At 68.7% G+C, this 56,965-nt stretch carries 53 protein-coding genes and 3 tRNA genes (2 of these 56 cut by a window edge); 29 read left to right on the top strand and 27 right to left on the bottom strand.

Annotation, left to right across the window (positions count from 1 at the left end):
* Together FS532_RS11180 and gabT are read right to left on the bottom strand one after the other, a co-directional pair.
* Positions 1–1,184 carry the 5' portion of an NAD-dependent succinate-semialdehyde dehydrogenase gene (locus FS532_RS11180; RefSeq protein ID WP_144753955.1) on the bottom strand. Its footprint begins 358 nt before the window's first position, so 1,184 of the gene's 1,542 nt are visible here — the first part of the coding sequence; its start codon is at positions 1,182–1,184; its stop codon lies off the left edge, out of view.
* Positions 1,181–2,542, bottom strand: coding sequence for a 4-aminobutyrate--2-oxoglutarate transaminase (gene gabT / locus FS532_RS11175; protein WP_144753952.1), 1,362 nt, complete (start codon positions 2,540–2,542; stop codon positions 1,181–1,183). The genes FS532_RS11180 and gabT overlap by 4 nt, the downstream gene beginning before the upstream one ends.
* A 92-nt stretch (positions 2,543–2,634) precedes the next feature.
* Here gabT and FS532_RS11170 point away from each other — a divergent pair, with 92 nt between their 5' ends.
* From FS532_RS11170 to FS532_RS11155, 4 genes are all read left to right on the top strand, one after another.
* Positions 2,635–4,197, top strand: a complete 1,563-nt coding sequence (locus FS532_RS11170; protein WP_144753950.1) for a PucR family transcriptional regulator — start codon at positions 2,635–2,637, stop codon at positions 4,195–4,197.
* A gap of 9 nt (positions 4,198–4,206) precedes the next feature.
* A complete protein-coding gene (locus tag FS532_RS11165) occupies positions 4,207–4,830 on the top strand; it encodes a TetR family transcriptional regulator (protein ID WP_144753947.1) in 624 nt (207 codons plus the stop codon).
* A 221-nt stretch (positions 4,831–5,051) separates the two neighbouring features.
* Positions 5,052–6,107, top strand: coding sequence for a Fic family protein (locus tag FS532_RS11160; RefSeq protein ID WP_144753944.1), 1,056 nt, complete (start codon positions 5,052–5,054; stop codon positions 6,105–6,107).
* Positions 6,108–6,171: 64 nt separating this feature from the next.
* Positions 6,172–6,585 (top strand): hypothetical protein, encoded by a 414-nt coding sequence (locus FS532_RS11155; protein WP_144753941.1) that lies wholly within the window; start codon positions 6,172–6,174, stop codon positions 6,583–6,585.
* Positions 6,586–6,659: 74 nt separating this feature from the next.
* Here FS532_RS11155 and FS532_RS11150 read toward each other — a convergent pair.
* Positions 6,660–6,746, bottom strand: a tRNA-Leu gene (locus FS532_RS11150).
* Positions 6,747–6,832: 86 nt separating this feature from the next.
* On the opposite strand from FS532_RS11150, the gene FS532_RS11145 reads away from it, so the two are divergent.
* The 7 genes from FS532_RS11145 (at position 6,833) to pknB (ending at position 15,975) form a co-directional block, all read left to right on the top strand.
* On the top strand, positions 6,833–7,513 hold the full coding sequence (locus FS532_RS11145) for an FhaA domain-containing protein (RefSeq protein ID WP_079237613.1): 681 nt from the start codon (positions 6,833–6,835) through the stop codon (positions 7,511–7,513).
* Positions 7,510–8,061, top strand: a complete 552-nt coding sequence (locus FS532_RS11140; RefSeq protein ID WP_144753938.1) for an FHA domain-containing protein FhaB/FipA — start codon at positions 7,510–7,512, stop codon at positions 8,059–8,061. Before FS532_RS11145 ends, FS532_RS11140 begins: the two co-directional genes overlap by 4 nt.
* Positions 8,062–8,067: 6 nt before the next feature.
* The gene (locus FS532_RS11135) at positions 8,068–9,420 is read left to right on the top strand and encodes a Stp1/IreP family PP2C-type Ser/Thr phosphatase (protein WP_144753935.1); all 1,353 of its coding nucleotides are present in this window, start codon (positions 8,068–8,070) and stop codon (positions 9,418–9,420) included.
* The gene (locus FS532_RS11130) at positions 9,417–10,859 is read left to right on the top strand and encodes an FtsW/RodA/SpoVE family cell cycle protein (protein ID WP_144753932.1); all 1,443 of its coding nucleotides are present in this window, start codon (positions 9,417–9,419) and stop codon (positions 10,857–10,859) included. The genes FS532_RS11135 and FS532_RS11130 overlap by 4 nt, the downstream gene beginning before the upstream one ends.
* Positions 10,856–12,310 (top strand): peptidoglycan D,D-transpeptidase FtsI family protein, encoded by a 1,455-nt coding sequence (locus FS532_RS11125; protein WP_144753929.1) that lies wholly within the window; start codon positions 10,856–10,858, stop codon positions 12,308–12,310. Before FS532_RS11130 ends, FS532_RS11125 begins: the two co-directional genes overlap by 4 nt.
* Positions 12,307–14,052, top strand: coding sequence for a protein kinase domain-containing protein (locus FS532_RS11120; RefSeq protein WP_144753926.1), 1,746 nt, complete (start codon positions 12,307–12,309; stop codon positions 14,050–14,052). Before FS532_RS11125 ends, FS532_RS11120 begins: the two co-directional genes overlap by 4 nt.
* 117 nt (positions 14,053–14,169) lie before the next feature.
* The gene (pknB, locus tag FS532_RS11115) at positions 14,170–15,975 is read left to right on the top strand and encodes a Stk1 family PASTA domain-containing Ser/Thr kinase (protein ID WP_260852648.1); all 1,806 of its coding nucleotides are present in this window, start codon (positions 14,170–14,172) and stop codon (positions 15,973–15,975) included.
* 64 nt (positions 15,976–16,039) lie between these two features.
* Here the strand turns inward: pknB and FS532_RS11110 are convergent, their stop codons facing one another.
* Positions 16,040–16,684, bottom strand: coding sequence for an anthranilate synthase component II (locus FS532_RS11110; RefSeq protein ID WP_144753923.1), 645 nt, complete (start codon positions 16,682–16,684; stop codon positions 16,040–16,042).
* A gap of 82 nt (positions 16,685–16,766) precedes the next feature.
* Between FS532_RS11110 and FS532_RS11105 the strand changes: the two genes are divergently transcribed.
* The gene (locus tag FS532_RS11105) at positions 16,767–17,021 is read left to right on the top strand and encodes a cell division protein CrgA (RefSeq protein ID WP_079237606.1); all 255 of its coding nucleotides are present in this window, start codon (positions 16,767–16,769) and stop codon (positions 17,019–17,021) included.
* Positions 17,022–17,407: 386 nt separating this feature from the next.
* On the opposite strand, the gene FS532_RS11100 is transcribed toward FS532_RS11105, so the two are convergent.
* Together FS532_RS11100 and FS532_RS11095 are read right to left on the bottom strand one after the other, a co-directional pair.
* Positions 17,408–18,277 (bottom strand): rhomboid family intramembrane serine protease, encoded by an 870-nt coding sequence (locus FS532_RS11100; protein WP_144753920.1) that lies wholly within the window; start codon positions 18,275–18,277, stop codon positions 17,408–17,410.
* A gap of 8 nt (positions 18,278–18,285) precedes the next feature.
* Positions 18,286–18,825: a peptidylprolyl isomerase gene (locus tag FS532_RS11095; RefSeq protein WP_144753917.1), complete on the bottom strand. Its 540-nt coding sequence runs from the start codon at positions 18,823–18,825 to the stop codon at positions 18,286–18,288.
* Positions 18,826–18,942: 117 nt separating this feature from the next.
* Here FS532_RS11095 and FS532_RS11090 point away from each other — a divergent pair, with 117 nt between their 5' ends.
* On the top strand, positions 18,943–19,515 hold the full coding sequence (locus tag FS532_RS11090) for a hypothetical protein (protein ID WP_144753914.1): 573 nt from the start codon (positions 18,943–18,945) through the stop codon (positions 19,513–19,515).
* A gap of 516 nt (positions 19,516–20,031) precedes the next feature.
* Here FS532_RS11090 and FS532_RS11085 read toward each other — a convergent pair.
* The 10 genes from FS532_RS11085 to dnaA all read right to left on the bottom strand — a co-directional run bounded on the left by FS532_RS11085 (position 20,032) and on the right by dnaA (position 31,425).
* Positions 20,032–20,104, bottom strand: a tRNA-Ala gene (locus FS532_RS11085).
* A gap of 32 nt (positions 20,105–20,136) precedes the next feature.
* Positions 20,137–20,213, bottom strand: a tRNA-Ile gene (locus tag FS532_RS11080).
* 76 nt (positions 20,214–20,289) lie between these two features.
* Positions 20,290–20,697: a DUF3566 domain-containing protein gene (locus FS532_RS11075; RefSeq protein WP_071291657.1), complete on the bottom strand. Its 408-nt coding sequence runs from the start codon at positions 20,695–20,697 to the stop codon at positions 20,290–20,292.
* Positions 20,690–23,347: a DNA gyrase subunit A gene (gene gyrA, locus FS532_RS11070; protein WP_186321991.1), complete on the bottom strand. Its 2,658-nt coding sequence runs from the start codon at positions 23,345–23,347 to the stop codon at positions 20,690–20,692. The genes FS532_RS11075 and gyrA overlap by 8 nt, the downstream gene beginning before the upstream one ends.
* 117 nt (positions 23,348–23,464) lie before the next feature.
* Positions 23,465–25,468, bottom strand: coding sequence for a DNA topoisomerase (ATP-hydrolyzing) subunit B (gene gyrB / locus FS532_RS11065; RefSeq protein WP_260852647.1), 2,004 nt, complete (start codon positions 25,466–25,468; stop codon positions 23,465–23,467).
* A 132-nt stretch (positions 25,469–25,600) separates the two neighbouring features.
* Positions 25,601–26,101, bottom strand: coding sequence for a DUF721 domain-containing protein (locus FS532_RS11060; protein ID WP_144753911.1), 501 nt, complete (start codon positions 26,099–26,101; stop codon positions 25,601–25,603).
* Positions 26,101–27,336: a DNA replication/repair protein RecF gene (gene recF, locus FS532_RS11055; RefSeq protein WP_144753908.1), complete on the bottom strand. Its 1,236-nt coding sequence runs from the start codon at positions 27,334–27,336 to the stop codon at positions 26,101–26,103. The genes FS532_RS11060 and recF overlap by 1 nt, the downstream gene beginning before the upstream one ends.
* Positions 27,337–27,369: 33 nt before the next feature.
* Positions 27,370–28,257, bottom strand: a complete 888-nt coding sequence (gene gnd / locus FS532_RS11050; RefSeq protein WP_099051919.1) for a phosphogluconate dehydrogenase (NAD(+)-dependent, decarboxylating) — start codon at positions 28,255–28,257, stop codon at positions 27,370–27,372.
* A gap of 70 nt (positions 28,258–28,327) precedes the next feature.
* A complete protein-coding gene (gene dnaN, locus FS532_RS11045) occupies positions 28,328–29,473 on the bottom strand; it encodes a DNA polymerase III subunit beta (RefSeq protein ID WP_097181437.1) in 1,146 nt (381 codons plus the stop codon).
* 485 nt (positions 29,474–29,958) lie between these two features.
* Complete coding sequence (gene dnaA, locus FS532_RS11040) at positions 29,959–31,425, bottom strand: chromosomal replication initiator protein DnaA (protein WP_144753905.1); 1,467 nt, start codon at positions 31,423–31,425, stop codon at positions 29,959–29,961.
* A gap of 505 nt (positions 31,426–31,930) precedes the next feature.
* Between dnaA and rpmH the strand changes: the two genes are divergently transcribed.
* The 8 genes from rpmH to FS532_RS11000 all read left to right on the top strand — a co-directional run bounded on the left by rpmH (position 31,931) and on the right by FS532_RS11000 (position 36,919).
* Positions 31,931–32,068, top strand: coding sequence for a 50S ribosomal protein L34 (rpmH, locus tag FS532_RS11035; protein WP_019181680.1), 138 nt, complete (start codon positions 31,931–31,933; stop codon positions 32,066–32,068).
* The gene (gene rnpA / locus FS532_RS11030; protein ID WP_440130710.1) at positions 32,007–32,492 is read left to right on the top strand and encodes a ribonuclease P protein component; all 486 of its coding nucleotides are present in this window, start codon (positions 32,007–32,009) and stop codon (positions 32,490–32,492) included. The genes rpmH and rnpA overlap by 62 nt, the downstream gene beginning before the upstream one ends.
* Positions 32,489–32,869: a membrane protein insertion efficiency factor YidD gene (gene yidD, locus FS532_RS11025; RefSeq protein ID WP_144753899.1), complete on the top strand. Its 381-nt coding sequence runs from the start codon at positions 32,489–32,491 to the stop codon at positions 32,867–32,869. Before rnpA ends, yidD begins: the two co-directional genes overlap by 4 nt.
* 8 nt (positions 32,870–32,877) lie before the next feature.
* Positions 32,878–33,846, top strand: coding sequence for a membrane protein insertase YidC (yidC, locus tag FS532_RS11020; RefSeq protein WP_079239101.1), 969 nt, complete (start codon positions 32,878–32,880; stop codon positions 33,844–33,846).
* Entirely contained in the window at positions 33,847–34,341 is a 495-nt protein-coding gene (locus FS532_RS11015) for a Jag family protein (RefSeq protein WP_144753897.1), read from the top strand.
* Positions 34,338–34,979, top strand: coding sequence for a 16S rRNA (guanine(527)-N(7))-methyltransferase RsmG (rsmG, locus tag FS532_RS11010; protein WP_144753894.1), 642 nt, complete (start codon positions 34,338–34,340; stop codon positions 34,977–34,979). The genes FS532_RS11015 and rsmG overlap by 4 nt, the downstream gene beginning before the upstream one ends.
* A gap of 81 nt (positions 34,980–35,060) precedes the next feature.
* The gene (locus tag FS532_RS11005; protein WP_144753891.1) at positions 35,061–35,954 is read left to right on the top strand and encodes a ParA family protein; all 894 of its coding nucleotides are present in this window, start codon (positions 35,061–35,063) and stop codon (positions 35,952–35,954) included.
* Positions 35,954–36,919, top strand: a complete 966-nt coding sequence (locus FS532_RS11000) for a ParB/RepB/Spo0J family partition protein (RefSeq protein ID WP_144753889.1) — start codon at positions 35,954–35,956, stop codon at positions 36,917–36,919. Before FS532_RS11005 ends, FS532_RS11000 begins: the two co-directional genes overlap by 1 nt.
* A 1,159-nt stretch (positions 36,920–38,078) precedes the next feature.
* Here the strand turns inward: FS532_RS11000 and FS532_RS10995 are convergent.
* The 6 genes from FS532_RS10995 to FS532_RS18920 all read right to left on the bottom strand — a co-directional run bounded on the left by FS532_RS10995 (position 38,079) and on the right by FS532_RS18920 (position 46,776).
* Entirely contained in the window at positions 38,079–38,663 is a 585-nt protein-coding gene (locus FS532_RS10995) for a YdcF family protein (protein ID WP_260852646.1), read from the bottom strand.
* 58 nt (positions 38,664–38,721) lie between these two features.
* A complete protein-coding gene (locus FS532_RS10990) occupies positions 38,722–39,684 on the bottom strand; it encodes a D-alanine--D-alanine ligase family protein (protein ID WP_144753886.1) in 963 nt (320 codons plus the stop codon).
* Positions 39,685–39,730: 46 nt separating this feature from the next.
* Positions 39,731–41,035 carry an aminotransferase-like domain-containing protein gene (locus FS532_RS10985; protein ID WP_144753883.1) on the bottom strand — a complete coding sequence of 435 codons (1,305 nt, stop codon included), beginning with the start codon at positions 41,033–41,035 and terminating at the stop codon, positions 39,731–39,733.
* Positions 41,036–41,242: 207 nt separating this feature from the next.
* Positions 41,243–41,569, bottom strand: a complete 327-nt coding sequence (gene trxA, locus FS532_RS10980; RefSeq protein ID WP_022832611.1) for a thioredoxin — start codon at positions 41,567–41,569, stop codon at positions 41,243–41,245.
* A 78-nt stretch (positions 41,570–41,647) separates the two neighbouring features.
* The gene (gene trxB / locus FS532_RS10975) at positions 41,648–42,631 is read right to left on the bottom strand and encodes a thioredoxin-disulfide reductase (RefSeq protein ID WP_144753880.1); all 984 of its coding nucleotides are present in this window, start codon (positions 42,629–42,631) and stop codon (positions 41,648–41,650) included.
* A gap of 86 nt (positions 42,632–42,717) precedes the next feature.
* The gene (locus tag FS532_RS18920; RefSeq protein ID WP_222121978.1) at positions 42,718–46,776 is read right to left on the bottom strand and encodes a DUF6049 family protein; all 4,059 of its coding nucleotides are present in this window, start codon (positions 46,774–46,776) and stop codon (positions 42,718–42,720) included.
* Positions 46,777–46,900: 124 nt separating this feature from the next.
* Here FS532_RS18920 and FS532_RS10965 point away from each other — a divergent pair, with 124 nt between their 5' ends.
* The 6 genes from FS532_RS10965 to dnaB all read left to right on the top strand — a co-directional run bounded on the left by FS532_RS10965 (position 46,901) and on the right by dnaB (position 52,260).
* A complete protein-coding gene (locus FS532_RS10965) occupies positions 46,901–48,337 on the top strand; it encodes a CCA tRNA nucleotidyltransferase (RefSeq protein WP_144753877.1) in 1,437 nt (478 codons plus the stop codon).
* 159 nt (positions 48,338–48,496) lie between these two features.
* On the top strand, positions 48,497–48,874 hold the full coding sequence (gene rpsF / locus FS532_RS10960; protein ID WP_144753875.1) for a 30S ribosomal protein S6: 378 nt from the start codon (positions 48,497–48,499) through the stop codon (positions 48,872–48,874).
* A gap of 3 nt (positions 48,875–48,877) precedes the next feature.
* Positions 48,878–49,438, top strand: coding sequence for a single-stranded DNA-binding protein (locus FS532_RS10955; protein WP_144753872.1), 561 nt, complete (start codon positions 48,878–48,880; stop codon positions 49,436–49,438).
* Positions 49,439–49,485: 47 nt separating this feature from the next.
* On the top strand, positions 49,486–49,743 hold the full coding sequence (gene rpsR, locus FS532_RS10950; protein ID WP_017887834.1) for a 30S ribosomal protein S18: 258 nt from the start codon (positions 49,486–49,488) through the stop codon (positions 49,741–49,743).
* A gap of 14 nt (positions 49,744–49,757) precedes the next feature.
* Positions 49,758–50,210, top strand: a complete 453-nt coding sequence (gene rplI / locus FS532_RS10945; protein WP_097181421.1) for a 50S ribosomal protein L9 — start codon at positions 49,758–49,760, stop codon at positions 50,208–50,210.
* 682 nt (positions 50,211–50,892) lie between these two features.
* The gene (dnaB, locus tag FS532_RS10940; RefSeq protein WP_079237584.1) at positions 50,893–52,260 is read left to right on the top strand and encodes a replicative DNA helicase; all 1,368 of its coding nucleotides are present in this window, start codon (positions 50,893–50,895) and stop codon (positions 52,258–52,260) included.
* A 221-nt stretch (positions 52,261–52,481) separates the two neighbouring features.
* On the opposite strand, the gene FS532_RS10935 is transcribed toward dnaB, so the two are convergent.
* The 3 genes from FS532_RS10935 to FS532_RS10925 form a co-directional block, all read right to left on the bottom strand.
* Positions 52,482–52,922, bottom strand: coding sequence for a hypothetical protein (locus FS532_RS10935; RefSeq protein WP_144753869.1), 441 nt, complete (start codon positions 52,920–52,922; stop codon positions 52,482–52,484).
* Positions 52,923–53,445: 523 nt separating this feature from the next.
* Positions 53,446–53,670: a cold-shock protein gene (locus tag FS532_RS10930; protein ID WP_186321990.1), complete on the bottom strand. Its 225-nt coding sequence runs from the start codon at positions 53,668–53,670 to the stop codon at positions 53,446–53,448.
* A gap of 444 nt (positions 53,671–54,114) precedes the next feature.
* The gene (locus tag FS532_RS10925; RefSeq protein WP_144753863.1) at positions 54,115–54,336 is read right to left on the bottom strand and encodes a hypothetical protein; all 222 of its coding nucleotides are present in this window, start codon (positions 54,334–54,336) and stop codon (positions 54,115–54,117) included.
* Positions 54,337–54,373: 37 nt separating this feature from the next.
* On the opposite strand from FS532_RS10925, the gene FS532_RS10920 reads away from it, so the two are divergent.
* Positions 54,374–54,907 carry a hypothetical protein gene (locus FS532_RS10920; RefSeq protein ID WP_144753860.1) on the top strand — a complete coding sequence of 178 codons (534 nt, stop codon included), beginning with the start codon at positions 54,374–54,376 and terminating at the stop codon, positions 54,905–54,907.
* 5 nt (positions 54,908–54,912) lie between these two features.
* On the opposite strand, the gene FS532_RS10915 is transcribed toward FS532_RS10920, so the two are convergent.
* Together FS532_RS10915 and FS532_RS10910 are read right to left on the bottom strand one after the other, a co-directional pair.
* Entirely contained in the window at positions 54,913–55,296 is a 384-nt protein-coding gene (locus tag FS532_RS10915) for a hypothetical protein (protein ID WP_144753857.1), read from the bottom strand.
* A gap of 1 nt (position 55,297) precedes the next feature.
* On the bottom strand, positions 55,298–56,062 hold the full coding sequence (locus tag FS532_RS10910) for a hypothetical protein (protein ID WP_144753854.1): 765 nt from the start codon (positions 56,060–56,062) through the stop codon (positions 55,298–55,300).
* Between the two features lie 157 nt (positions 56,063–56,219).
* Between FS532_RS10910 and FS532_RS10905 the strand changes: the two genes are divergently transcribed.
* Positions 56,220–56,965, top strand: the 5' end (the start) of a protein-coding gene (locus tag FS532_RS10905) for an arabinofuranosidase catalytic domain-containing protein (RefSeq protein ID WP_144753851.1). 1,141 nt of this gene lie beyond the right edge of the window; 746 of the gene's 1,887 nt are visible here — the first part of the coding sequence; the start codon lies at positions 56,220–56,222; its stop codon lies beyond the right edge, outside the window.

The following is a 56,965-nucleotide window of genomic DNA, read 5'->3' as shown; positions in this document are numbered from 1 at the left end:
GTCAGGACGGTCGGGGCGTAGAAGGTGCCCGGGCCGTCGACGGGGTGGCCGCCGGTGCGCAGGACGGCTCCGCGCTCGACGGCGTCGGTGACCAGGCGGTGCGCCTTGTCCACCGCACGCTGGTCGATGAGCGGGCCGATCGCGACGCCGTCCTCGGTGCCGCGACCGACCGACATCGCCTCGACGCGCTCGGTGACCCGGCGGGCGAACTCCTCTGCGACGTCCTCGTGCACGAGGAACCGGTTCGCGGCGGTACACGCCTGCCCGGTGTTCCGGAACTTCGCAGCGAGCGCGGCATCGACGGCGAGGTCGAGGTCGGCGTCCTCGAACACCAGGAAGGGGGCGTTCCCGCCGAGCTCCATGCTCGTCCGGAGCACCGTCTGCGCGGCCTGCGTCAGGAGCGTCCGGCCGACCGGCGTGGACCCGGTGAAGGACAGCTTCCGCAGCCGCGGGTCGGCGAGGAGCGGCTCCGACAGCGCGCCCGCGTGCGTGGTCGGCACGACGTTCACGACACCCACCGGCACCCCCGCTTCGAGCAGCAGGTCGGCGAAGAGCAGCGTGGTGAGCGGCGTGAGCTCGGCCGGCTTCACGACGACGGTGCAGCCGGCGGCGAGCGCCGGTGCGATCTTGCGGGTGGCCATCGCGAGGGGGAAGTTCCACGGCGTGATGAGGAACGCCGGACCGACGGGCTTGTGCGTGACGATCGCCCGGCCGGTGCCCTCGGGGTTCGTGCCGTACGACCCGCCGATGCGGACCGCTTCCTCGGAGAACCAGCGGAGGAACTCGCCGCCGTACGTCACCTCGCCACGCGCTTCGGCGAGCGGCTTGCCCATCTCGAGCGTCATCAGGAGCGCGAACTCCTCGCGGCGTTCCTGCAGCAGGTCGAACGCGCGACGGAGGACCTCGGCGCGCTGCCGCGGCGGCGTGGTCGCCCAGCCGTCCTTCGCCGCGTGCGCGGCGTCGAGCGCCCGTCGGCCGTCGTCCGGGGTGGCGTCGGCGATCCGCAGGAGCGTCTCGCCGGTGGAGGGGTCGACGACGGGGAACGTCGCGCCGTCGGCCGCCTGTTGCCAGGTGCCGTCGACCAGGAGGCCCGTGGGGACCCGGTCGAGGACGGCCTGTTCGGCGGCTGGTCCGGTCGCGTCGGGGACGACGGGCCAGGCCGTCGTGGGGGCGGTGGTGGTCATGCTGCTGCCAGTCCTTCCAGGACGACGTCGAGGCCCTCGCCGAGCAGCGCATCGTCGATCGCGAGCGGGGGCAGGAAGCGCACGACGTTGCCGTACGTGCCGGCGGTCAGTGCGATGACGCCGTGTTCGTACGCGTACCGCACCACCGCGCCGGTGAGTCCCGGGTCCGGCTCGCCGGTCGCGGGGTCGACGAGCTCGATCGCGACCATCGCTCCACGGCCGCGGACGTCGCCGATGCGGGCGTCCGACGCCTGGGCCGTGCGGAGTCGGTCCAGCAGGATCGTGCCGATCGCCTCCGCACGCTCGACGAGCCCGTCGTGCTCGAACGCGTCGATGGCGGCGAGCGCTGCGGCGCAGGCGACCGGGTTGCCGCCGTACGTGCCGCCCAGGCCGCCGACGTGGGCGGAGTCCATGATCTCGGCGCGACCGGTCACCGCCGAGAGCGGCAGGCCACCGGCCATCCCCTTCGCGGTCGTCACGACGTCGGGGACGAGCCCCTCGTGCTCGCTGGCGAACATCGCACCGGTGCGGGCGAAGCCGGTCTGCACCTCGTCGGCGATCAACACGACGTCGTTCGCCGTGGTCCAGTCCGACAGGGCGGTGAGGAACCCGGGTGCCGGGACGACGAACCCGCCCTCGCCCTGGATCGGCTCGACGAGCACCGCGGCGGTGTTCTCCGCGCCGACCTGCTTCTCGATCTGGCTGATCGCGCGCTTCGCGGCCTCGGCACCGGTGAGTCCGTCGCGGAACGGGTACGACATCGGCACGCGGTAGACCTCGGGGGCGAAGGGACCGAAGCCGTTCTTGTAGGGCTGGTTCTTCGCGGTGAGCGCCATCGTGAGGTTCGTCCGGCCGTGGTACGCGTGGTCGAACACGACGACGGCCTGCCGTCCGGTGTGCTTCCGGGCGATCTTCACGGCGTTCTCGACGGCCTCGGCACCGGAGTTGAAGAGGGCGGTCCGCTTCTCGTGGTCGCCGGGGGTCAGCCGGTTGAGGGCTTCGGCGACCTCGACGTACCCCTCGTAGGCAGTGATGGTGAAGCAGGTGTGGGTGAACGCGGCGACCTGCTCCTGCACGGCGGCGACCACGCCGGGGTGCGCGTTCCCGACGCTCGTCACGGCGATGCCGGAACCGAGGTCGATGAGGGAGTTGCCGTCCGCGTCGACGACCACGCCACCGCCCGCGGCGACGACGGCGATCGGCACGGCGACCCCGACCCCGGCTGCGACGGCCGCGGACTTGCGCTCGAAGAGCTCCCGCGAGCGCGGACCCGGCACCTCGGTGACGAGCCGCCGTTCCTGGGGCAGCGAGGGGCCACCGGGGGCGGCGCTGATCGAGGGTGCAGCGGTGGAGGTCATGCGCCGATGGTAGGAGCGCCGAGCGCACGGACCCACTGTCCGCCGTGTACACCCGGGGTGGTCTCGATCGACTCGGCGGATAGGGTGCCCTCATGCCCGCGACGCTGCGATCCCTGCTCCACCGCGCCGACCTCCACCTGCGGCTGCTCACCAGCCCCGAGGCTGAGGCGCTCGACGCTCCCCTGTCGTGGCTGCACAGCTCCGACCTCGACGACCCCACGCCGTTCCTCGCCGACGGGCAGGGTCTCCTGACCACGGGGAAGCAGTTCGGCACCGAGGCCGAGGTCACGGAGTCGTTCGCCGCCGCCTACGTGCGACGGCTGCGGCAGCGCGGGGTCGTCGCACTCGGGTTCGGCACCGAGGTCGTCCGCGCCGGCACCCCCGCGCAGCTCGTGGCCGCGTGCGAGGCCTCCGGGTTGCCGTTGTTCGAGGTGCCGTACGAGACCTCGTTCATCGCCGTTGCGCAGGCCAACGCGGACGCCGTCGCGCGCGAGGCCAACGCCCGGAACGCGTGGGCCCTCGCCGCCCAGCGCGCCATCTCCCTCGCCGCGATGCGACCGGACGGTCTCGGCGCCACGATCGCGGAACTCTCACGGCAGCTGGACGGCTGGGTCGGGCTGTTCGACGTGTCCGGTCGCCTCGACCGCGGGTACCCCGACGACGGTGTCCCGGCGTCCGACCTGGACCTGCTCCGGACCGAGTCGCTCCGACTCCTCCGCGCCGGGCAGCGGGCCAGCCTGCCCGTGACGACCGAGCACCGCACCGGCTTCACGCTGCAGACCCTCGGCAGCGGCGGACACCTCAGCGGTGTCCTGGCCATCGCGAACGGCGGCGCACTCGACCGCGCCGGCCGGGAGGTCGTGACCGCCGTGATCGCCCTCGCCGGTCTCGCCCTGCAGCAGAACCGCGAGCTCGCGCGGGCCCGCGGCCTGCTCCGCACCGGGCTGCTCACGATGCTGTCCGTCGGGGACCCGGCCGTCGTCGACACCACGTCGCGGGAGGTCTGGGGGCCACTCCCAGCGGAACCCGTCCGGATCGCGGCGCTCGACGTCGCCGACCAGGACCTCGACACGGTGGTCGACCTGCTCGAGCTCTGGGTGCAGGACCGTCCCGGCCGGCTGTTCTTCGCGGTGGACGACGCCCTGTTCCTCTGCGTGGGCGCCGACGACACCGCGGTCGTCGAGGAGCTCGTCAGCCGCTACGACCTGCACGCCGGGCTCTCCGACGGTGCCTCGTACCCGTACTTCGGCCGAGCCCGGACCGAGGCCGTCCAGGCGCTCGACCGGCGTCGTGAAGGACGCCCCGGGATCACGGAGTTCGGCGACCTCGCCCGTGACGGCGTCCTCGCCCACCTCGCCCACGTCGACGTGGACGCCCGGGCCGTCGCCCGCGCGGTGCTCGCTCCCCTGCTCGACCACGACCGCACCGCGGGTACCGAGCTCACCCGCACCGTGCGGACCTGGCTGGAACAGAACTGCGAGTACGACCGCACCGCGCAGGAGCTCGGCGTCCACCGGCACACCGCCCGCGCCCGGATCGAGCACGCCGGACGACTCCTCGAACGGGACCTGTCCGTGTTCGCCACCCGGGCGGACCTCTGGGCGGCCTTCGTGGTCGAGGGCGGCCCCGGAGCCGGGTCGACGACGTCCGCCTAGGCTGGTCGCGTGCCGACCACACCGACCCGACGGCGCCTGAGCCCCGCCGAGCGGGAGGCCCAGATCGCCGACGCCGCGATCGCCGTCGCCCGCGCCGACGGACTCGCCGCGGTCACCCTGCGCGGTGTCGCCGCCTCGATCGGGGTCGCCCCCTCACTCGTCGCGCACTACCACCCGGCGATGGAGGACCTCGTCGGCGAGACCTTCCGCGCGATCGCCGCAGCCGAGGTCGCCGAGGTGGCCGCGATCGTGGCCGACGTGCACGGCCCTGGCGCCCGGCTCGGCGCGCTGCTGTCCTGCATCGCCGACCCGGACCGCGACGACGTCGCCGCGCTCTGGGCCGACGCGTGGAGCATCGGCCGGACGAACACCGTGCTCGCGGCGGCGGCCCGCGGCGTCATGGACGACTGGCAGCGACTGGCGACCGGGATCGTCGTCGAGGGGGTCCGGGATGGTGTCATGCGCGTGGACGACCCGGACGCCGTCGGCCGGCTCCTCTTCGCGCTCGTGGACGCCACGAACGGGTACGCCCTCGTCGACTACCTCGACCGGCCCACCCGCGAGGGGCTCGTCCGCACGACGATCGCCCGCGCGGTCGGCCTCGACGAAGCGTCCCTCACCAGCACCACGTGATCGCACATCCCTGACTTCCACGTCCTGTTGTTTAGGTTTAACCTGTAAACCTCAACAAGGCGCGAAGGGAGGTTCGGATCGTGGGCGAAGGACCCTTCACGAGCGTCGGGTGGGAAGACCGCGTCCTCCCCCGACTCGACAATCCCGATCTCCTCACACGGCGAGACGCAGAACTCCGTGCCCGCCCCTACCGAGCATCCCTGCCGTCGACGATCACGGCAATGACGTTCGACTTGTCTGCACAGACGTTGGCGGATGCCGACGACGCGGCCCGGGCCATCACGCGGTTCGATGCCGAGTACGAGGACTTCCCAGCACCGTTCGCCGGCGTGCTCCTGCGCACCGAGTCGGCCTCGAGCTCGGAGATCGAACACCTGACAGCGGGCGCGCGGGCGATCTCCGAAGCCGAGATCGACGAACGGGTCAACGGGAACGCCCCGCAGATCGTCCGGAACGTCCGAGCGATGCAGGCCGCCGTCGCACTGGCCGACGACATCGGCAACGACACGATCATCGCGATGCACCGCGAACTTCTCGACGACGTCACGCCGGGACTCGTCGGACGGTACCGCCAGGAGCAGGTCTGGATCGGCGGACGGCTCCCCCACCTCGCGGCGTTCGTTCCCCCACACCACGAGCGCGTGCACGACGGCATGGACGACCTCGTGACCTTCGTGCGGCGCACGGACCTTCCGCTCCTCGTCCAGGCCGCCATCGCGCACGCGCAGTTCGAGACCATCCACCCGTTCCCCGACGGCAACGGGCGGACGGGGCGCGCTCTCGTCCAGGCGATCCTCCGCCGTGGGGGTCTCCTCCGGCACGTGACGATCCCGGTCAGCAGCGGGATCCTGACCGACCTCGACGGGTACTTCGGCGCGCTCGACGCGTACCGCGGAGGGAACGTCGACGCCGTCGTCGACGTGTTCGCCCAGGCAGCGCTGTCCGGACTCGGGAACGCCGAACGGCTCGCCGGGGAGATCCGTTCACTCCAGACCGCCTGGGACGACCGGATGCGTGGACTCCGCGCCGATGCCACGGCCCGGAAGATCACGCGACTCTCCATCGAGCACCCCGTGCTGAACGCCCGGCTCGTCACGACGGAGACGGGCGCGAGCGCTCCGGTCATCGCCAACGCGTTCGCGCAGCTGGTCGAGCTCGGCATCCTCCGGCCGGGGAACTCGAAGCGGCGGAACCGCATCTGGGTCAACCTCGAGATGGTCGATGCGCTCGATGCGTTCGCCGCACGCAGCGGTCGACGGCAGCCCCCGGCGTACTGAACCGGCGCACGCGAGGTCGGTACGCTCGTCACGTCGCACAGGGAGCAGCGGGGACGGGGACACCATGACCACGACGGACGACCTCCGACGGACACGACCGAGTCGCCCACGGGTGGTGACGATCGCCGTCGTGCTCTGGGCGGTGTGGCTGGTGGCCGGGGTGCTGTCCACCGTCCTGGTCGCGACCTCCGACGGCCTCGCGGGCGTCGGCGGCGTCCTCACGATCGCGCTGTCCCTCGTGATCTGGGCGGTGGTCGCCGCGGCGGTCGTCCTGCTCCTCCGTGGTTCCGCGGTCGCGCGCACCGTGCTCGTCGCGGTCGCCGCGCTGCGTGCCGTCCTGAGCATCACGGAAGGCGGACCGGCCACGGCGCTCATCCTGCTGTCAGTGGTGGCCGCGGTCCTGCTCTTCCTGCCCAGCGCACGCCCGTTCTTCCGGCGAGTCGACGTTGCGGGGCCGGGCCGCGCCTCCAGGCAGTGACGTCCAGCAGGGACACAGAAGGCCCCCGGATTCCTCCGGGGGCCTTCTCTGCAGTACTCGATGTGCACTGCGCCTGGTGCGCGAGGGGGGACTTGAACCCCCACGCCGTTTCCAGCACACGGACCTGAACCGTGCGCGTCTACCAATTCCGCCACTCGCGCCAGCCCGAGAACACTACCACGCACAGACGGTGCCAGACGCCAACCACTACCATGCAGAGGTCGACGACCGAGAACACTGGAGACCCATGGGCCTGTTGGACAGCTTCGAGCGAGGGCTGGAGCGCGCCGTGAACGGCGCGTTCGCGAAGACCTTCCGCTCCGGCGTGCAGCCCGTCGAGATCTCGAGCGCACTCCGCCGAGAGCTCGACACCAAGGCTGCCGTGGTGTCCCGCGAGCGGATCCTCGTGCCGAACGAGTTCACGGTGCGCCTCGCTCCGCCGGACTTCACCCGCATGAACGACGTGGGGCGTCCCCTCATCGACGAGCTGTCGCAGATGGTGCAGCAGCACGCCGTCGCGCAGAACTACTCGTTCTCCGGCCCGGTGACGATCCGGCTCCAGCAGGACGGCACCCTGTCGACGGGCATCCTCCAGATCGACTCGACGACGGTGCAGCGCGACGTCGCCTGGGTGGCAGTGCTCGACATCGGCTCCCAGCGCCACAAACTGCAGCGCGGTCGCACCGTGATCGGCCGTGGGACGGACGCGGACATCACCGTCGCGGACACCGGCACGAGCCGCAAGCACGTCGAGGTGATCTGGGACGGCAAGCACGCCCAGGCCAACGACCTCGGCTCCACGAACGGGTCGAAACTGAACGGCGAACGCTTCCAGCAGGCCATCGTGGAGCCGGATTCGACGATCGAGATCGGTCGTACCCGTATGGTGTTCCGGGTGATCCCCGAGAACGACGGAGGTACCAGGTGACCACAGGGCTGACCCTGCTCGTCCTGCGCTTCGCGTTCCTCGCGGTGCTCTGGCTGTTCGTGTTCGTGATCGTCTTCGCGCTGCGCAGTGACCTCTTCGGTCAGCGCGTGCGCACCATCCCCACCGACCCGAAGGCCGGTGCGTCCGGCCCGACGACACCTGCGGTGCCGGCAGCAGCGGCGCCGGCTCCGGCATCCAACGGTGCGTTCACGGACCTCATCGGACAGCCTGGAGGCACGCAGCAGCCCGCCACGCCGGTCGCGACCCGCCTCGTGATCACCGAGGGATCCCGCGAGGGCATGGAGATGCCACTGGGCGGCGGCCCGATCACGATCGGCCGGTCGAGCGAGTCCAACGTGGTCATCCGCGACGACTACACCTCGACGAACCACGCCCGTCTCGACCTGCGTGCCGACGGCTGGCTCCTCACCGACCTCGAGTCCACGAACGGCACCTTCGTCAACGGTCAGAAGGTGACCGTTCCCGTGACCATCGCAGAGCGGACGCCGATCACGATCGGGACGACGACGTTCGAGCTGCGGCGGTAACCCGGGATGACGGCTCGCACGCTGAGCGCCGCTGTGTCCCACGTCGGACGCATCCGCGCGAACAACCAGGACTCCGGCTACGCCGGGCAGCACCTGTTCGCGGTCGCGGACGGCATGGGCGGCCACGCCGGCGGTGACGTCGCCTCGGCGATCGCGATCCGTCGCATCAGGGAGGTGGACCGGGAGTTCCCGTCGGCCCACGACGCCGAGTTCGCCCTGCAGTCGGCGCTGATCGCGGCGAACCAACTCATCACCGAGACGGTGTTCGAGCACCAGGAACTCACCGGGATGGGCACCACGGTGTCCGCGATGATCCGTGTCGGCGACCAGATCGCGATCGCGCACATCGGCGACTCCCGCATCTACCTGCACCGCGACGGTGAGCTGCGGCAGATCACCTCGGACCACACCTTCGTGCAGCGGCTCGTGGACAGCGGGCGGATCACCCCGGAAGAGGCAGCGGTCCACCCGCGGCGCTCGGTGCTGATGCGTGTGCTCGGTGACGTCGACGCCGCACCCGAGGTCGACACCGCGATCATGGACATCCAGCCGGGCGACCGCTGGCTGCTGTGCTCGGACGGGCTCTCGTCGTACCTCGCCGAAGAGCGCATCCGGCACGCCCTCGCGTCGAACATGGACGCGAACCAGGTCACGCAGCGCCTCGTGAAGGAGACGCTCGACCACGGCGCGCCCGACAACGTCACCGTCGTCGTGATGGACGTCACGGACTCCGAGCCGGGCGACGACGACGACGCGGCGACCACCGTCGGGTCCGCAGCAGCGCCGCTCACGTTCGAGGCGTCGACCGGCCGCAAGCCGATCCGCCTCCCCACGATCCTGCTGCACCCGCTGAAGGTCACGACGGCGCCCGAGGACTCGCACTTCGAGCCCGAGTCCGACCAGTTCTTCGCCGAGCTCATCGCCGAGGACCGTCGTCGCCGGATCCGTCGTCGCATCTCGTGGACCATCGCCCTCGTCGTGGCGATCGCCGCCCTCGTCGGCGCCGTGTTCCTCGGCTGGCGCATCATCCAGGACCACTACTACGTGGGCACCGACCGCGGCACCGTCGCGATCTACAAGGGCGTGCAGCAGTCGATCGGACCGATCGCACTCTCCGACGTCTACGAGGACACCGACATCACCGTGTCGTCGCTCCCGGACTACACGCGGGAGAACGTCCGCTCGACGATCAACGCGCAGTCGCTCGACGACGCGCGGGACATCGTGGACCGGCTGCGGAAGGCCGCCGAGACGGGGCAGGACCAGGCCGGGACGGGTGGTGACGGCGGCTCGCCGTCGCCGACACCGACCTCCTCACCCACGGGCTCCCCGTCCGCGTCCCCCGGGGCCAAGCGATGAGCAACGCCACCGCCCAGTCCTTCACGCAGGCGATCACGATCAAGCTGCGCGAGCCCGCGCGGGCCCGGAACCTCGAGCTCGTGCTGCTCGTCATCGCGTGCGGCATCTGCGCCGGGGCGATGGTCCTCGTGCAGCTCGGCACGAAGGGCAGGCTCTTCGACACCTCGGTGCTCTGGGTCGGCGCGGGCATCCTCGGCCTGGCGCTGATCATGCACGTGGTGCTCCGGGTCGTCGCGAAGAACGCCGATCCGTTCATCCTGCCGGTGGCCCTCGTGCTGAACGGCATCGGCATCGCCGAGATCTACCGGATCGACATCCACAACGACCTGTCCGGGTGGTCGGCGATCGGCGTGAAGCAGATCGTCTGGACGATGCTCGCGATGGTCCTGGCGATCATCACGGTCGTCCTCGTCCGGAACCACCGGTTCCTGCAGCGGTACCGGTACATCTTCATGTTCCTCACGATCGCGCTGCTGTTGCTGCCGATGCTGCCGGGCATCGGGTCCAACGTCGGTGGCGCTCGGGTCTGGATCCGCGTCGGAGCCTTCTCGTTCCAGCCCGGCGAGCTCGCGAAGATCACCATGGCGCTGTTCTTCGCCGGGTACCTCGTCACCGCTCGGGACTCGCTGTCGATCGTCGGCAAGAAGTTCCTCGGCATGACCTTCCCGCGCGGTCGGGACCTCGGTCCCATCCTGGTGATGTGGGGCGCGGCGATGGCCGTCCTCGTGTTCCAGCGCGACCTCGGCACCGCCCTGCTGTACTTCGGCCTGTTCCTCGTGATGATCTACGTGGCGACCGGTCGGATCAGCTGGGTCGTGATCGGCCTCGCCCTGTTCGTCGGAGGCGCGCTCGTCGCCCAGAGCGCGCTGGTGTACGTGCACGGCCGGTTCGAGCAGTGGCTCGACCCGTTCAACCAGGAGATCTTCGACCGCCAGACCCAGGGCAGCTACCAACTCGTCCAGGGGCTGTTCGGCTTCGCCAACGGGGGGATCACCGGAACCGGTCTCGGCCAGGGCCGCCCGTACATCACGCCGGTCGCCAACGCGGACTACATCATCGCCTCGCTCGGCGAGGAACTCGGCCTGATCGGCGTCTTCGCGATCCTGGCGCTGTTCATCGTCCTCGCGTCCCGCGGCCTGCGCGTCGCCTTCATGGCGCAGGACGACTTCGGCAAGCTGCTCGGCGTCGGCTTCGGCTTCGTCATCGCCCTGCAGGTGTTCGTCGTCGTCGGTGGCATCACCCGCGTCATCCCGGTGACCGGCCTCACGACCCCGTTCATGGCGGCCGGTGGTTCGTCCCTCATCGCCAACTGGATCATCGCCGCGATGCTGCTGCGACTGACCGACGCCATCCCAGCCGAACAGCGCGTCCAGCAGGGCGCGATCCCCGCCGCGCGTGGCGGGAACGCGCGCGCGACCAGGAAGGAGCGCAGCCGGTGAACCGACAGCTCCGCGGTGTCTCGACCGTCATCGTGCTCATGTTCGTCGCACTCTTCGTGTCGACGACGTCGATCCAGTTCTTCTCGGCGGACTCGCTCCGTGCCGACTCCCGCAACTCCCGGACGATCCTCGCCAGCTACTCGACGAAGCGCGGCGCCATCCTCGTGAACGGCAGCCCGATCGCCGAGTCGACCCCGGTGGACGACCAGTACCAGTACCAGCGCAAGTACACGAACGGCGACCTGTACTCCTCCGTCACGGGCTACTTCACCATCGGCCAGGGCAACACGGGCATCGAGAGCGCGGAGAACACCGTGCTCTCCGGCAACTCCGACGCGTCGTTCTTCCAGAACCTCAACGCGATCCTCACCGGGCAGGACGTCCAGGGCGACAACGTCAACCTGACGATCGACCCCGACGTCCAGCAGGCCGCCTACGACGCGCTCGGTGACAACACCGGGGCCGTCGTCGCGATCCAGCCGAAGACGGGCAAGATCCTCGCGATGGTGTCGAAGCCGTCCTACGACCCGAACACACTCACCTCGCACGACACGGCGCAGGTGAAGGCGCAGTACGACGCCCTGCTGAACCAGTCGCGGACGCCGTTGCAGAACCGCGCCATCGGCGGCGACCTGTACACGCCGGGATCGGTGTTCAAGCTCATCGTCGCGTCGGCCGCGCTCGAGGGCGGGAAGTACAACCTGGACTCCGAGTTCCCGAACCCCTCGCGGTTGCAGCTCCCAGGCACGAGCACCTACATCAACAACGCCGAGGGCGGCTCCTGCGGCGGCGGCGACACCGTCAAGCTCCGCACCGCGATCCAGAACTCGTGCAACATCCCGTTCGCGGAACTCGGACAGAAGCTCGGCTACGACGCGATCAAGAGCATGGCGGACAAGTACGGCTTCGGCGACGCTATCGAGGTCCCGATGCGGGCGACGGCGAGCCAGTACCCCGACGTCGACTCCACGGCGCAGCTCATGCTGAGCTCGTTCGGTCAGGCCAGCGTCCGGGTGTCCCCGCTCCAGATGGCGATGGTCTCGGCCGGGATCGCCAACGGCGGCAAGGTGATGCAGCCGTCCCTCGTCGACTCGATCACCACGAGCGACCTGAAGACCGTCGAGTCCTTCTCCCCGAAGCAGTACAGCGACCCGCTCTCGGCCTCCGAGTCCAGCGACCTGACCGAGGCCATGCAGAGCGTCGTCAGCTCCGGGACCGGGACCAATGCCAAGATCGACGGTGTCGACGTCGCAGGGAAGACGGGCACGGCAGAGGGCGGCACGGGCGATCCGTACACGCTGTGGTTCACCGGGTTCGCCCCGGCGAAGGACCCCGAGGTGGCCGTCGCGGTCGTCGTCGGGAACGGCGGCGGGCTCGGGCAGTCCGGTGTCGGCAACACGGTCGCGGCTCCGGTCGCGAAGAAAGTCATGGAGGCGGTGCTGAACAAATGAGACCCACCAGCGGACTCACCTTCGGTGGGCGGTACCAACTCTCGTCCCGCGTCGCGATCGGCGGCATGGGAGAGGTCTGGCAGGCCACCGACCTCGTCATCGGACGGACCGTCGCACTCAAGATCCTCAAGGACGAGTACCTCGGCGACCCGGGGTTCCTCGAGCGCTTCCGCGCCGAGGCCCGTCACGCTGCGCTCGTCAACCACGAGGGCATCGCCAACGTGTTCGACTACGGCGAGGAGGACGGCAGCGCCTACCTCGTGATGGAGCTCGTCCCCGGCGAGGCGCTCTCGACCATGATCGAGCGGGAGCACACGCTGCCGGTCGACAAGGTCCTCGACATCGTGGCGCAGACCGCGAACGCCCTGCAGGCCGCGCACGCGGTCGGCCTGGTGCACCGCGACATCAAGCCCGGCAACCTGCTCATCACGCCGGACGGCCGCGTCAAGATCACCGACTTCGGCATCGCGCGCATCGCCGACCAGGTGCCGCTCACCGCGACCGGCCAGGTCATGGGCACCGTGCAGTACCTCTCGCCGGAGCAGGCGAGCGGACACCCTGCGTCGCCCTCCACGGACATCTACTCGCTCGGCATCGTCGCGTACGAGGCCCTTGCGGGTCGTCGACCCTTCACGGGTGAGTCGCAGGTCGCGATCGCGATGGCGCACATCAACGAGCAGCCGCCGGCGCTCCCGGGCGACATCCCGGAGCCCGTCGCCGCGCTCGTGATGTCCTGCATCGCGAAGAAGCCCGCGGACCGCCCCGCCACCGCCGCGAACCTGGCCCGTGCCGCACAGGCGCTGCGCCGTGGTGACGTCGCGGCGGCCACCGTCGCCGTGCCGGCCATCGCCGCCGGGGGCACCGTGGCGTTCAACCCGCCACAGGGGCAGGGGAACGACGCCGCGACCGCACTCATCGGCACCCAGGCCGGAGCCGTCACCGGTGGTCCCGGCACGCCGGGCTCGCCCGTCGACGGTGAGGACGAGGAACCGAAGAAGAAGCGCGCCTGGATCTGGTGGCTCGTCGGCGGCGTCGCGGTCCTCGTCATCGCGGCGGTGATCGCTGCGTTCGCGATCAACGGCAACGGGACGCCCGAGCCGACGCGCTCGGCGACCACGAAGAGCTCCACGCCGCGTCCGAGCAACACGCCGACGCCGACACCGACGCAGACACGGGTGCTCGTCAACGCGGCGGACTACGTCGGGCTCTCGGTCACGGACGCCCAGGCGAAGCTGCAGTCGCTCGGCCTCACCCCGCAGGTCGAGGACGGCGACCCGGCCCCGACGGCGGACAAGGCGAACACCGTCCAGTCCATCAGCCCCACCGGGAGCCTGGCAGCGGGCGCGGTCGTCGTGATCCAGCAGTACACGGCACAGCCGACGGTCAACCAGCCGAACTCCGCGTCCCCGGGCACGGTGTCGACGGACGGCCAGGTCACCTTCAGCTGGGCGGCGGCGACCTGCCCGACCGGGTACACCGTGGCGTCGTACGCGTACACGATCACCGGCGGCAAGGACACCTCGAGCCAGACCTCGGGAACGCTGGACGCCTCGCACCGTTCTGTCACCGTGCAGATCGACGCGGTGGGCAAGGCCGCGGCACTGACCTACACCGTGACCTGCGGGAACCTCGCCGCCTCGGCCGCCTCGGAGTCCGCCACGAGCGACCCCTGGCAGGCCGCCGGCGAGCCGACCACCGACCCGACGGACGGCAACAACCCCAGCCAGGGCCCGCAGGACTGACCCTCGGACGGGGGCTCGCGACACCGTTGCGTAACGGTTCGGTCGGGGGCCCCGTCCGCAGCGTCTCACCAGCGAGGGCTGCCGTACACTGGCCCGGACGGACATTCGGAGGAGTACGTGCCAGAAGGTGTGACCGCGGGGATCACCCTCCTCGCCAACCGCTACGAGATCGGTGACGTCATCGGTCGGGGCGGCATGGCCACAGTGCATCTGGGCAACGACACCCGCCTCGGACGCAAGGTGGCGGTGAAGCTGCTCAAGCCGAGCCTCGCCAACGACCCGGCGTTCCGTACACGGTTCCGCCAGGAAGCCCAGGCGGCTGCGCGCATGGCCCACCCCACCATCGTCCGCGTCTACGACGCCGGCGAGGAGACGGTCACCGAGACCTCGGGCGCCGAGGTGCAGGTGCCCTTCATCGTCATGGAGTACGTCGAGGGCCGTCCGCTCTCCGACATCATCGACGACGGTCCGGTCGCCCCGGACGAAGCCGTGCGCATCACCGAGGGCATCCTCACCGCGCTCGAGTACTCGCACCGCGCGGGCGTCGTGCACCGCGACATCAAGCCCGCGAACGTCATGGTGACGCACGCCGGCCAGGTCAAGGTGATGGACTTCGGGATCGCCCGTGCCATCACGGACACGTCGGCCACGGTCGCGCAGACCACCTCGATCCTCGGCACCGCCTCCTACTTCTCGCCGGAACAGGCACGCGGTGAGACCGTCGACGCTCGCACCGACGTCTACTCGACCGGTGTCGTGCTGTTCGAGCTCCTCACCGGACGGCCCCCGTTCATCGGGGACTCGCCCGTCGCCGTCGCCTACCAGCACGTCAGCGAGCAGCCGGTCGCACCGTCGACCCTGGTGCCCGAGGTGTCACCGGCCCTCGACGCCGTCACCCTCCACGCCCTCGTGAAGGACCGCACGCGTCGGTACCAGAATGCCGCCGAGTTCCGGACCGAGCTGCAGCAGGCCGCAGCCGGTCACGTCCCGGCGTCGACCCGGAAGCTCCAGCAGCAGGTCGCGAACGACGCTTCGACGATGCTCTTCGGCGTCAACCCCCGCACGACGTCGAACCCCGCCGTCGCGTTCCGCGAGCTCGAGGACGACACGGCCGAGCACCGCCCGCAGCGCACGCAGAACCGTCCGCCGGTGGCGTGGATCTGGGTCGGCATCATCCTGACCGCAGCCGTGATCGTCGCGGTGGTGTTCTTCGTCGCGAACCTCCAGCCCGGCAAGGGTCCGGTGTCGTCGGTGAGCGTGCCGAACGTCGCCGGCGCGACCTACGACTCCGCCGCGTCGGCGCTCGGCAAGCAGGACCTGGTCGCCGTCAAGGTGGAGGAGAACTCCGACGACGTCGAGAAGGGGACGGTCATCCGGACCGAGCCCCGTGCCGGCACGAAGGTCGGCCGCAGTCAGAACGTCCGTGTCGTCGTCTCGCTCGGCCCGCAGCAGATCGCCATCCCGGACCTCGCCGGTCAGGCGCAGGACGCTGCCGAGAAGACCCTCACGGACGCCGGCTTCACGGTCGGGGCGATCAACTCCGACTACTCGCCCGACGTCCCCGAGGGAACGGTCATGAGCACCGATCCTGCATCCGCGTCCCTGCACGCGAAGGGCACCGTGGTGAACCTGACCGTGTCGAACGGCAAGGTCGAGCTCCCGAACGTCACGCAGCAGCCGTTCGCGACCGCGAACGCGACGCTCGCCGGCCTGGGGCTGACCGTGACCCCGGCGCCCGCGTACTCCTGCACCGGTGGCACCGTGACGCAGCAGAGCGCTCCCGCCGGCGACATCGCGCAGGGCAGCACCGTGGTCCTCACCTACTGCGCCGCGTCGTCACAGCCCACACAGCCGCCCGCGTCGGGCGGCGACGACGGTGGGGACAACGCCGGTGACGGCGGCGACGGCGGCGACGGGCAGTGAACTGACCGCGTCCTGACGGAGGCTGTCCGTCGGGGCCGACCCGTGCCTCCAGGCCGGACGCCCGTCAGGCGCGGTGCGCCGCGATGAGCGGGTTCAGTCCGGCAGCTCGGTCGGCCGCGCCCGCCAGGCCGGTGGTCTCCAGCCAGTTCCCGACCATCCGGTACCCACCCTCGGTGAGCACCGACTCGGGGTGGAACTGCACGCCGTACACGGGGTGCTCACGGTGCTGGACGCCCATGATGACTCCGCCGCCGGTCCGGGCCGTGACGGTGAGTTCTTCGGGAACGGTCCCGTCGACGATCGCGAGCGAGTGGTAGCGCGTGGCGGTGAACGGGTGCGGGACGCCGGCGAACAGCGCACTGTCGTCGTGGTCGACCTGCGACGTCTTGCCGTGCATGAGCTCCTCGGCGTGCGTCACGGTGGCGCCGAGCGCTTCGGCGATCGCCTGGTGACCGAGGCATACCCCGAGGAGCGGCTTGTCCGCCTCCATCGCGGCGTGCACGGTCGCGATGGACACGCCGGCGTCGGCCGGGGTGCCGGGGCCGGGTGACAGGAGCACGCCGTCGTAGTCCGCGATGCGGTCGGCGATCTCGGACGCGGGGAACGCGTCGTTCCGCACCACGTCGGTCTCCGCACCGAGCTGCTGCACGTAGCCGTTCAGCGTGTAGACGAAGCTGTCGTAGTTGTCGACGACGAGGATCTTGGTCATGGTCGGTTCACCGTACTCGTGGGGGATGTGTGCAGCGGGCTGAGAGTCCTCCCACACACGTGGTCACGGTAGGATACCGGCCATGGCCAAGGACAAGGACCGCACCAAGCCCGCCCGGAGGACCCGAGCCGACTCGGTCGACACAGCGGGGGACCAGCCGAACCCCGTCTGGTTCAAGCCGGTCATGTTCGGCTTCATGCTCATCGGGCTCGCCTGGGTGATCGTCTTCTACATCTCGAACACGACCCTTCCGGTTCCGTCTCTCGGGTCGTGGAACATCCTGATCGGCTTCGGCATCATGTTCGTCGGCTTCCTCATGACCACGCGCTGGCGCTGACACCCCGGCCACCTGCTTCCCTGACGCCCGTCGCACCCCCCAGAGGTGCGGCGGGCGTCGTCGTTGCAGCCGGTGGCCCGTTCTCCACACCCACCCGGCCACTGCGTCAGCGTTCTCCCCAACCCGAGCGCCGTTCTCCACACTCTCCACATCACTCTCCACACCCTGACCCCGGAGTTATCCACAGCGGAGTCCACAGTGGGGATAATCACACGCGTGTAACTCACCGCTTTGTCCACAGCTGTGGATAACTCGGTCGTGCACGTGTGGAAACCGATCCGGCAGCACGGCGTGCGTCGGGCCTGGTGCGTCCCGCACGACACCCGCCGCGTCCCGCAACGACGAAGGCCCCGTCGCGCGTGCGACGGGGCCTTCGAGTGGGTGCGTCAGATGCCGATCCCGATGCCGGCCTGGAGGCTCGCGTACACCGCGTAGATGCCCGCGACGAGCACGACCGCCTCGGCCACGAGTAGGCCGATCTGCAGGCCCCGCTGCCGGACGTTGCGGGTCTTCGCGAAGACGAACCCGGTGATGAAGCCGAGGACGATGCCACCGACGTGCGCCTGCCACGAGATCGCCGTGCCGGGCAGGAACCCGACGACGAGGTTCAACCCCATGATCACGAGCAGCTGCACGGCGTTGTAGCCGAGGCTGCGCTGGATGACGAAGAACGCGGCGAACAGGCCGAAGATCGCACCGGAGGCGCCGACGACCTGCGTTCCCGGGCTCAGCAACGAGACCGCGAGGTCCCCGCCGAGTCCCGCCAGGAGGTACAACGCCAAGAAGCGCCAGGTCCCGAGGATGTTCTCGAGCATCCGTCCGAAGATCCAGACGGCCCACATGTTGAACAGGATGTGGAAGAACGAGGAGTGCACGAACAGCCCGGTGACGAGACGCCACGGCTGCGTGCCCACGAGAGGCGTGTAGTAGCTCAGCCAGGCGTTGACGTACCCGCCGCTGACCTGGTTGAGGAGCCACAGGACGACCGAGACGGCGACGATCACGACCGTCGCCTTCTGGTCGAGCATGGCGAAGCGCCGTCGGGCGACCGTCATCCCACTGGGACCGGTCGCCCGACGGTTCGCGGCGAACTGCGCGCGCTGCTCGCGCACGCACTCCGGGCAGTGCACCCCGACCGCCGCCGGCGTCTGGCACTCAGGGCAGATCGTGCGCCCACACCGCTGGCAGAGCACGAAGCTCTGCCGGTCGGGGTGCCGGTAGCAGGTGTTGTTCGAGTTGTACGCCGGATCGCTCACGTGGTGGCTCAGACGTCCTCGACGTCGATGCTCTGGATGACGACGTCCTCGAGCGGCTTGTCACGGCCGTCCGTGGGCACGCCCTCGATCGCGTCGACGACCGCACGCGACTCGTCGTCCGCGACCTCGCCGAAGATGGTGTGCTTGCCCTGCAGCCAGGGGGTCGCCACCGTGGTGATGAAGAACTGCGACCCGTTCGTGCCGCGGCCGCCCTGGATGCCGGCGTTCGCCATCGCGAAGATGTACGGGTTCTGGAAGGTGAGCTCCGGGGAGATCTCGTCGTCGAAGCGGTAGCCCGGGCCGCCGATGCCCTGACCGAGCGGGTCGCCGCCCTGGATCATGAAGTCCTTGATGATGCGGTGGAAGACAACACCGTCGTAGAGCTTGTCGGTGGACACCTTGCCGGTGCCCGGGTGCGTCCACTCCTGCTTGCCCGTCGCGAGGTCGACGAAGTTCTTGACGGTCTTCGGAGCGTGGTTGCCGAACAGGTTGACGCGGATGTCGCCCTTGTTCGTGTGGATCGTTGCGACAGCGGTGTGCAGAGACATGTTCCGATTCTCGCATGTACTGCTGAAGGTCAGACGGATCCCACAGGTGAGGCTCCGTGACCTGTCAGGGAGTCGGGTGGCAGGATGGGACCCACGCCGATCCGATGGAGGTACCAGATGACGACGATCGAGATCCCGCGCAAGCGTCGGAAGCAGATCAAGAAGCTCAAGGGCCAGACCGCCTCGCTCCTCGGCGAGCAGCGCAAGGTCCTCGAGCACGCGAACGCGATCCTGGCGGAAGCGCGTTCCAATGCGGCCGATGCCGCACGCAAGGACATCGCACCGCGGGTGCAGAACGCGATCGACAACGGCATCCGGCCGGCTGTCGCCACGGGTGTGCACGCCGCGACGAGCGCAGCACAGAACGCATCCCACCGTTTCCAGTCCGAGGTCGTCCCCGGCCTGGTCGCGACGGCGGGCTCGGTCTTGAGCGTGGGCGACCTCGCGAAGGACCCGCGCGTCAAGAAGATCGTGAAGAACGCCCAGAAGAAGGGCAAGAAGGCCAAGAAGGCTGCGGAGAAGTACGTGCCGCACCAGAAGAAGGGCATCGGCTTCGGCGGTGTCGCGCTCATCGTCGTCGGCGTGGTCGCCGTCGCGGGTGCCGCGTACGCCGCGTACCAGACGCTGCGCGCCGACGACGACCTGTGGGTCGCCGACGACGCTGACACGGCGGAGAAGCCTGCCGCCTGACCTCCCCGGTTCGTACGAAGGGCCCCGGCATCCGCCGGGGCCCTTCGTCGTCTCCGGTCGGGGCGTACGAGGTGGCACGAGGTCGCACGACTCGCCACGCACGTCCGCCGAGGTAGCAGGATCTGCCGCCCGTGGGCCAGCCGAGCGGCACTTCGTGCGACCTGGCGACCGGCGCGGGTGACGGCGCAACCATGTGACGGACTGGAGGCCCGTGGCGGCACCGCCCCGCGCCTCCAGTCCGCCTTGGGGTCACGTTCCATCCCATCGCGGCCAAGATAGAAGGTTGTTCCGCGCAAAGGAGGCAGAAACTTCCTGCCTCCCACGAGCGTTCCTGCACCCCACGCGCGAAACGACCCGCGCCCACGCCACGCACCGAAGCGCCCACGCAAGGCCCACGCACCGGAACGGCTGCGGAGAGGCGCCCATCGCGGAGCGGCGCGCCGAAGGCGCCGACGAACACGACGGCCGAAGGCCGGTGAGCCGAGGAACGAGCGAACAGCGTTCACCCTGAGGGAGTGGAGCCTAGGAGAATCGAACTCCTGACATCCTGCTTGCAAAGCAGGCGCTCTACCAACTGAGCTAAGGCCCCGAGGACTCCAGCGTACTGGAGCCGGTGGGAGATGGTGGGGCTACAAGGACTTGAACCTTGGACCTCTTCGTTATCAGCGAAGCGCTCTAACCGCCTGAGCTATAGCCCCTCAGACCGGATGAAAGCCTACCGTACCGATCCCGCAGAACGAAATCGAGGCGGTCGACCCATCCGGGCCGGGTGTGTCAGTTGTTCGTGAAGCCGACGAGCAGGCCGCCGGTGATCCGCACACTGAGGTTGTAGAGCACGCTCACGATTGCGCCGAGCACGGTGCCGACGACCACGTTGAGGATGCCCACGACGATGGAGAACCCGAGTACCTGGCCCAGCGAGAACTGGTCCATGATCGAGTAGTTGTTCTGTCCGGTGACGTCCTTCAGGAGCGAGTCGATCTCCCCGAAGACACCGGTCTGGTTCAGGATGACCCAGACGAGCGCCGTCGCGACGACGATCACGATGGACCCGGCCAGGGCGATGAGGAAGCTGAGCTTCACCATCGACCAGAAGTCGACGTAGACCAGTCGCAACCGCACCTGGCGGGTGCCGACGGGACGCTTCGCCTTCTTCTGGAGCTTCTCGGCGACACTACTCATTGCTTGACTGGTCCTCTCCGGCCTGGTCGTCGCCAGGCTCGGTGTCGATGGGATCAGTGGATTCCGGCGCTGCTTCAGCAGGGCTCACCGTCTCCACCGGGCCCGCAGGCTCGATCTCGGCGTCGTCCTGGTCGTCCAGGTTCCGCTCTGTGTTCCGGGCCACCGCGATGATCCGGTCGTTCTCCGCGAACCTCGCGAAGACCACACCCATCGTGTCGCGGCCCTTGGCGGGCACCTCGGACACGGCAGACCTTACCACCTTGCCCGATTGCAGCACGACGAGCACCTCGTCGTCCTCGCCCACGATGAGAGCACCCACAAGGTCACCTCGATCGGCTGCCAGCTTGGCCACCTTGATGCCGAGTCCGCCACGGCCCTGCACGCGGTACTGGTCGACCGAGGTGCGCTTGGCGTAGCCGCCCTCCGTCATGACCCACACGTAGCCGTCGTCGGACACGACCCGCGCTGCGAGGAGCGCGTCGCCGTCGCGGAAGGACATGCCCTTCACGCCGGAGGTCGATCGACCCATGGGGCGCAGCGTGTCGTTCGTCGCGGTGAAGCGCAGCGACATGCCGTGCTTCGAGACGAGGAGCAGGTCGTCGTGCTCGTCGACGAGGAGCGCCTGCACGAGGGTGTCACCGTCACGCAGGTTGATGGCGATGATGCCACCGGTGCGGTTGGTGTCGTACTCGGTCAGCGCCGTCTTCTTCACGAGGCCGTGCTCGGTGGCGAGCACGAGGTACTGCGCGGCCTCGTAGTCGCGGATGTCGAGCACCTGCTGGATCTTCTCGTCCGGCTGGAGCGCGAGCAGGTTCGCCACGTGCTGGCCCTTGGCGTCGCGGCTGGCTTCCTGCAGTTCGTACGCCTTGGCACGGTAGACCCGGCCCTGGTCGGTGAGGAACAGGAGCCAGTGGTGCGTCGTCGTGACGAAGAAGTGCTCGACGATGTCGTCGGCGCGCAGCTGCGCACCCTTGACCCCGCGGCCACCGCGGTGCTGCGAGCGGTAGTTGTCGCTCCGCGTGCGCTTGACGTAGCCGCCGCGGGTGAGGGTGACGACCATCTCCTCTTCGGGGATGAGGTCCTCGATGGACATGTCGCCGTCGAAGCCGAGCAGGATCTCGCTGCGGCGGTCGTCGCCGAAGCGCTCCACGATCTCGTCGAGCTCCTCGCCGATGATCGTGCGCTGCCGGGTCTCGGACCCGAGGATGTCCTGGAAGTCGGCGATCTTGCGCTCGAGTTCCTCGGCCTCGTCGTGGATCTTCTGCCGCTCGAGGGCCGCGAGGCGACGGAGCTGCAGCTCGAGGATCGCGCGCGCCTGGATCTCGTCGACGGACAGCAGGTCCATCAGGCCGGTGCGGGCCTCTTCGACGTCGGGCGACCGGCGGATGAGCGCGATGACCTCGTCGAGGGCGTCGAGCGCGGCCAGGTACCCGCGGAGGATGTGGGCGCGCTTCTCGGCCTCGCGCAGACGGAACTGCGTGCGGCGGACGATGACGTCGATCTGGTGGTCGACCCACGCCGAGATGAACCCGTCGAGCGCGAGGGTGCGGGGCACGCCGTCGACGATCGCGAGCATGTTCGCGCCGAAGTTCTCCTGCAGCTGCGTGTGCTTGTACAGGTTGTTGAGGACGACCTTCGCGACGGCGTCGCGCTTCAGGACGATGACGAGGCGCTGCCCCGTGCGGCCGGAGGTCTCGTCACGGATGTCCGCGATGCCGGCGAGCTTGCCGTCCTTGACGCCCTCGGCGATGCGGATCGCGAGGTTGTCCGGGTTGACCTGGTACGGCAGCTCGGTGACGACGAGGCAGGTACGACCCTGGATCTCCTCGACGTTGACGACCGCACGCATCGTGATCGACCCACGGCCCGTGCGGTAGGCGTCCTGGATGCCCTTGGTCCCGAGGATCTGCGCACCGGTCGGGAAGTCCGGGCCCTTGATCCGCTGCATGAGCGCACCGAGGAGCTCCTCGCGCGTCGCGTCGGGGTGCTCGAGCGCCCACTTCGCGCCGGCGGCGACCTCGCGCAGGTTGTGCGGCGGGATGTTCGTGGCCATGCCGACCGCGATGCCGACGGACCCGTTGACGAGCAGGTTCGGGAACCGTGCCGGCAGGATCGCGGGCTCCTGCGTGCGGCCGTCGTAGTTGTCCTGGAAGTCGACGGTGTCCTCGTCGATGTCCCGGACCATCTCCATGGCGAGCGGCGCCATCTTGGTCTCGGTGTACCGCGGGGCCGCGGCGCCGTCGTTGCCCGGGGAACCGAAGTTGCCCTGGCCGAGTGCGAGCGGGTAGCGGAGCGACCACGGCTGCACGAGGCGGACGAGCGCGTCGTAGATCGCGGAGTCACCGTGCGGGTGGAACTGCCCCATGACGTCGCCGACGACGCGGGAGCACTTCGAGAAGGCCCGGTCGGGGCGGTAGCCGCCGTCGAACATCGCGTAGATCACGCGGCGGTGCACCGGCTTCAGCCCGTCGCGGACCTCCGGCAGGGCACGACCGACGATGACGGACATCGCGTAGTCGAGGTACGAGCGCTGCATCTCGAGCTGCAGGTCGACCTGCGAGATGCGGTCACCGGAGACGACGATGTCCCCGCTGTCGCCGTGGACGATCTCGGGCTGCTCGTCGGCGCCGTTCTCGTTGTCGTCAGCCATGTGGCTTCGTTCCCTTTCTGGACAGCCGGGAGGCTGTGGTTCACATCGTCGCGCCGGGCGCGACCACAGGTGGTCAGGACTGGTGCGCGCGGCTCACGCCGTGCCTCCAGGCCAGGATCAGATGTCCAAGAACCGGACGTCCTTCGCGTTCTGCTGGATGAACTGGCGACGTGACTCGACGTCCTCGCCCATCAGCGTCGCGAAGACGCTGTCCACCGCGGCGGCGTCCTCGAGCGTGACCTGCAGCAGCGTGCGGGTTTCCGGGTTCATCGTGGTGTCCCAGAGCTCCTTGTAGTCCATCTCGCCGAGACCCTTGTAGCGCTGGATCCCGTTGTCCTTCGGGATGCGCTTGCCGGCGGCGAGGCCGGCGGTCATCAGGGCGTCGCGCTCCCGGTCGCTGAACACGTACTCGTGCGCCGAGTTCGACCACTTCAGGCGGTACAGCGGCGGCTGCGCGAGGTAGACGTAGCCGCGCTCGATGAGCGGCCGCATGTAGCGGAACAGCAGCGTGAGCAGCAGCGTCGTGATGTGCTGACCGTCGACGTCGGCATCGGCCATCAACACGATCTTGTGGTAGCGGGCCTTGTCGGGGTCGAAGTCCTCGCCGATGCCGGCGCCGAACGCCGTGATCATCGACTGGATCTCCTGGTTGGCCAGGGCGCGGTCGAGGCGGGCCTTCTCGACGTTGAGGATCTTGCCGCGCAACGGCAGGATCGCCTGCGTCATCGGGTTGCGACCCTGCACGGCGGAACCGCCGGCGGAGTCACCCTCGACCATGAAGATCTCGGAGACCGTCGGGTCCTTCGACTGGCAGTCCTTGAGCTTGCCGGGCATGCCGCCCGACTCGAGGAGGCCCTTGCGTCGGGTGGTCTCACGCGCCTTGCGGGCAGCGAGCCGGGCCTGCGACGCCTGGATCGCCTTGCGCACGACGTCGCGGGCCTGCGTCGGGTTGCTCTCGAACCAGTGGGTGAGCTCGGTGCCGACGACGCGCTGCACGAAGCCCTTGGCCTCGGTGTTGCCGAGCTTGGTCTTCGTCTGGCCCTCGAACTGCGGCTCGCCGAGCTTCACCGAGATGACGGCCGTCAGCCCTTCACGGATGTCGTCACCCGTGAGGTTGTCGTCCTTCTCCTTGATGATCTTCGCTTCACGCGCGTACTTGTTCACGAGGTACGTGAGCGCGGCGCGGAAGCCCTCTTCGTGGGTGCCACCCTCGTGCGTGTTGATCGTGTTCGCGAAGGTGTGGACGCTCTCCTGGTAGGAGGTGTTCCACTGCATCGCGACCTCGAGCGCGATCTTGCGCTCCGGGTCCTCGGCCTCGAAGCCGATGACGTCCGGGTGCACCAGGTCGGCCTTCTTCTGGGCGTTGAGGTACTCGACGTAGTCGGCGAGCCCGCGCTCGTACAGGAAGGAGTCCTTGCGGGACTCTTCCCCTTCGTCCGGGGTGCGCTCGTCCTGCAGCGTGATCCGGAGGCCCTTGTTCAGGAACGCCATCTGCTGGAACCGCGTGCGGAGGGTCTCGTAGTCGAAGACGACGGTCTCGAAGATGTCGGCGTTCGGCCAGAAGGTGATGGTCGTGCCGTGCCCCTCGTCCTCTTCGTCCTTGGACAGGGGTGCGACGGGGACGCCGTCGGTGTAGCTCTGGCGCCAGACGTGGCCCTGCTGCCGGACCTCGACGTCGAGCTCGGAGCTCAGCGCGTTGACGACCGACGAGCCGACGCCGTGCAGACCGCCGGACACCGCGTACGCGCCGCCGCCGAACTTGCCGCCGGCGTGCAGCACGGTCAGGACGACCTGGACGGTCGAGACGCCCTCCGCAGCGTGGATCCCGACGGGGATGCCGCGGCCGTTGTCGACCACGCGGACGCCACCGTCTTCGCGGATGGTGACGTTGATCGTGTCGCAGTACCCGGCGAGTGCCTCGTCGACGGAGTTGTCGACGATCTCCTGCACGAGGTGGTGCAGACCGCGCGGCCCGGTCGACCCGATGTACATGCCCGGACGCTTCCGGACCGCTTCGAGTCCCTCGAGCACCTGGATCTGGTCTGCGCCGTACTCTGGATCGTTCTGCGGGGTCTGCTCGCTGGACGAGTTCAGTCGGTCGTCGTCAGATCCGGATGTCATTCGAGGGTGCTCCTGCCTGCGCGCGGAACACCCGCGCACTGCACCTCCCAGTCTACCGCAGGGACCCCGGATCCGAGGGCGGAATCCGCCCGTGGACGGCCTTTTTTCGTCCTCCCGGACGATTTCGTCGGCTCACCCGTAAGTGTCGCGAGGACCGCGCCCCTGGACCGTCCTGGGACCGCGTTTCCAGGTGGGGGCGTCGGGGCCCGAAACCCGGATCGACTGCACCCCTGCCTCCGGGTGCCGCTCGGCGATCGTCGTCGTGATGGTGCTCCGCATCAGTCTGAGCTGGGTCGCCCAGGCCGTCGAGTCGCACCGGATGACGAGCGCGCCGTCGTCGATCGTCATCGGCCGGGAGTGCTTCGCGAGTTCGTCCCCCACCACGGACGGCCAGTCGACGAACAGCTCCGAGCGGGCGAGGGGTTCTGTCCAGCCGAGTTCCTGGGCCAACGACCCGACGATGTCGCCGAGTCCGGCGGGCTCGCGACCGCGGCCGTAGGGCACGGAGTCCGGGTCGAGTCCCTTCATGCGCCGGCGGCGCGCGTCGACGCCGCGCTTCGAGGGGTCGCCGAACACGGCACGGAGGTGCCGGTAGACCCGAGAGGGCTCGGTGGGCTTCACGGGTTTCGGCATCAGACGCCGGCCTCCGTCGGGTGGTCTCCCGTGCGCTCGGTCGGACTGGAGGCGCGGCTCGCCTCCGCCTCGCCGGTCACGATCGTGCCGGCCTCGATCCGCACGGTGTGCGCGGCCAACTGCTCGGGCACGTCGCCGAAGACCGCCGCGGTGATGAGCACCTGCTCGTAGTCCGCGACCGCTCCGGCCAGGCGCTCCCGACGGGACTCGTCGAGTTCGGCGAACACGTCGTCGAGGATGATGATCGGGTCGCCCAGGCTCGACTCGACGCGCAGGATCGACGCACTGGCGAGCTGCACGGCGAGCGCGAACGACCACGACTCCCCGTGGCTGGCGTACCCGCGGGCGGGTAACCCGTTCAGCTGGAAGAGCACGTCGTCCCGGTGGGGCCCGACGAGCGTCAGGCCGCGGTCGAGCTCGTCACGCCGCCGTCGCTCGAGCGCGGCCCGGAACGCATCGGCGGCCGCCGCGATGCTGACCGGCTCGTCCGGTGTCCCGAGGACGGGATCCGTCGCTGCCGCGTCCTCCGGGTCGCCGCCGCGGACACTGAGCACACCCGAGATCGACGCCTCGTGCCGTTCGCCGGCGACGGTCGCGTACGCCTCGGCCACGAACGGTGCGAGCCGCCGGGTGAGGTGGTCACGAGCGGCGATGATCTCGGAGCCGAACGCGACGAGCCGTTCGTCCCAGACGTCGAGCGTCGCGAGCGAACCCGCCTTCGCGCCCGTCGCCCGGGCGGACTTCAGCAGGGTGTTCCGCTGCCGGAGCGTTCGGTCGTAGTCGGCGAGGACGCCCTGCATGCGCGGGGCGATCTGGCCGAGGAGTTCGTCGAGCATCCGGCGCCGACCGGCCGGTTCACCGCGGACGAGCGCGAGGTCCTCCGGCGCGAAGAGCACGCTCGTGCAGTACCGCGGGAGCTCGCGCGGCTTGATGGCCGAGCGGTTCACCTGTGCACGGTTCCCGCCGGTGCGGTTGATCTGCACCTCGGCGAGGATGCTGCGGTCCTCGTGGGCGAGCCGAGCGCGGACGATCGCGGCGTCGCAGCCCTGCCGGACGAGTGCGGCGTCCGTCGGGACCCGGTGCGAGCCGAGCGTCGACAGGTAACCGATCGCCTCGACGAGGTTGGTCTTGCCCTGTCCGTTCCGTCCGACGAACAGGTTCGGCCCGCGTGCGAGGTCGACCTCGGCCTCCCGGTAGTTCCGGAAGTCCGTCAGTTGCAGGTGGTCGACGTGCACGCGGGCCGAGACGAGCTCAGGTGGTTACCTGAGCTACGCCTTCTTGACGGCGTGGCCGCCGAACTGGTTGCGGAGCGCCGCGACGGCCTTCATCGTCGGGGACTCGCTGCCCTGACGCGAGACGAAGCGGGCGAACATCGCCGCGGAGAGCGCGGGCATCGGCACCGCGAGCTCGATCGCCTCTTCGAGGGTCCAGCGACCCTCGCCCGAGTCGTCGACGTAGCCCTCGAGCTCGTCGAGCTTCGGGTCCTCGTTGATGGCGAGGACGAGGAGGTCGAGCAGCCAGGAGCGGACGACCGTGCCACGCTGCCAACCGGCGAAGACCGCGGGGACGTCGTGGACGATGTCCTTGGCCTCGAGGAGCTCGTAGCCCTCGCCGTACGCCTGCATGATCGCGTACTCGATGCCGTTGTGGACCATCTTCGCGTAGTGACCCGCGCCGACGCCGCCGGCGTGCGAGAAGCCCTCTTCGCGGGGACCCTCGGGACGGAGTGCGTCGAAGACGGGCATGGCGAACTCGACGTCCTCGGGGGCGCCGCCCACCATGAGGCCGTAGCCGTTGTCCTTGCCCCAGACGCCACCGGAGACACCGGCGTCCATGTAGCGGATGCCCTTGGCGTCGAGCTGCTTGGCGTGCACCTCGTCGTCGAGCCACTTCGAGTTGCCGCCGTCGATCACGAGGTCGCCCTCGCTCAGGACGTTCGACAGGTCGGTGATCACGTCGTCGGTGATCTTGCCGTGCGGGACCATGACCCACACGAGCTTCTTGCCCTCGGGGAGCGCCGCGGCGAGTGCGCCGAGGTCGGCGACGTCCGAGACGGCGGGGTTCGCGTCGTAGCCGGTGACCTCGATGCCTGCGTTGCGGAGACGGGCACGCATGTTGTTGCCCATGCGACCGAGGCCGACAAGACCGATGTGCATGATTTCCTCTTCTGTTCGTCGTCGCGCTGATGCAGGGGTGGCGCGTCAGCGCAGCGTTCGGCTGTTGCGCTTACCGCAGCAGGAGATTGGGCTGCAGGAGGTACCGGTATCCGTCCGTCGCCGGGGCCTCTTGCGAGGTCTGTCCGGTGATGAGCACCGGACCCGGCTTGTTGGGGTTCTCCGTCTTGGTGAAGGAGATCCGGACGAACTCGGAGTGCACCGCGTTCAACCCGTCCAGGAGGAAGGCGGGCTTCAGCGAGACCACCGTTTCCTCCCCGGTCAGCAACGCACTGATCGACTCTGACGCCTGCGCTTGTTCGGAACCGATCGCTTCGAGCGTGAGCCCGTCGACCGTGAAGGAGAACCGGAGCGCGGCTTCGCGCTCCAGGACGAGGGAGACCCGTCGGACCGCCTCGACCAGTTCCGCGGTGTTGATCACCGCGTGGTCCTGGACGGTCTCGGGGAAGAGCCGGCGGACCGGCGGGTAGTTGCCCTTGATGAGCAACGAGGTGACGGTCTTGTCGTCGGCGTGGAACGCGATGAGTTCGCGGTCTGACGAGCCGCTGATCGAGACCGACACCGTGGACGCCGAGCCGAAGGTGCGGCCGACCTCCTGCAGGGTGCGGGCCGGCACGAGTGCGTGCAGCGGGTCCGAACCGACGCGGCCGGAGTCCCACGCGATCGTGCGGACGGCGACGCGGTAGCGGTCCGTGGCGATGAGCGAGAGGTCGTTGTCACCGACCTCGAGCTGCACGCCGGTGATCACCGGGGTGACGTCGTCGCGGCTGGCGGCGACGGCGACCTGGGAGACGGCCTCGGAGAACGCGTCGCCGGGGATGACGCCGGTCTGCGCACCGATCTCCGGGAGCGTCGGGTACTCCTCGACAGGCATGGACAGCAGCGTGAAGTGTGCCGACCCGCAGGTGACCGAGATCTTCGAGTCCTCGGTGGTGAACGTGACCGGCGCGTTCGGCAGGCGGCTCGCGATGTCGTTCAGCAGGCGGCCTGAGACGAGCACCGTGCCCGGGTCGTCGATCTGCGCGGCGATGGACGTCTGCGCCGAGACCTCGTAGTCGAACGACGAGAGCGTGAGTCGGTCGCCGTCGGCGTGGATGAGGACGCCCGAGAGGATCGGGAGGGTCGTGCGCTGTGGGAGGAGCTTCACCGCGAAGGAGACGGCTTCGGAGAAGACGTCCCGGTTGACCTCGAACTTCACAGCTGGAACCCCTGTCGATCGGTTGGACTGTCCGGCCGCCCCATTGTGGCACAGCCCGACCCGGCCCGGATTTCTTGTCATCCCGCCGTCCACAAGGTTGGCCCGCTGAGATCAATCGTTAACCAGGAGTAATGGTGTTAACGCCTGTGCACACTGTGGATAAACCTGTTAACACCGCTTGTCCACAGGGAACTACACACGTGTGAGTTGTGAGCGGTGTGTGGGGGACCTCTGGATGAGTGAATCTCATCTATCCACTTCCATCCCCAGTCTCCACAGGTGGCCCCTTCGCTGTGAACAACCGACCGGCGTGTCCTCCACAGTTATCCACAGGCTTTCCACACTGTGTGAAGTCCGGTGCATGGAACCGTCTCAGATGGTGGATGCGCGCGGAGGCAGGCCGATCTGACGGTCGTCAGTCGTGCCTCCAGGCCGCCGGCGCGACCATCTGCCGATGCGAGCCGCTCGACTCGGCCGATCCGCGATCAGCGGTAGCGGCGGTCCTGCTTGATCCGGCTGGTGAGTTCGGTGACCTGGTTGTAGATCGACCGTCGCTCCTTCATCAGCTCGGTGATCTTCTTGTTCGCGTACATCACGGTGGTGTGGTCGCGGTTGCCGAACAGCTGCCCGATCTTCGGCAGGGACAGGCTCGTGAGCTCGCGGCAGAGGTACATCGCGATCTGTCGCGCTGTGGCGATCGCCTGCGAGCGGGACGAGCCGTAGAGGTCGTCGACGGAGAGCTTGAAGTACTCCGCGGTGTGGTTGATGATGTCCGTCGGCGCGACCACGTTGTCGTCGTCGAGGGTGATCAGGTCCTTCAGGACGGTCTGGACGAGTGCCATGTCGACGGCCGTGCGGTTGAGGCTCGCGAACGCGGTGACGCGGATGAGTGTCCCCTCGAGCTCGCGGATGTTGCTCGACACCTTCGACGCCATGAACTCGAGGATGTCGTCCGGCACCTGCAGGTGGTCGGACTGCGCCTTCTTGCGGAGGATCGCGATGCGCGTCTCGAGCTCGGGCGCCTGCACGTCCGTGATGAGGCCCCACTCGAAGCGCGAGCGCATCCGGTCCTCGAACCCCGTGAGGTGCTTCGGCGCGACGTCCGACGTGATGACGACCTGCTTGTTGTGGTCGTGCAGCGTGTTGAACGTGTGGAAGAACGCTTCCTGAGTCGAGTCCTTGCCCTGGAGGAACTGGATGTCGTCGATCAGCAGGATGTCGATGTCGCGGTAGCGCTGCTGGAACTGGTTCGACCGGTTGTTCGCGATCGAGTTGATGAAGTCGTTCGTGAACTCCTCGCTGGACACGTACCGCACCCGGATCCCCGGGTAGAGGCTCTCGGCGTAGTGGCCGATCGCGTGCAGGAGGTGGGTCTTGCCGAGGCCGGAGTCCCCGTAGATGAAGAGGGGGTTGTAGGCCTTGGCCGGCGCCTCGGCGACCGCGACCGCGGCGGCGTGGGCGAAGCGGTTCGACGAGCCGATGACGAAGTTGTCGAAGTTGTACTTGGGGTTGAGCCGGGACTCGGGGCGACCGCTGGTACCAGGGGCGTCGATCTGGCTCGGGACGAAGGGTGCCTCGATGTACTGCCGTGGCGCCGCACTCTGCTCGACGGGCTCCTGCACGGGCTCGGCGTACTCGGGCACGTGGCTCGCGACCGTGGTGTCGACCCGCGGCTCGGAGGCCATGTCCGGGTTCACCGTGATGGCGAAGTTCGCGACGGTGTCGTCGCCGATGCGCGAGACCGCTTCGGTGATGGGGATCCGGATGCGCTGTTCGAGCATGCCGCGGGTGAGGTCGTTCGGGACCTCGAGGTAGAGCGTCCCGGCGAGCACGCCCTTCGGCTCGACCAGGTTGAGGAAGCCGTGGAGCTGCGGGGTGATGCGGTCGTCCTCCGAGAGGAGTCCGAGGACGGATGACCAGAGGTCCTCGACGGGGTCGGCCGGCATCGTCATGTCGCGCTCGTCTCCAGGTCTCGTGTGCGGTGTTGGGCGTTCCGTGGCTCAGGGCCGCCCGGTGTGCCGGGACAGCGTCGACCGTCGGATCGTCCTGGCGGGTCGTCGTGTGCCCGGGTGGCTTCTTCGACGGCCCGGACCGCGTGTCGTCCCGCGTGGTGGTCCACAGGGTTGTCCACAGTGTTCTCCACGACCGCCGCGGGTGGCTGGGCGAGGAGACTCCCCCGTCCTGCCGGGCCACAGGCGGATCGATCACACCACTGTAAAGGACCGGGGCGCGTCGTACCGAACGCACGTTTTCCCCAATGTGGATAATGATCGTGCGGACGGCACCGGTGGAGGCGCCTCCGTGCGGGGTTTGACCTGCTCGCCGCTGTCACGTACCGTTAACCAGTTGACTGCGGCCGTTCGGTCGCGCCCATCTGCGTCGTCCGGCACCGGACGACTACGCATACGTGACGACTCGCGTCGGGGTTCCCCCAGCGCAGCCGTAGTGGAGACCATCATGAGCAAGCGCACCTTCCAGCCGAACAACCGTCGTCGTGCCAAGAAGCACGGCTTCCGTGCCCGCATGCGCACCCGTGCCGGCCGCGCCATCCTCGCCGCGCGCCGTTCCAAGGGCCGCACCGAGCTCAGCGCCTGAACGAGTCGCGCCTGATCGGGCACCCCGTCCGGTCTCGTCCGGACACCTGGTAGCGATCGTGTTGGCCCGCGCCAACCGCATCGTCCGTGGTGACGACTACCGGTCCGTCGTGCGTCGTGGTCGCAGGAGCGCCACGGCGCACGCCGTCGTATCGGTGGTCCGTCGCACCACGGACGACGCGTCGAGTGGTGTCGGTCCGACCCGATTCGGGTTCATCGTCGCCAAGACGGTGGGCAACGCCGTGACCCGGAACCTGATCAGGCGTCGCCTCAAGGCGATCGCGCACGGCCTCCTCGCGGACATCCCCGTCGGGTACGACGTGGTGGTCCGCGCACTGCCAGCCGCTGCGCAGGCCGGATGGCCTACCCTGCTCGAAGACGTCACGCGCTCCTGTGCGCGTGGTGTGGAGAAGGCAGCAGCATGAACCGCAACCTCTGGACCCGGCTCGCCTGGGTCGTCGCGTTGCTCCCGCGCAACGCGTGCGTGGTCGTGCTGCGCGCGTACCGGGCCGTGATCTCACCGCTCTACGGCAACGTCTGCCGGTACCACCCCTCGTGCTCCAGGTACGCCCTCGAAGCCATCCAGCAGTACGGCGTCGTCCGCGGATCGGCGATGGGCGCATGGCGCATCGCACGGTGCAACCCCTGGGCAGCCGGGGGCATCGACGACGTCCGTGCACGGCGTCGCCCCTACGACGTCAACCGGTTCGGGTTCGTGCTCGCGCCGACCCAGCAGCAGCCGCAGCCCGCGGTCGGGAACCTCCGCCCCGTTCTGCTCCCCCAGCGCACTCGAAAGGCGTGACCGTCCCCATGGACCTCATCGGTACGATCCTCTGGCCGCTCAAATGGGTGGTCTCGGCCATCCTCGTCGGATTCCACTGGGTCTTCGAGAACCTCGGCATGGACCCCGGCGCGGGCATCACCTGGGTCCTCTCCATCATCTTCCTGACGTTCGTGGTCCGCGCCGCGCTCATCCCGATCTTCGTGCGCCAGATCAAGTCGCAGCGCCGCATGCTCGAGGTGGCGCCGCAGCTCAAGAAGATCCAGGACAAGTACAAGGGCAAGAAGGACCAGTTCTCGCGTGAGGCCATGAGCCGCGAGACCATGGCGCTGTACAAGGAGACCGGGACGAACCCGCTGAGCTCCTGCCTGCCGCTGCTGATCCAGATGCCGATCTTCTTCTCGCTGTACTCGGTGCTGCACGAGGCGCAGATCAACAAGACCGGCATCGGCCTGCTGACGAACGACCTCGCCGCGTCGTTCGGCAACGCGTCGCTCTTCGGTGCCCCCCTGCACGAGACCTTCACGAACGCCTCCGGTTGGGAGGTCCGTGCGATCGCCGGCTTCATGATCGTCGTGATGACCGCGTCGCAGTTCATCACCCAGCTGCAGCTCGTCGCCAAGAACATGTCGCCGGAGACCAAGGCGTCGCCGATGTACCGCCAGCAGAAGATGATGCTGTACATCCTCCCGCTGGTCTTCGTGATCTCGGGTCTCTCGTTCCCCCTCGGCGTCATGTTCTACTGGCTCGCCTCCAACATCTGGACGATGGCGCAGCAGTACTTCGTCATCCGCAGCATGCCGACGCCTGGTTCCGAGGCCGCGCTCGCGCGTGAGGCTCGTCTCGCGAAGAAGGCGCAGCGTCGCGGTTCCGCCACCCCGGTGCTCGCCGAGGCCGGTGCCGGTGCCGGCGCCGCCGAGATCGAGGCCGTGCGTGTCACCACGCAGCGCCAGCAGCCGGTCGGCAAGAACCGCTCCAAGAAGAACGGGAAGAAGTAAGTGACCGAGCAGGACATCGCCCCCGTGACCGAGGTCGTCGAGGACGACGACACCCGTGACGAGGCGGACATCGCCGCGGACTACATCGAGGAGCTCCTCGACATCTGCGACCTCGACGGCGACATCGAGATCGAGGAGCGCGCCGGGCGCGTGTACCTCTCGGTGACGGACGAGGGCAGCGCGCTCCGTGTGCTGTCGAAGCCGGACACCGTGTCGGCACTGCAGGAGCTCACCCGCATCGCCGTGCAGGCGGAGACGGGCGAGTTCAGCCGGCTCATCCTCGACGTCGGTGGGTCCCGCGACGCTCGTGCGTCCGAGCTGCAGCGGCTCGTGGACACCGCCGTCGAGCGCATCGAGGCCGGGTCGACCTCCGCAGCGCTGCCCCCGATGTCCTCCTACGAGCGCAAGCTCGTGCACGACCTCGTCGCGGAGAAGGGCTTCCACTCCGAGTCCGAGGGCGAGGGTCGGGACCGCCACACCGTCGTCACCCGATGACGGAGCAGGCCCCCGTCCTCGAGGCAGAGCCGGCGGCGGCAGCGACCCTGTTCGGTGATCGCGTCGACGTGGCGCGTTCGTTCACGAACGAGCTCGCTCGTCGAGGCGAGGAGCTGGGCCTGATCGGCCCGCTCGAACTCCCACGGCTCTGGACGCGACACATCCTCAATTCCGCGGTGCTGGCACCCCTCCTGGAGGCGCGTGGCCGCGTCGCCGACGTCGGCTCCGGTGCTGGACTGCCCGGCCTGGTGCTCGCCATCGCCCGTCCCGACGTACACCTCACGCTCATCGAGCCGATGGAGCGTCGCGTCGATTGGCTCACGTCGGAGGCGGAGCGCCTCGGCCTCGACAACGTCGACGTCGTGCGTGCCCGTGCTGAGGACGTGGCTGATGACATCGTCGTCGATCAAGTCACGGCGCGTGCAGTCAGCGCACTCTCGAAGCTGATCCCACTGACGGTGCCACTCGTTCGTTCCGGCGGTCAGCTCATCCTGATGAAGGGTGCGCGCGTCGATGAGGAGATCGAGAAGGCTCGGAAGGTCATCCTCCGCAAGCGCCTGGCGGACGTCGAGGTGCTCGAGCTCGGAGTCGGTGTGGTCGAGGAGACCACCCGGGTCTTCCGGGCTACAGTTGACTGACGCTGCGGCTCGGGCCGGTTCATCCGGCCGCCAGTGGCTCCGCGTTCCACGTGAAACACCGAACCGGGGAAGAGGCACTCGTTGAGTTCATCGACCGATTACGACGCGTCGACGCCGCTCGCGCGTGAGATCGCCGACCTGAACCGTCGTCGTCGCGCGATCGCGACGCAGCAGTTCCCACTGCCGTCGAAGACGCGAGTGTTCACGGTCTCGAACCAGAAGGGTGGCGTCGGGAAGACGACCACCACGGTCAACCTCGCGGCCGCGTTGGCGCACGGCGGGGCCAGGGTGCTGGTCATCGACCTCGACCCACAGGGCAACGCGTCAACTGCGCTCGGTGTGAACCACCAGGCGGAGGTTGCGAGCATCTACGACGTCATCGTCGACGAGGCTCCGATCGCGGACACCGTCCAGCGCTCCCCCGAGTCGGACACGCTGTGGTGTGTGCCGGCGACGATCCACCTGGCCGGCGCAGAGATCGAGCTCGTCTCCCTCGTGGCGCGCGAGCAGCGCCTGCGGACTGCTCTCGATCAGTACCTCGAGTCGCTCGACGAGCCCTACCACTACGTCTTCATCGACTGCCCGCCCTCGCTGGGGCTCCTGACCATCAACGCGTTCGTCGCGGCTCAGGAGGTCCTCATCCCGATCCAGTGCGAGTACTACGCGCTCGAGGGTCTCAGCCAGCTGCTGCGGAACATCGAGCTGATCGAGCGGCACCTGAACCCGAACCTGCGCGTCTCGACGATCCTGCTGACCATGTACGACAGCCGGACCAACCTGTCGAACCAGGTCGCGGCGGACGTGCGGGAGCACTTCGGAGGCCAGGTCCTCGAGGCCGTGATCCCCCGCTCCGTCCGCGTCAGTGAGGCGCCGAGCTACGGGCAGAGCGTGGTCGCCTACGACATCAACTCAACCGGATCGCTCTCCTACCTGGAGGCAGCGGCGGAGATCGCAGCACGAGGAGCACAGGACTGATGGCACCGAAGCGAACCGGGCTCGGCCGAGGCATCGGCGCCCTCATCCCGACGGCCACCGAGCAGCAGGAGCGCCCGGTCGACGTCTTCTTCCCGACCGGTGGGTCTCCGTCTTCGGCGCCCACGGCGGAGGAGCTCGTCGCGGTACCCGGAGCCCGCCTGGCGAACCTGAACCCGCTCGACGTGGTCCCGAACGCGCACCAGCCGCGCAAGGAGTTCCGCGAGGAGGAGCTCCAGGAGCTCGTCCACTCGATCCGCGAGATCGGCGTCCTGCAGCCCATCGTCGTTCGCCCGATCGCGGGCGCCACGGGTTCTGAGCCGCAGTACGAGCTGATCATGGGTGAGCGGAGACTCCGCGCCACGAAGGAGCTCGGCCTCAGTACGATCCCCGCGATCGTCAAGGACACCCCGGACGACGCGATGCTCCGGGACGCGCTGCTCGAGAACCTGCACCGTGCGAACCTCAACCCGCTCGAGGAGGCTTCGGCGTACCAGCAGCTCCTCGCGGACTTCGGCATCACGCAGGAGCAGCTGGCGCAGCGGATCGGTCGCTCTCGTCCGCAGATCACCAACACGATCCGCCTGCTCCGCCTCCCCTCCCCCGTGCAGCGTCGCGTCGCCGCAGGTGTGCTGTCTGCCGGTCACGCCCGTGCGATCCTCGCCGCGCCAGATGCGGAGGCGATGGAGTACCTCGCCGAGAAGATCGTGAACGAGGACCTCTCGGTGCGGGCTACGGAGGCGATCGCCCAGCAGCTGTCGGTGAAGGCGCCGGTGAAGCCCAAGGCGGAACCGTCGAAGCGTCAGGTGCACTTCAACGACCTGGCCGAGCGGCTCGGCGATCGGCTGAACACACGGGTGAAGATCGCCGTCGGTGCACGTAAGAGTTCCGTCACGATCGACTTCGCCAATGGTGACGACCTCAATCGGATCCTCGGCGAACTCGGCATTCAGGACGTCGCTGGCTGACGCTGCGTCGTCGCACGGTTCCATGCGACTGCGCGCTGCGCTGTACGGCGCTGTGTGCCCTTCTGAGGCGCTTTCGGGGTAACTGTGTCGTCCAACCCGGCTTCAGCCAGATCGGCGCTCAGAGTGGCGTTCTGGAGGAAGTGGCACCGGTTACCCTTCCGCGTCCGTCGACGGGATGACCGGTACGTTCCACGTGGAACATGTCAGCCGTATCGCGTGAACGCATCTCCCGTCCCCCGGGCTGCTGATGCACGGCGCTGTTGGGCGCTGTCCTCGAGAGGGGCTGCGCGGTGACGGGACTGATCTGCAGCCCGCGGCCGTGGGTCGCCAAGCTGGTCCATCCCTGAACCTTCCCGAGATTGAGCGGGGCCAGAAGGTGTCGGCATGGCACGCGTACTCAGCACGTCCTTGTCGCATCTCACGATCGGAGTACCGGACCATCTCCGCGTACTCGGGGCGACAGGCAACGCCGGACACGGACGCATCAAGTGCGCCGCGCGAGCACTTGGTCTCCCTGCGAGGAGACGTGCGACCCCTCCTCATCCCGGGGATCGCGACTGATGACGGCGGGCCTCGCAGAGCTCGTCACCGTGTCACCGCCGACGTGGGTAGCGTGCATGGTCCGCACCCGGAGGAGCACGAGTTGAACGACGCGGGCCGGATCGCCGGGATGTCGGTGAGGATGGCATCGACGCAGCTGCTCGTCGGGCGCCTCCTTCGCCGGGTAGCAGTGGGCGTGCGGACGTCTGCGAACGCACGGGCGATGTCCTCCGAGGCGATGTCCTCCGAGGCGATGTAGGAGATCAGTTGCAGGACGGTACCGGTGGAGCTGGCGGGCCTGCAGGACGAAGGTCACCGCCGACTCGCCGATCCCTGCTGATCCTTCGTGCACGAGGCTGCGGGGTGCGGCAGAACCGGGCGGATGCCGCATGGGGTGTCACCGAGCGCGAGCGTCCGGGGTCGTCCCTGATGGACCGCATAGAGTCCCGGGTTGCGGGCAACCCACCCCCCGCGACTGGATTGGGGAGGGCGACGTCGGTCTGTGGGTCCTCGACGGAGATTTGGATGGCTCACGCCGAGCGATCGCCTCGTTGCCATCGCCCAGTGCCCGCTGCTGCACGCGCCACGGCGTGGCCCACGGCCCGCCGAAAAGCAGCCGTCAGTCGCCCGAACGTTCCACGTGGAACACTGCTCGCAGCTTCGCGAGGCCGACAGCGGCGAAGAGCGGCTTCATCCACGTCATCTCGCCAAGGCGGTAGTCGTCTGCGGGGACCAGCCGGCCGGCAAGATTCGGCCGCTGACGCGCGAGGTAGACCCGGGCCTTGGCGGCGTGGAGTCCGTTGGACGCGAAGGCAATCCAGTCGGACTGCTCGATCAGAGGCAGGACGTTCCGCACGTTCTCCCACGTCGACGAGCTGTCCCGCTCGACCTGGATGGGACCTCGCCAGCGCAACCGCCCGACGATGTACCGACGGAGAAGCACCGCCTCCGGCTGGGGCCCGTGCACTGCTCCCCCGCTGCAGATGATCGTGACCGTGGCGCCGAATTCCTCGGCCTGCCGGGCGGTCCGAACCGCGATGCGCGCCCGCCACCGATTGACTGCGTTCGGCCGACCCGCGCGATTCCCGAAGCCGAGGGGGACGACGGCGCCTCGACTTCCCGCAGTTGGAGAGGGCAGGCGCCTCGCCGTTCGCGAAGCGGAGCAGTGCACCCACTCGCCCCAGATCAGGGCCGCGACCAGCACGGCAGCAACCGCCGGAGCAATCGTCGATGTTCCACGTGGAACGCCGAGCCGCCCCAAGTCAGCGCCGGTGGTCGCGGATCGCCTGCTCGGCGAGTTCTGCGTAGGTCCACCCGAGATCGAAACCGGATGCGGAGAGCGCCTGCGGGACGAGGGAGGTCTCGGTGAGCCCGGGGAGCACGTTGGCCTCGAGGAACCACGGCGTACCGGCGGCGTCGATGATCAGGTCGACTCGGGAGATGTGTCGGAGCCCGAGTGCTGCGTGCGCTGCGACAGCGGCGTCGGAGGCCGCCGCGGCGAACTCCTCGGACAGGCGAGCGGGTGTGTAGAAGGTGGTCTCGCCGGCGTTGTAGCGGGCCTCGAAGCCGTAGATGCCGTTCCGCGGGACGATCTCCACCGCGGAGAGGGCAACGGGGCCGTCACCTGTGTCGATGATGCCGACGGCGACCTCGGTCCCCCGGATGAGCTGTTCGACCACGACGTCGTCGCAGTACGTGTAGGCGGTGACCATCGCCCGCGGGAGGTCGTTCACATCATCGACGAGGGTGACACCTTGCGCGCTGCCGCCCCGGGCTGGTTTCACGGCCAGGGGAACCGGGTGCTCCGCTGCGATGCTCTCCAGGACGCCGACAGCACCGAGCTCACGGAAGACGTCGTGGGACAGTGTCACGGAGCGGGGGGTACGGACACCCGCCCGCGCGACCAGCGCTGAGGCGGTGGGCTTGTCCCATGCCAAGCGGGCCGACGTGGAACGTGAGCCGACGAACGGGATGTCCAGTGCCTCCAGGATGCCCCGCAGGGCGCCGTCTTCACCGGAGGCGCCGTGCAGTGCCGGCCACACGACGTCCGGGCGGGTCTCCCGCAGGGTCGGCAGGAGCGACGCGTCCGCGTCGCGGAGGTCGACCTGCCAGCCGTACCCCGTCAGGGAGTCTGCGACACGTCGCCCAGACCGCAGGGAGACGTCACGCTCGTGCGAGATCCCTCCGGCGACGACGACGACGTGACGGCGAGTGAGCTCGGCCATGCGAAGGGACCTCCGGTACTGCGGGTGGAGCGGTGAAAAGTGCTGATCAGGAGATGTTCGGCGGCGGCGCGCTGACCGATGAGGTCGGACGGACGAGGGTGTTCGGCCGGGTGGTCGGGCCGAACGTCTCGATGAGCTCGAGTTCGTCGTTCACGACGTTGGCGAGGCGCTTCACGCCGACACGGATCTGGTCCGGGGTCGGGTAGCAGAACGACAGACGGATGTGCCCGCCGCCGCGTCCGTCGGCGTAGAACGCGGTGCCCGGGGTGTAGGCGACGAGTTCCTTGACGGCGCGCGGCAACATCGCCTTGGAGTCCAGGGACTCGGGGAGCGTTAGCCACACGAAGAAGCCACCGTTCGGCTTCGTCCAGGACAGGTCCGGCAGGAACTCCCCCAGCGCGGACATCATGGCGTCGCGGCGCTCCGCGTACAGCCCGCGGAAGGTGTCGACCTGACCCTTCCAGTCCGCGGCGTCGAGGTAGGCGTTGACCACGTACTGCCCGAAGGAGTTCGGGGCGAGGACCGCGGACTCGTTGGCGAGGACGAGCTTCTCGCGGATGGCGTGCGGTGCGAGGGCCCAGCCGACGCGGAAGCCCGGTGCGAGGGTCTTCGAGAACGATCCGAGGTAGACCACTCCCTCCTCGTCGATGGACCGGATGGCCTGCGGCGCGGGCTCGTCGAACCAGAGGAGGCCGTACGGGTTGTCCTCGAGTACCAGGATGTTGTTCGACCGGCAGATGTCGAGGATCTCGATGCGGCGCTCACGGCTCATCGTCACGCCGGCCGGGTTGTGGAAGTTCGGGATCGTGTAGAGGAACTTGATCCGCTTGCCCTGCGTGCGCAGGTTGGCGATGGCCTCGCGCAGGGCTTCGGGCACGAGACCGTTCTCGTCGGTCGTGACGTGCACGGTCTCCGCCTGGTACGAGCGGAAGACGCCGATCGCGCCGACGTAGGACGGCGACTCGGCCAGCACGACGTCACCCGGGTCGATGAAGAGTCGCGTGACGAGGTCGAGCGCGTGCTGCGAGCCCGTGGTGACGACGACGTCCTCGGCGCTGGCACGGATGCCCTCGAGGCTCATCACGTCGACGATGTGCTCGCGCAGGGACCGCAGGCCCTGTCCACCGCCGTACTGCAACGCCATCGCGGCGTCCTCGGCCATCACACGGTCCAGGGAGCCCGTGACGAGCTCACGCGGGAGCGCGGAGACGTACGGCATGCCGCCGGCGAGCGAGACCACCTCGGGCCGCGAGGCGACGGCGAACAGGGCTCGGACCTCGGAGGCGCTCAGCCCGGCGGTGCGCTGGGCGTAGGAGTCGTACCAGGGGTCGAGGCTGTTGCCGTTCGTCATCTTGGCTCCGTTCCAGCGGGACCTGCCCGCCACTCACATTCCCGCCACACTACGACATCGACCGCGGAAACCCGGGGTCCGCGACGGGGCCGATCCTGAACCGGTGGACCGGAATGACCGAGAACGACCGGGAACGACCGGAACGGCCGGGAACGACGGACGGCCCCGCTCCCTGTTCGGGTGCGGGGCCGTCCGTGTGGGGTGGTCCTACGCGAGGAACTCCGCGAGGTCGGCCTCGAGTGCCGGCTTCGGCTTGGCGCCGATGACGGTCTTGACGACCTCGCCGCCCTTGAAGACCTTCATCGCCGGGATGGAGGTGATCTGGTAGTTCATCGCCGACTGCGGGTTGTCGTCGACGTTGAGCTTCACGATCTCGATCTTGTCGGCGTGCTCCGCGGCGATCTGGTCGAGGATCGGCGAGACCGCGCGACACGGGCCGCACCACTCGGCCCAGAAGTCGACGAGGATCGTCTTGTCGGACTTGAGGACCTCGTCCGAGAAGGTGGCGTCGGTGACTGCCTTGGCGTTGGACATGTGTGCTCCTTCGAGAAGTCGATCAGTGGGTGCAACGGCACGTGCCGTCAGTGCATTCCCCGGGTGTCGCGTCGGCGCCTAGGCGGACGCCGTGACGGGCTCGACGGGCGCGTCGCCCACGGCCGCCGCGGTGAGGTCGTCCGACAGGTCCGCCAGGTACTTCTCGGCGTCGAGCGCTGCGACCGTGCCCGAACCGGCAGCGGTGATCGCCTGACGGTAGGTGGGGTCGATCACGTCGCCCGCCGCGAAGACACCCGGCAGGTTGGTCTTCGACGTGCGGCCCTGGACGGCGATGGTGCCCTCCGGTGCGATGTCGATCTGCCCGTGGATCAGGTGCGTGCGGGGGTCGTTGCCGATCGCGATGAACAGACCGTCGAGGGCGAGCTCGCTCTCGGAGCCGTCGACCGTGTCGCGCAGGGTGACGCCGGTGACCGCGGAGTCACCCGTGATGCCGGTGACCTCCTTGTTCCACGCGAACTCGATCTTCGGGTCGTTCATCGCCCGGTCCTGCATGATCTTCGACGCGCGGAGGGTGTCCTTGCGGTGGATGACCGTGACCTTGTCGGCGAAGCGGGTGAGGAACGTCGCTTCCTCCATCGCGGAGTCGCCACCCCCGACGACGGCGATGTTCTTCTGGCGGAAGAAGAAGCCGTCGCACGTCGCGCACCAGCTGACGCCGTGGCCGGACAGGCGCTCTTCGTCGGCGAGGCCGAGGTGGCGGTACGCCGAACCCGTCGCGTAGATGACCGCGAGGGCCTCGTACGTCTCGCCGGAGCCGACGGTGACCTTCTTCACGTCGCCGGTGAGGTCGACCGAGACGGCGTCGTCGTACAGGACCTCGGCGCCGAACTTCTCGGCCTGTTCCTGCATCTTGATCATGAGGTCGGGGCCCTGGATCCCCTCGGGGAAGCCCGGGAAGTTCTCGACCTCGGTGGTCTTGGTGAGCTCGCCGCCGGTCTCGACGCTGGACGCGACGATGAGCGGCTTGAGCTCGGCCCGTGCGGCGTAGATGCCGGCGGTGAACCCGGCCGGGCCGGAACCGATGATGATGAGCTGGCGCATGTGCCTCGATGCCCTTCCGTAGATCGCTGACCGGGTCAACACATGCTAGCGGCGTCGCATTCCAGGAGACCCGGGAACGCCGGGCGTCAGCGGCCGAGGCGGCTGCGCAGGAGCGACACCGCGTTCGCGATCTCACCGTTCTTCGCCACGACGAGGGCCCCGAAGTACACGACGACCATGACGGCGCCCGTGAGCGCGAGGGTGATCAGGGCGCCCGTGACGTCCGCCATCGCGAAGCCGTCGGAGGAGAACGCCCCGAAGAAGTTCGCGACGACGAGACCGGCGACGCCCGAGATCAGGGCGGCGATGACGAACTGCACGTGCGAGCGGGTGACGACGGGACCCTCGATGCCGCCGAGGCGCTTCCGGACGAGCACGAGCGCGACGATCGTCTGGGCGGAGCCGGCGATGGTCGTGCAGATCGCGATGCCGACGCCGATGACCGACCCGGGGAGCATCGCCACGGCGAGGGCACCGATGACGAACAAGCCGGACTGCACGAGCTGCATGAGGAACGGCGTGCGGTGGTCGTGCATGGCCCAGAACACGCGCTGGATGATGAAGAGCATGCTGAACAGCACGAGGCCGGGCATGTAGGCGACGAGCACGAGTGCCATCGACTGGGTGTGGCCGAACTCGTTCTCCCAGATCCGGGCGAACGGCATCGCGGTGACGATCAGGGCGACCGAGGCGAACACCGTGAACAGGCCGACGATCCGGAGCGACAGGGACAGGTTCCGACGGACGGCGGCCAGGTCGCCCCGTTCGGCGTCGTGGCTCATCCGGGTGAAGTACGCCGTCGCGATCGAGACGGTGATGATCGAGTGCGGCAGCATGAAGAGCAGCCAGGTCGTGCTGAGCGTCGCGTTCCCGGCCCCGGTCGCGAGCGAGGCGACGCGGGCCTGCACGACGCCGGCGAGCTGCGTCACGAGGATCATCGCGAAGAGCCATCCGGCGGCCGTGCCGGTCGCCTTCAGACCGACACCGCGCCACCGGAAGTCGGGGCGGAAGCTCAGGCCCGCTCGTCGCCAGAACAGCGGCAGGAAGGCAGCCTGTGCGAGGACGCCCACCGAGGCGCTGCCGGCCAGCACCGCGATCTTCAGCGGCGTCCAGTCGTCGGTGGAGGCGTTCACGCTGCGGCCGCCGAAGAGGGCGATGAACACGATGAGACCGGCGATCGCGATCACGTTGTTGATCAGCGGTGCCCAGGTGAACGGCCCGAACACCTGCTTGGCGTTGAGGACCTCGCCGAGCAGCGAGTACATCGCGTAGAAGAGGATCTGCGGCAGGCACCAGAACGCGAACGCCACGGCGAGGTCGGTCGTGGCCGCGCTGAAGCCCTTGCCGCCGTCGCCGGCGCTCTGGCTGTACACGCGCACCAGGACGGGGGCGAGGAGGGTCGCCACGACGGTGATCACCAGGAACGCCGAGCCGCCGAGGGTGACGATCTTGTTGACGTACGCGGTACCGCCGTCGGTGTGCTGCTTCATCGAGCGGACGATCTGCGGGATGAGCACCGCGGAGAGCAGGCCGCCGGCGATGAGCGCGTAGATGTTGTTCGGCAGCTGGTTCGAGATGGCGAACGCGTTGGCGGCGTCGGAGCCCGTGTTGCCGATCGCGAAGGCCAGCACGAACGTCTTCGCGAACCCGAGGATGCGCGAGACCATCGTCCCGGCCGCGAGCATCGCGCTCGCCCGGCCGAGACTGCGCTCGGCCGCGGGCTCCGCGTCGACGGACGGCTGCGGCTGGGTGGCGCTGATGACGGGCTCCTCGGGGTCGGCTGACGGTTCGTCGCGGTCGTCCGGGACGGCGGCACGGGCGTCGGCACGGTGGTCGGCCTGGAGGAGCGGCGTGGGTCCGTCACGATGCGTCGCGGCCGGCAGCGGCTCGCCTCCGACGACCGGCTGGACCTCCAGGGGCCGGTTCGGGTCGTCGTCGTCCTCGTCGTCGAGTTCGCCGTTCCGGCGCCGGATCCGCTTGCGGATGCTCCGGAAGATGCCGAAGCCGAAGATCGCGACGAGCGCGACCGCCGCCGCGGCCGTGATCACGGTCTCCCACTGCGCCTGCACGTTGAGCTCGACCGTCGCCGAGTCGCTGACCTTGACCCCGGTCGGGCTGGCGAGCGACACCGTCAGGTTGACCTTGCCGTTCGCGACCGACTGCACCGGGACGGTCGTCCGGGTGGAGGACCGGGGCTGGATCTTGACCTCGATGTCGTTGCGCACGACGCGCAGCGCCGAGTTCGAGGGTTGGACGGACAGCCGGACGGTCACGGGGAACGTCGAGCTGTTCCGGATCGAGATGGGGAGCGACGAACGGTCGCCGAGCAGGGTGAGGCTGCTCGAGTCGACGATGCTGACCTTCGAGACGGCGTTCGCCCAGCTCGCGACCCGTGCGTCGACCGCCGTCGCGAAGCCGTCTGGGTCGGACCGCCAGGCGTTCGAGGACAGCGCGAGCAGGTTGAGCCGCGCCGGGGCGGTGAGTTCGGTCGGGGTGTCGAGGGCGGAGGAGAACGCCGTGAGGTCCTGCTCCCCCGCGACGAGGTGCTGCAGCTGGTCGATCCGTGCGTCGCCGTTCGTCCCGGCGGTGAGGCTGAGCGACCCTGCGGTCGCGGACGACGCCGACGACAGGTCGGTCGGGGCGACCCAGGGGGTGCCCTCGATCGCGTCGAGTGCAGCACTGAGCCGTGCGGAGTTCGTCGGCCACTCGCGGTCGAGCGTCAGGAGGATCGGACTCTCGGCGGTGCCCGCGCGGGCGGCGGTGGCGAGGGTGGCCGTGAGCTCGGCCACGGAGGACGACCAGTCCTGCTGGTTCGTGGCGGTGGCCGCCGACCGGAGCAGCGAGGACATCGACTGGTCGGACACGAGCACGTGCTGACCGCTGATCTGCTCGGACGCCGAGATCGTGGTGTCCGCGCCGGCCGACGTGTTGCCGCTCGACACGATGGTCGTCTTCGTGCCGGCCTTCGCGAGCGCGGGCAGGTCCGCCGCCGTCACCGTGCCGTCGGACGGCCACGCGACCGAGTCCATCGAGTACGGGAAGTCGAGGAGCGAGTCGGTGGTCGGCAGCGTCGTCGGTGTGCCGTCGTCGGTCGTGGTGCCGTCGCCGGAGCCGTCACCCGCACCTGCGGTCGCGCCGTCGGTGGGGGTCGCCGTCGCGGAGGCCGCGGTCGAGGGCGACGCGGGCTCCTGCGTCGGCGTGGGCGTCGGTGTCGTGGCGCCCGGGAAGTGGTCGGGGTCGACCTCCTGGTCGAGGGAGATCGGCGACAGGATGCCGTTCGCACCCGCCTGGCGCAGGCCGGTGACGTCGGCGTCGCCGTAGGGCAGCGCGAACGTCTCGTTGCGGAGCGACTCGAGACGCGTGAGCCAGGCGGTGGCCGACGACGGGGCGTCCTCGCCCAGCAGTCGGATCGACGCGATGATCCTCGGGTCGATCGCCACGGCGACGTTGTGGTCCTCTGCCGCGTCGAGCTGCTGGGTGAGCGTGCCGTCGACGGCGGTCGCGGAGGTGAGGACGCTCCGGTCGAGGACGCCGTCGCCGGTCTTCGGGACCGTGATGGGCATCGCGACCGAGACGCCGACCGGGGTCTGGTCGGCGGAGTCCGGGTACCAGGTGATCGCGGACCGGGCCACGGCTCGGGTGTCGCCGGCCGTGTAGTCCGCGGCGATGCGGCGAGCACCGAAGGACGAGTAGCCCCCGAGTGCCACGTTGCCGGAGACGATCTTCACCGAGCCGAGGGTGACCGATCGGTGCGCCGGGACCGCCGGGACGTCCACAGAGTCCATCGGGGCGCCGAAGTAACCGGTCGTGCTGGTGTCGCCGAGCCAGTCCGAGAGGACGTCCCGGGTGCTGACCGCACGGAAGATGTCGAGGTCCGCGGTGCCGGCGGGGACATCCGCGTCGGTGTCGTTCGTGACGGTGACCGAGAGCTCGAGGTCCTGGTCGGGCCGGACGATCCCGCGGTTCGCCGGCGCGATCGAGATGGTGGTCTTGCCCTCCTCGGTGGCGGCGGGGTGGGCCACCCGTGTCTTCGTCGTGGGGGCTGTCGTGGCGAGGGCGCCGTCGGCCACCGCGGGCGCGACGACGAGGCCGAGGGCGACGAGGGTCGTCGCGGCGGCGGCGAGCGTTCTGCGGAAGATCTGCATGCGGGAGGGCCCACGGGTTCGGTCCGGGCCGTCCACGAGTGTATGAGGCGCGACCATGAACGCTCCCGTGCGCGCGGACGATGTGGAGAACTCGGGGGCGTGATCTGGGAGGATGAGGACCGTCATGCAGTCCGTTGCCCAGGCCGTCGAGCGTCTCGACGCACTCGCCGCCACCGAGCCCGTCGACCTCCTCGCTCGGGCCTTCGCCGACGCCGGACACGAACTCGCACTCGTCGGCGGGCCGGTCCGCGACGCCTTCCTGGGTCGCCCGGTCACCGACCTCGACTTCACGACCGACGCCCGACCGGACGACATCCTGCGGATCGTCGAACCCATCGCGAGCGCCACCTGGGACGTCGGCCGCCAGTTCGGCACCATCGCCGCCCGGGTCGCCGGCGAGCAGGTCGAGATCACGACCTACCGCAGTGACGTCTACGACGGCGAGACCCGCAAGCCCGAGGTCGCGTTCGGCGACACCATCGAGGACGACCTGCTCCGCCGCGACTTCACCGTGAACGCGATGGCGCTCCGGCTGCCGGCCCGTGAGCTCGTCGACGTGCACGGCGGCGTGGAGGACCTCCTCGCCCAGCGCCTGCACACGCCGCAGGCCGCGCGGGTGTCCTTCCGCGACGACCCGCTCCGGATGATGCGCGCCGCCCGGTTCACGGCGCAGCTCGGCTTCACCGTGTCGGACGAGGTGCGGGCGGCGATGGAGGACCTGGTCGACTCGATCGGGATCGTCTCCGCCGAACGCGTGCGGGACGAGCTCGTCAAGCTCCTGAACACCGGGGACCCCGTCGACGGCGTCCGCCTGCTCGTGGACACCGGTCTCGCCGAGCGGTTCCTGCCGGAGCTGCCGGCGATGCGCCTCGAGATCGACGAGCACCACCACCACAAGGACGTCTACGAGCACTCCCTCACGGTGCTGACCCAGGCGATCGGGTACGAGGGCGAACGCCACCCCGGCGAGGCCCCGGACACCGTGCTCCGACTCGCGGCGCTCCTGCACGACATCGGCAAGCCGGCGACCCGCAAACTCGAACCCGGCGGCGCCGTGAGCTTCCACCACCACGACCTCGTCGGGTCGAAGCTCGCGAAGAAGCGCCTGCGTGCCCTGCGCTTCGACAACGACACGATCGCGGCCGTGAGCCGCCTGATCGAGCTGCACCTCCGGTTCTTCGGGTACACCGAGGGCGCCTGGACCGACTCCGCCGTCCGCCGGTACGTCCGCGACGCCGGCCCGCAGCTCGAACGGCTGCACGAGCTCACCCGCTCCGACGTCACGACCCGCAACCGCCGCAAGGCCGACCGACTCGCCTTCGCGTACGACGACCTCGAGGACCGCATCGACGCCCTGTCGAAGCAGGAGGAACTCGACGCGATCCGGCCGGACCTGTCCGGCGACGACATCATGCGGATCCTCGACATCCCACCGGGGCGTGCCGTGGGTGAGGCCTACCGCCACCTGCTCGAGGTCCGCATGGACGAGGGCCCCCTGGGCCCCGAGGATGCCGAGGCGCGCCTGCGCGACTGGTGGGCCGCCCGCGACGCGACCGCCTGACGGACGCGACCGGTTCTCCACAGCCGGTGGCGCGCCTCCAGGCCGTCCGCTAAGCTTGCCGGGTTGTCCGCGCGCATTCTGCGTGGCGGGACACATGCATCAACCCTCCTGCCCCGGGAACTGCTCGGGGCCGCTGAGACCAGAGGAGGTGGGTTCCGCATGCACCAGTACGAACTGATGGCGATCCTCGACCCCGAGATCGATGAGCGCACCGTCGCTCCCAGCCTGGACAAGTTCCTCGCTGTCATCCGCAACGACGGTGGCACCGTCGACAACGTGGACGTCTGGGGCCGTCGTCGTCTCGCTTACGAGATCGCGAAGAAGTCCGAGGGCATCTACGCCGTCGTCGACTTCACGTCCTCCCCCGAGGCCGCCAAGGAGCTCGACCGTCAGCTCGGTCTCTCCGAGGCCGTGCTCCGCACGAAGGTCCTCCGCGCCGAAGAGGGCATCGCGCAGGTCGCCGCCCAGAAGCAGCGCGACGAGGCCCGCGCGGCCCGCAAGGCCGCCAACGCAACCGCGACCGCGAGCGCCGAGTAACCCGTGGCCGGCGAAACCGTCATCACGGTGGTGGGCAACCTCACCGCGGACCCGGAGCTGCGCTACACGCAGAACGGGCTCGCCGTGGCGAACTTCACCATCGCGTCCACCCCTCGCACGTTCGACCGTCAGGCGAACGAGTGGAAGGACGGCGACGCGCTGTTCCTCCGTGCGAGCGTGTGGCGCGAGTTCGCCGAGCACGTGGCGGGCTCGCTGACGAAGGGCTCGCGCGTCATCGCGCAGGGTCGTCTCCGTCAGCGCTCGTACCAGGACCGTGAGGGCCAGCAGCGCACGAGCATCGAGCTCGAGGTCGACGAGATCGGCCCCTCGCTCCGCTACGCGACCGCGCAGGTCACCCGTGCTGCGGGTGGTTCCGGCAGCGGTCGTGGTCAGGTCGGCGGCGGCAACGCTCCGGCCGGCAACGGCGGCAACTGGAACAACAACGGTGGCGGTCAGTCGGACGCGCCCTGGTCTCCCCAGGGTGGCCAGCAGGGCGGCAACGCACAGTCGAACGACGTGTGGAGCACCCCCGGTGGCACGTACGACGACGAGACCCCGTTCTGATCCTCCGCGGTTCAACGGACACAACTTTCACTTCTTAAGGACAAACAATGGCTGGAAAGAGCACCGGCGACCGCCGGAAGCCTCGCGGTAAGGGCGGCAAGAACGCCGCTCCCGCGAAGTCGATCAAGGTCGGCGTCATCGACTACAAGGACGTCGCGACCCTTCGCAAGTTCATCTCGGAGCGTGGAAAGATCCGCGCCCGTCGCATCACCGGCGTCTCCGTCCAGGAGCAGCGCCTCATCGCCCGTGCCGTGAAGAACGCCCGTGAGATGGCGCTCCTCCCCTACGCCGGCTCCGGCCGCTGATCGGAGGTCGACACATGTCGAAGCTCATCCTCACCCACGAGGTCTCCGGCCTCGGTTCCGCCGGTGACGTCGTCGACGTCAAGAACGGCTACGCCCGCAACTACCTGATCCCCCAGGGCTTCGCTGTCGCGTGGTCCAAGGGCGGCGAGAAGCAGGTCGAGTCGATCCGTGCGGCGCGTGCCGCTCGCGAGCTCGCCACCATCGAAGAGGCCCAGGACCTCAAGATGAAGCTCGAGAACGCGACCATCCAGCTGTCGGTCAAGGCCGGCAAGGACGGCCGTCTGTTCGGCTCCGTCCGTCCGGGCGACGTCGCTGACGCCGTCCAGGCGCAGGGCGTCGGCTCGCTCGACAAGCGCAAGGTCGAGGTCCCCGCGACCATCAAGACCGTCGGTGACCACGAGGCCACCGTGCGTCTGCGCGAGGACATCACTGCCGTGATCTCGCTCAAGGTCGTCGCTGCCAAGTAGCACTGACGTTCCGCTCCACGACGGGCGGGTCTCCTCCGGGAGGCCCGCCCGTCGTTCCGTTCCGGGGCGCGCGCGGGTGTGCGCTTGCGCTTTGGTACGTTGGCGCGGGGCGCGCTCGGCAGTGTGCGAGGTTTCGGGCACGGTGCGACCGCCCGCGGCTCGCACGGTAGGCGGTTCGTCGCACACTGCGTCGGCGTCGGCGCGGGTCGCGTACGACGTCTCACCGACCGTCCGGTGGCACGTCAGAGGGCCTGGAGGCGCGGGTCGTCCCGCGCTGACCGGTTACCTCTCAGACGTGGTGCCGCTTGCTGGGAGGCGCTTGGGAAAGTTGTCCTCAGGTTTCCGTTTGTCAACTGTTTTTACACAGGCGAAACGACCAAATCGACAACCTTCAACGCATACTTGAACCCCACTTCTCCACACATGGTGTGGAACTGAAAACCCCAGGTCAAGCGGTCGAAAGTGTGTTCCCCACACCACTTGTCCACACCCCCATCCACAGTTGTCCACACAACACCCCGGCGTGTTCCGCAGACTCTCCACAGAGTTATCCACAGGTCCGTTTGCTGGGGATAACTCTGTCCCCGTAGCTTGGCCCAGCGACTCGGCGATGTCGGTCGCCCGAGGTAGAACTGGCTCGGCTGGTCCGCCCGTGGACCCCGTCCAACCAAGAGGAGCAAGTGTGTCGATCGCGCATCTCGAGCCCGCCCCGCAGGACTTCGCGGAGCGTGGTGGCATGGAGCGCACACCGCCGCACGACATGCTCGCCGAGCAGTCGACCATCGGCGGGATGCTCCTGTCGAAGGACGCCGTCGCCGACGTCATCGAGACCGCCCGTGGTGTGGACTTCTACATCCCGAAGCACGAGGTCATCTTCGACGCGATCCTCTCGCTCTACTCACACGGCGAGCCCACCGACGTCATCGCCGTCACCGACGAACTGACCAAGACGGGTCTGCTGTCCCGTGCCGGCGGTGCCGAGTACCTGCACAGCGTCACGAGCATGGTGCCCACCGCCGCGAACGCCGGCTACTACGCCGCGATCGTCGCCGAGAAGGCCGTGCTGCGCCGTCTGGTCGACGCCGGTACCCGCATCGTGCAGATGGGCTACGCGTCCGAGGGTGAGGTCACCGACCTCGTGAACAGCGCCCAGGCCGAGGTCTACAACGTCGCCGGTGGCATCCAGACCGAGGACTACGTCCCTCTCACCGACGCGATCTCCGCCGCCCTCGACGAGATCGAGGCCGCGAAGGGTCGTGACGGGCAGATGACCGGCGTGCCGACCGGGTTCGCGCAGCTCGACGGCCTGACGAACGGCTTCCACCCCGGACAGCTCATCATCATCGCCGCCCGACCCGCACTCGGGAAGTCGACGCTCGCGCTCGACCTCTGCCGCGCCGCAGCCATCAAGCACAACGAGACCGCCGCCTTCTTCTCGCTCGAGATGGGTCGCGCCGAGATCGCTATGCGTCTGCTCTCCGCCGAGTCCAGCGTCCCGCTGCAGAACATGCGCAAGGGCACCGTGGACTCCCGCGACTGGACGACCATCGCGCAGACCCGTGGGCGCATCAACGACGCACCGTTCTTCATCGACGACTCCCCCAACATGACCCTCGTCGAGATCCGCGCGAAGTGTCGGCGCCTCAAGCAGCAGCACAACCTGCGCATGGTCGTCATCGACTACCTGCAGCTCATGACCTCGGGCAAGAAGGTCGAGTCCCGTCAGCAAGAAGTCTCCGAGTTCTCGCGTGCGCTCAAGCTCATGGCGAAGGAACTCCAGGTCCCCGTCGTCGCCCTGTCCCAGCTGAACCGTGGTCCCGAGCAGCGTGCCGACAAGAAGCCGCAGATCTCCGACCTCCGCGAATCGGGCTCGATCGAGCAGGACGCCGACATGGTCATCCTGCTGCACCGCGAGTCCGCGTACGAGAAGGACAATCCGCGTCAGGGTGAGGCGGACCTCATCGTGGCGAAGCACCGCAACGGACCGACGGACACCATCACTGTGGCGTTCCACGGGATGTTCTCGCGATTCGTCGACATGCCGCAGTAGGGCGGTTGTTGTCGTCGGCCAGCGCACTTGTCCGACTGCCACGGAACGTGTCTGGAGCACGGCGGCGGACACGGCAGTGAGTGTCCGTCCTGCTTCGCTCCGTTGTAAGTCGGTTCACCGCACTCGCAGAAGAAGAGGGTGAGCCCCTCGGCTACGTCGGATGGAACTCCACTGCGGTTCGGGCGGCTGGAGATCGTCGCCGCCCTGCGGACACTCGCTGCTCACGATCGCGGGTTGAGCGTCGCTTCCCCCGTGGCAGCATCAACACGGAAGACCGGGCAGGCGTTGAGCTGCCCCTCGGGGCGAACGACGACGTCTTTGCCAGCTGCTGAACTCACCAGCCGGAGCAGACGGATCAGACTGTTCACGGCGTCTTCCCCGTTGATCTGTCGGAGGTCGATGTCGAACTCGATCGGTGCTCCCCAACCGAAGAAGAAGTTGACTTGCACACCGGTGCTCGGCCAAACGGAGAGGGTCTCTCCCACGTCGCCCGCTCCGGATTCGATGGCACGGACCCAATCAGCGTTCATGAGGGTGTCGCGCAATGGTTCGACATCGGCTTCGACGGACCCGACGACCTCACCATCAGGTAGTACCAACGGCTCGAGATCCCCGTCCGCGAAGGCTCGACGAAGCGCAGCAGCGGTGATCTCATCGTCCACGGTTCGACACTCTCAACTCCGAGCGCAGCACGCAATAGTGGCTGTCAGATGCGCGAACCGTTCAGCGGCGGCCGCAGTGGCCATACCCGCTTGGTAGAGATCTCTTCTGCTCCGCATCGTCATCTCCGCAGTGGTCGCCATCGTGGTCACCGCGGCTGGAACGGTCTTCGCCGTGCAGTGACGCGCGCCTCGAACTGTCGTCGCAGTGCGTTTCGATCGGCTTTCGAACACCCCGTCGTCCGGCTATAGAACACCCCGTTCGTCGCTTCGCCGTCGCCACTCGCCGCCAGCGTAGGCAAGCGTGCACAACCCGATGATCGTGAGTGGAGATATTGCGATGAACACGAGCATTGAGTCGACGAGGAACAACAGGAGCGCAGCGACACCAAGGAAGACGACCCCAACCAGCACCAGCGTCCAGAGTGGGACGCGTCGGCCTGGCCGCCCGAGATTCGTCATGCTGTTGAAACCTCCCGAAGGTGGCCGATGATGGATACGGAAACGGACGGAGCGCTTGGTCGGCTCAGATCGGCGTGACGTCGTGAGCGCGGAAGAAGTAGCCGTCCTGCCCAGATGGGTACGGCTCGACGTCGAACCGAACGCGTTCCCCGGGCAGGAGCGTGTGGAACCCAGTCATGCGCAGGTTCGCGAAGTGCACGAAGACCTCTGACGCGACATCGTCCGAACGGAGTGCACCCCGGCCGTTCTCATCACTCCACCAGACACACTCGCCCTCGACGTTCCGCACGAGCAGACGCTATCGCGCAGTGTGATCCGTGGACCGATCGCTATCGGTGGCTTGTGTCGAGATCGGTTCTGTTCGCATGCTTCGGCCGTACTCGCCGAACCCATGCAACCGCGAGGACAGCGAGCGGGACTCCCACGACGACGAGCATGCAGACCGGCACCACGAAGATCGGAGATGCGAAGCCGACGAAGTTCTCACTCGTCATCGCGACGAAGAGGAACGCGATCGGCCCGCACATCGAGAGTGTAAGGACCACGATGATGACGAGACAGGCAGCACTGTTGTGTCCCGCCCAGACTCGAATCCGTGAGACTGTCGCCGGCTCAGTCACGGGTACCTCTGCACACCCCACCCATTCTTTGAGGGTACCGAGTTGGGCGTCCGGTCACCGATCGGCTTCTGCACGGTATCTCTGCTTCGTCGGGTCGGAGAATCTCGCTGGTTCTAGCCCCGACCGGTGAGGGCCAGGAAAACCATGAACCCTCCGACCATCACGAAGAAGATCCCGATCACCTGGATGAACGTCGGCGTGACCACACGACCCGCTGCTGCACCGAACGCCCTGGTCTGTGAGGCGCGCAGCACTCGCGCGATCCGGGTTCCGAAGACGGTGAAGGCGAGACCTGCAATCACTCCGAAGGCACCGAACAGGAGCGATTGGATCATGCGGCCGAGCGTACCCACGTCGTGGCATGCTCGGCTCATGGGGTGGATGCGACAGCTGCCGACGTGGGTGGCCGGGATCGTCATGGCAGTCCTGTTCGCCGCCGCGTGGTTCGGGATCACGTTCGTCACGACACCGGAACTCGGCCTCGGTGCTCGAGTGCTCGTTTCCGTGAGCGTCGGTGCGTTCTACGGCATCGGCATGGGGTTCTGGCTCGGACGGACACGGCGCGGGTACGGCAGCGCAGCACGCCGTCCGGAGTTCGGCCGGGCGGTTCGCCGAGGCGTTGTCCCGCCGGACGTCGACGTCGACGAGTGGCGTCGGGCGTTGACGCAGCACCAGCGGCAGTACCGTCCCCTGCGCTGGGCGGCGCCGGTGCTGTACCTCCCGATGACCGCGCTGGCCGTCTGGCTCGCGGTCACCGGTCAGCCTCTGTTCTGGTTCGGAGCAGCAGTGTTCGTCGCCCTGTTCGTCATCACCGTCGCCACGACACCGCGGACGCTCCGCAACACGGACTCGATGCTCGCCGAGCTGGACCGACGTGCGGGCGTGCCTCAGGAGTCCGGATCCTGACGGTCCTACTCCTGCCAGGGGAGGAGACGCCCGGTGTGCTGCCATCGTCCCCAGCGCCGCACGGCGATCGGGACCTCACCGACATCGAGCACGACGTCGCTCGGCCCGCTGGTCTCGATCCGGACGCGACAGGGAACGACCCCGTCGAGGACGACCCCTGTGTCCTCGGTCCGGATGCCCTCCAGGACGAGCTGCCCTGTGCCGGTTCCGTCCTCGACGGTCACGCTCCGGGCCGAGGCGACCGACAGGGTGACGGACAGACGCGCGAGTCCGACACCCGCGACCGGCTCGTCGACGTGGCCGTGCAGGGTGACGGTCTCTCCAACGACCCGGACGTCGGTGACGTCGAACGTCGCGTCGTCGAGGTCTTCAGGGTGACGATGGGACACGTCAGCAGGATGCCAGGCGGGGGTTCAGCAGATCGCCGTCCCAGCTCAGGTCGTCGTCCTCGTGCACCTCGAAGGCTTCGAAGTGGTCGTTCGCGAGGACACCGTCGACGAGCGCACGGGAGCCCGCGACGATCGTCGAGTCCCAGTCCTCCTCCGAGGCGACGACCCAGGCGTGGTCCTCGGGCCAGATCATCGAGGTCCGCGGCCCCTCGTGCCCGTACCGGGTGCTCTCCCACCCCGGAACGATGCGGTGCGCCCACGTCGGATCCGCGAGCTCGCTGAGACTCGAGCGGAATTGCCACATGTCCCGGCCGGGCCAGTGCATCAGTTGTCGAGCGCGGGACGACGTCTCGTCCCACGCTCCGACGACCAGGTCCTCCGGAGTCTGCGTCGCCGTCCGGAGGTGCCTCGTCAGGACGGCGAGGTCGTCGGGATCGAACCATCCGTTGTCGGACTGGTCGACCCGCCACCCGTCCGCCCAGTCCCTCGACTGATCACCGTCGCTGATGCGGGACCACTGCACGAGGGGGTGCATCACACGGCCGTTCCGGCGCGCGACCTCGGCCCACGGCCAACGTGTGTGCTCGACCTCGTGGTGGACGCCCTGCTCGTCGAGGGTGTCCGTGTCGGACCGGTGTGCGTGCACCGGGTGCAGGAGCCGCACGTACGCGTCGAAGCCCGTCCCGGCGACGCCGCCGACGGTCGCCCATCGGCCGGCACGCTCGACGAGCCATCCACCTCGCACGGCGTCGGTCAGCAGGAACACCCGACCAGCCTGGCACGACGCCCACGTGCACATCGCGGACACCGCATCGGACAAGCGCACCCACGCGGAGTAGCGTTGATTCTGGTTAATCGATTAAGCAACCCACCCGACGATCAACCGTTCCCCTCAGCAATGACGCTCGGAAGGACGCACCACCATGCACATCGGGTCGATCTCGAGACCACGGCGCAGAGTCGCCGCCACACTCGGAGCCCTCGCGCTCATCGCCGGGAGCCTGTTCACCACGACACTCGGCGCGACCACCGCCGACGCCGCCACGAACGGCCCTTGCGACACCTACGGCAGCGCCGGCACCTCGTGCGTCGCCGCGTACAGCTCCACCAGGGCGCTGTACTCCTCCTACAACGGACCGCTCTACCAGGTGCGCCGCGCCTCGGACGGCGCGACCACCAACGTCGGGCTGCTCGCAGCCGGCGGGTACGCGAACGCCGCGACGCAGGACGCGTTCTGCTCGGGCACGACGTGCACCATCCCGAAGATCTACGACCAGTCGGCGAACCACAACGACCTGACCGTGGCGCCCGCGGGCGACGCCGGCCCGGCGAACGTTGCCGCGAACGCCACGGCGCTGCCGATCACGGTCGCCGGGCACAAGGCCTACGGCGTCTTCATGCCGCCGGGGGTCGCGTACCGGATCTCGAGCACGCTGGCGAAGGGCACGGCGCGCGGCGCCAGCCCGGAGTCGATGTACGAGGTCGCCAGCGGCACGAACGTGAACCACGGCTGCTGTTCGGACTTCGGCAACGTCGAGACGCAGGAGAAGGACACCGGCAAGGGGCACATGGACGCGCTCAACCTGTCGATGCTCAATGGCAAGGGCAGCGCCGGCCGCGGCCCGTGGGTGCAGGCCGACCTGGAGAACGGGGTCTACGAGGGGAAGAC

Origin of the sequence: Curtobacterium pusillum (genome assembly GCF_007673235.1) — a bacterium.
Classification (GTDB): Bacteria; Actinomycetota; Actinomycetes; order Actinomycetales; family Microbacteriaceae; genus Curtobacterium; species Curtobacterium pusillum_C.
This window is presented reverse-complemented; position numbering and strand designations above follow the sequence as displayed.

Excerpts from the sequence above, each read along its gene's own strand:
- gabT (WP_144753952.1), bottom strand. The coding sequence starts at position 2,542 with ATGACCTCCACCGCTGCACCCTCGATCAGCGCCGCCCCCGGTGGCCCC.
- FS532_RS11170 (WP_144753950.1), top strand. The coding sequence starts at position 2,635 with ATGCCCGCGACGCTGCGATCCCTGCTCCACCGCGCCGACCTCCACCTG.
- FS532_RS11160 (WP_144753944.1), top strand. The coding sequence starts at position 5,052 with ATGACGTTCGACTTGTCTGCACAGACGTTGGCGGATGCCGACGACGCG.
- FS532_RS11155 (WP_144753941.1), top strand. The coding sequence starts at position 6,172 with ATGACCACGACGGACGACCTCCGACGGACACGACCGAGTCGCCCACGG.
- FS532_RS11145 (WP_079237613.1), top strand. The coding sequence starts at position 6,833 with ATGGGCCTGTTGGACAGCTTCGAGCGAGGGCTGGAGCGCGCCGTGAAC.
- FS532_RS11135 (WP_144753935.1), top strand. The coding sequence starts at position 8,068 with ATGACGGCTCGCACGCTGAGCGCCGCTGTGTCCCACGTCGGACGCATC.
- FS532_RS11130 (WP_144753932.1), top strand. The coding sequence starts at position 9,417 with ATGAGCAACGCCACCGCCCAGTCCTTCACGCAGGCGATCACGATCAAG.
- FS532_RS11120 (WP_144753926.1), top strand. The coding sequence starts at position 12,307 with ATGAGACCCACCAGCGGACTCACCTTCGGTGGGCGGTACCAACTCTCG.
- FS532_RS11110 (WP_144753923.1), bottom strand. The coding sequence starts at position 16,684 with ATGACCAAGATCCTCGTCGTCGACAACTACGACAGCTTCGTCTACACG.
- FS532_RS11105 (WP_079237606.1), top strand. The coding sequence starts at position 16,767 with ATGGCCAAGGACAAGGACCGCACCAAGCCCGCCCGGAGGACCCGAGCC.
- FS532_RS11095 (WP_144753917.1), bottom strand. The coding sequence starts at position 18,825 with ATGTCTCTGCACACCGCTGTCGCAACGATCCACACGAACAAGGGCGAC.
- FS532_RS11090 (WP_144753914.1), top strand. The coding sequence starts at position 18,943 with ATGACGACGATCGAGATCCCGCGCAAGCGTCGGAAGCAGATCAAGAAG.
- FS532_RS11075 (WP_071291657.1), bottom strand. The coding sequence starts at position 20,697 with ATGAGTAGTGTCGCCGAGAAGCTCCAGAAGAAGGCGAAGCGTCCCGTC.
- gyrA (WP_186321991.1), bottom strand. The coding sequence starts at position 23,347 with ATGGCTGACGACAACGAGAACGGCGCCGACGAGCAGCCCGAGATCGTC.
- gyrB (WP_260852647.1), bottom strand. The coding sequence starts at position 25,468 with ATGACATCCGGATCTGACGACGACCGACTGAACTCGTCCAGCGAGCAG.
- FS532_RS11060 (WP_144753911.1), bottom strand. The coding sequence starts at position 26,101 with ATGCCGAAACCCGTGAAGCCCACCGAGCCCTCTCGGGTCTACCGGCAC.
- gnd (WP_099051919.1), bottom strand. The coding sequence starts at position 28,257 with ATGCACATCGGTCTTGTCGGCCTCGGTCGCATGGGCAACAACATGCGT.
- dnaA (WP_144753905.1), bottom strand. The coding sequence starts at position 31,425 with ATGACGATGCCGGCCGACCCCGTCGAGGACCTCTGGTCATCCGTCCTC.
- rpmH (WP_019181680.1), top strand. The coding sequence starts at position 31,931 with ATGAGCAAGCGCACCTTCCAGCCGAACAACCGTCGTCGTGCCAAGAAG.
- yidD (WP_144753899.1), top strand. The coding sequence starts at position 32,489 with ATGAACCGCAACCTCTGGACCCGGCTCGCCTGGGTCGTCGCGTTGCTC.
- yidC (WP_079239101.1), top strand. The coding sequence starts at position 32,878 with ATGGACCTCATCGGTACGATCCTCTGGCCGCTCAAATGGGTGGTCTCG.
- rsmG (WP_144753894.1), top strand. The coding sequence starts at position 34,338 with ATGACGGAGCAGGCCCCCGTCCTCGAGGCAGAGCCGGCGGCGGCAGCG.
- FS532_RS11000 (WP_144753889.1), top strand. The coding sequence starts at position 35,954 with ATGGCACCGAAGCGAACCGGGCTCGGCCGAGGCATCGGCGCCCTCATC.
- FS532_RS10990 (WP_144753886.1), bottom strand. The coding sequence starts at position 39,684 with ATGGCCGAGCTCACTCGCCGTCACGTCGTCGTCGTCGCCGGAGGGATC.
- FS532_RS10985 (WP_144753883.1), bottom strand. The coding sequence starts at position 41,035 with ATGACGAACGGCAACAGCCTCGACCCCTGGTACGACTCCTACGCCCAG.
- trxA (WP_022832611.1), bottom strand. The coding sequence starts at position 41,569 with ATGTCCAACGCCAAGGCAGTCACCGACGCCACCTTCTCGGACGAGGTC.
- trxB (WP_144753880.1), bottom strand. The coding sequence starts at position 42,631 with ATGCGCCAGCTCATCATCATCGGTTCCGGCCCGGCCGGGTTCACCGCC.
- FS532_RS18920 (WP_222121978.1), bottom strand. The coding sequence starts at position 46,776 with ATGCAGATCTTCCGCAGAACGCTCGCCGCCGCCGCGACGACCCTCGTC.
- FS532_RS10965 (WP_144753877.1), top strand. The coding sequence starts at position 46,901 with ATGCAGTCCGTTGCCCAGGCCGTCGAGCGTCTCGACGCACTCGCCGCC.
- rpsF (WP_144753875.1), top strand. The coding sequence starts at position 48,497 with ATGCACCAGTACGAACTGATGGCGATCCTCGACCCCGAGATCGATGAG.
- rpsR (WP_017887834.1), top strand. The coding sequence starts at position 49,486 with ATGGCTGGAAAGAGCACCGGCGACCGCCGGAAGCCTCGCGGTAAGGGC.
- rplI (WP_097181421.1), top strand. The coding sequence starts at position 49,758 with ATGTCGAAGCTCATCCTCACCCACGAGGTCTCCGGCCTCGGTTCCGCC.
- FS532_RS10925 (WP_144753863.1), bottom strand. The coding sequence starts at position 54,336 with ATGATCCAATCGCTCCTGTTCGGTGCCTTCGGAGTGATTGCAGGTCTC.
- FS532_RS10920 (WP_144753860.1), top strand. The coding sequence starts at position 54,374 with ATGGGGTGGATGCGACAGCTGCCGACGTGGGTGGCCGGGATCGTCATG.